This is a genomic window from Bacillus sp. J33 (genome assembly GCF_000518885.1).
In the GTDB taxonomy this organism is placed as follows: Bacteria; Bacillota; Bacilli; order Bacillales; family Cytobacillaceae; genus Cytobacillus.
The window spans coordinates 1-57,671 of the sequence record NZ_JAEL01000003.1 but is presented as its reverse complement, the minus strand read 5'-3'; the positions used below and the strand labels follow the sequence as shown (position 1 = coordinate 57,671).

The window sequence follows — 57,671 nt, the reverse complement described above, 5'->3', positions numbered from 1 at the left end:
TCATCGGCTCCGCTCTTGGCCCACTTCCATTCGGCTTTGCTTATGATCTTTTCGGCGGCTATGAAGAAATTATTTATATGACGATGATTTTGCCTGCACTCGCGATTTTGAGTTCCCTGCTGGCCAAAAAACCTGTAAAAGGATCCTGACGGTCTAAGGATCCTTTTCTATTTATCCTATTGGCGAACAAATCTCGATATAATGTCCATCCGGATCTTCCACATAAGCCACTTTCTGGCCCCATGGTTTTTCAATAGGCTCAAGCAGGACAGGCACTCCTGCCTCCTTTAGCTTCTCTGCAACTGCTTCTACCTCTTCCGTGACAAAGCCAAGCTCAAAAGTCTGCTCCTTTTTCACTCCATCCGGTATCGGAAGCCCTGTGACTTCCCTCCCGCCTTCTCTTGTGTTAAATGATAGAATCGTACTGCCTGTATCGTACTCTATGTAAGTTCCAAACTCATTCCGCAGCTCTAGGCCCAGCAGTTCTCCATAGAATTGTTTCGTTCTCTCGAGATTTTCGACGTATAAAATGACATAGCCCATTTTCAATTTCAAGTTACTCACCCTCTTTTAAATTTCTTCATCAATGATTTCAATATAGCACGTAAATTCTCCTTTTCAAAAAATGATAAACTCTATGTAAAGTTAAACACATGAAATAGAGGTGCAGGGATGGTTTAAGAGAAAACTGCCACTATTTTTCGAAGAAAGAACTTTTGAGATACATACGGTGTGGATAAAGAACACATCATGCAAGGAGACAGCAGGACAAGGTTATTTTAAAAAAATTCAGTATAGAGAGGATATCAATGATGGCAAAGAAAACAGCTGCAAGTGTAAGGATTCGGCCAATCCAGGAAGAGGATTTGCCTATTCTATGGAATTATATTTACGGAACCGAAAATCCTGAATGGAAGAAGTGGGATGCACCCTATTTTCCCCTTCAGTTTAAAGATTTTGAAACGTATAAACAGGAATTCCTGCAAAAGACAGATGAGCATCCTCCTCGAAGTAAGATTATTGAGGCAGGAGGACAGGTTATCGGTACTGTTGGCTATTATTGGGAACACGAGGAGTCCAACTGGCTGGAAGCAGGATTAATTATATATGATCCCGCCTATTGGAATGGCGGTTATGGCACAGAGGCACTAACGCTCTGGGTAGATTATCTCTTCTCCACCATGCCTCTTGCAAGGGTCGGCATCACCACCTGGTCAGGCAACAAAAGAATGATGCGGGCAGCGGAAAAAATCGGCATGCAGCTTGAGGGCAGAATGCGAAAATGCCGCATCGTTAATGGTGAATTTTATGACAGCATTCGGATGGGGCTACTAAGAGAAGAATGGGAAGAGCTTTCTAATGCCAGGAAAAAATAATAGGCTCGTTTTTAGCGAGCCTATTGGCAATGAACCACGCATCCTTCTAATAGGAATTCTTTTTTATCTTGATGGATCTGCAGGATTGTCAGGCTGGTTCCATGAATGAAAGGAGGATCCCAAATACGCTCCCTTACAAGCTCTGCAGTATACAAAGTGCGTTTGCCTGGCGAGGAAATCATTCTTTTAAATTCTATATCTTTAAGTCTTTCTCCAAGTAAACTCGCATCCCGCCTTCCTTTTTCTGTTAATTCCGAGTCAAGGCGACCTTGCATTCTTTTTTCTTTATTCCGTTCCATTTCTGACAATATATATAGTTGAGCATTTTTATTTTTCATACCCTTCTTTCAGTATATGAAAATACCTTCCTGCAAGCTTTCTAATCTCTTCAGCTTTCTTATTGGGATAGACAGCTGCAAAACAAGTGGAAGGTCCTGCTGATTTCCATAAATCCAAGTCACCCTCTAAATCATTGTCCTTAAACGTCATATTGGAGAACAAACCATTCAGCTCATTCAAAATTCCCTTTGAACCAATTGGAAGAGTCAAGACTTCATCAATTGTGTTTATCACTTGGAAAAGCTTCAGGGGAGCTGCCTCCGCTTCCCTCTCAATCAATTCACCGCCAACTAAAGGGGAACCAATAACCGCTATATTTGCTTGGTTTGTATAAATGATAGGCTCAGTATGAACCTTTCCTTGCTTTTTCCCAAGGACAGATAACCCTACAGCCGATTGATGCAAGGTAAAATTGCTTTCTGTACTCCCGGTTATTTGCAGATCCATAAGACCCAATTCTCCAGCCCCCCGCTTGATTCCCTTTAGAAGCCGATCCCAGGCATTATCTCCGCAAAAATTCTGAAGCGTAACAGCAAATGGTTCGGCGCCAGCTGACAAACACTCCATCACAGCCACACGGAAGGAATAGTATGAGACTGTTTCATAAGGCACTTTGACAGAATCCTGCTCTTTCTCACCTATGGCTCCGCTGTTATCACTGGCCACAACAATCACTTCTTCTGAATTAAAAGGAAAGCTTAAGACATCCCTCACTGCCCAGCCCCCGCTTTAGAAAGAATGGGGGCTATAAGACTCGCCAGCCTTGGTATGACGATATAAGCAATAATTGCATTTAATACCGATCCGATAAAAAGAGAAGGGACTATTGCCACGTAAAAAGCTTTGCCCATTAAAAAAATAAAAGGAAGCGGAGCAGCAAAGGCATTGCCAAGCACAAAAAGAAGACCGGCCTGCCAGCGCTTGCCCTTGCGATATAAAGCACTGAAAATAAAAGCTAAAAGCGCCATTTCACCAGCGATAAAGAAATGCAGCGGACCTAAAGGCATCCCTCCTAATAAAGCCGATAGCAAATGGCCAATGGAAGCAACAGCCGCACCCCCTGAGCCTCCAAGCAGCGCACCTGCAAGCAAGGCAGGAAATGAATCAAGTGCTACACTCCCAATAATGGCAGGAATTTTAATGGCTGCTCCGATTGCTGTCAATGCAACCAGCATTGCTGCCATACCCATTCTCATGCTTTTCATTTATTTATCCTCCTTGCGTTTTCCTTCCCGGAACACTTTCGCACTGCGTGCATACTCAACATCCTTTTCATTAAGACGGAAGTTAATCACCCTTGCCAGAGCAAAGAAATAATCGGATAGACGGTTTAGGTATTTTAAAGCAACAGCAGGAGTCTCGGGATCCGCTTTCTTTAAAGAGACTACTAACCTTTCAGCCCTTCTTGTAACCGTTCTTGCTATATGGATAGATGCCGAAGCAGGTGCTCCTCCTGGCAGAATAAATCGTTCCAGCTTAGGGGCCTCCTCAATCAGTTCATCGATTTTAGCCTCTAAATAGTCAACGGATTCCTTTGTCAGCTTTAATTCTCTTTTTTTTGATACATTGGCAAGGTCTCCCCCGCAGTCAAAAAGTTCATGCTGAATCTTCTCCAAGTCCTCTAATACGTCCGGAAAAATGGCCGCATCAAGCTGTGTCATCGCCTGACCGACGAAGCAGTTCACCTCATCCACAGTACCGTAGGCTTCTACCCTTACATCATCCTTTTCCACTCTGCCTCCAATAATGCTTGTTTTTCCCTCATCGCCAGTTCGTGTATAAAGCTTCATAAACTATTCCCCATTTCACTTTATTTTTTGGCTTATGCCATACCAAATCAAGTCAACCCTGTCTGCAGCAGCAGCGGTATCCTGATACGCCCAGCCAGCTGCATCCCGCCACTTTCGGTCGTCAGCTTCCATCGGGACAATGCCTTTTGAAATATCAGACCCTATTAAAACAATGGTTCTATTAACATCTGCTTTTTCCCATTCAAGCCATTTCGCCAGCTGCTTTTGCCACTTATTCCGAATCTGGCTTAATTCCTTGTCTTGTACCCAATCGCGTATCCATATCTCTATGCCCTCCAATATGATCGGGCCATTATGATCCAATTCGAAGGCTGCCTCACCGTTATAGGCTGAAATCCACTTATGCGGAATCTCATCCAGCTGATAAAATTTCTTCACCCATCGGGATTTCCCGTTAAAGGCGCCTCCCGTAACAAAATGCATCTTTCACCCCTCCTGAGCATTTCCCGCGTCCATCTAAATTCATATCCGCCTCCAAAGGGAATTTGCCATTCCCAGAATTCTTTTCTTTCCGGAGCATATTTCCCAAGAAGGTACCGGATTACTCCGCCATGCGTGACAACTGCCGCTTTACTACTAGTTTCTCTCAGCAATTGGCCGGTTAGAGCTTTCCACCCTTTATCAACTCTTGCTGTAAATTCCGTAAAGGATTCCCCTCCTGGCGGACCTCCTGAGAAAGGATCTTCCAGCCATTTTTGATAAGCAGGCTCATCCTTAAGCTCTTCATATGTTCTGCCTTCCCATTCCCCGAAGTGCATTTCCCGCCATTCGGGGCAGGCTTTAATTGAACTGTTTGGAAAAAGAATAACAGCCGTCTCCATGCACCTTCCCAAATCGCTGGTATAAACATTCGCATATCCAGGAGAAATCGCAGCCATTTTTTCCTTTTGGATCGAGCTCAGCGGAGAATCAGTCCAGCCAAGATAAGCGCGGGATTTGTTGGCTTCCGTCAGCCCATGGCGAAATAATGCAATAGCCACAGTATCATCCATAGAAGCACCTCCGTCCCTTCAACACTTGCCCCAAGCACATCTCCCGTCATCCCTCCAAACCAGGCAATGATTTTTCTTGATAAGAAAATGAAAAACAAGATTGAAAAAATAGTCATAGCAAGAAATCCAAAGATAGCTTCCATCCCCAGCTGCCAGGCTGCAGCCGCCGCCAGCAGGAGGTAGACTGGATAAATAATTAAGGTGTATTTGGAAGCTGCCTGCTGAAATAAAGAGCCTAGCCCCTCTTTTTTCGCAGCCTTACTATTTATCAGCAATACACCCATTAGCATTTTGCTTAAAAACGGGATCAAAACGATAAAAAAATAAGTAACAGATCTAGATAAAAGCAAAATTTCATAGATAAACAAAAAGCGGACACTTAGCAATACAATTATGGACAACACCCCGAATGCCCCAACCCTGGGATCACTCATGATTTCAAGCCGCTTCTCCTGATCCCGATAGGAAAAGAAAGCATCGCTTGCATCCATCCACCCATCCAGATGAATCCCGCCGGTCAGCACAATGCCTGCCAGCCAAAGTGCAAAAGCAGCGGCCAAAACAGAAAAAGGAGTCCATTCAAGAAAAGCATAAAGAAGGAATGCATATAGGATTCCCTGAATGAGTCCCGCCAGCGGAAAGGTCCTTATTGCTTTTTCAAGGTGAATTTTATCCATAGGCAAGGCTAACGGAATGGGGATGCTTGTGAAAAATTGAAGATTTATGAATAAGCCTTTAAGCCATTTCATTCTGTTTTCTCCAATTAAAGATGATTTCCTTTAATTTTTCCCAGTCAAGGTGCTTCATCAGGCTTTCTGCCAATTCATCGTATTTATTATCTTTCAGTGCTTTAATATAGACGGCTGGCTTACATGGATAGCCTTTTTGTTTTCGCAAGGCATTCAGCCACGCGCCCCGCCACTCATCGTTATGGAAGATATGGTGCATATACGTACCAATAAGCCTGCCTTCGTTTCCATAAAATCCATCCCCTTCCCCATTTTCAAGAAGAAGCAGGTGTCTCCCTGAATATTCGTTTTCAAGAATCGTTTCACCCAAATGGATTTCATATCCATCTAAGTTATCAATGTTGGATAGCTTTGTATTTGGATGCAGCCTTCCCTGGACACGAACCGTCTTCTTCTTTTCATGGAAAAAGGTATCCGCTGGAATCAGGTTTAAGCCTTTTTCCTTTTCAAATGGAGATCCTGTATCAGATCCTGCCAAATCGATTAAATTCCTGCCAAGCATCTGGTAGCCGCCGCAAATGCCAGCGATATGCCCTCCCTCTTCAGCATAGCGCTCAAGCCAATTAGCCAGTCCTTTTTCTTTAAAATAGCGCAAATCACGAATCGTGCTCTTTGTGCCGGGAATAATAACCGCATCCGGGGTGCCTATTTCCGATAGACTATTGACCCATCTTATGCTCACATCTTCCTCATAATAAAATGGGTCAATATCACTGAAGTTTGAAATATATGGCGGCCTGAGTACAGCAATATCCAGAATGCCATCCCCAGTTCTTTGAATGAAGGGCTGAATGGAAAGAGAATCCTCTCCATCAATCATATGGTTATCTAAATACGGGAGAACTCCCAGCACCGGTATACCAGTCTTTTCCTCAATCCATTTAACACCGTTTTCGAACAGGCTGATATCACCGCGGAATTTATTAATGACGATTCCGGCAACCCGTCCTCTTTCTTCTTCGGTGAAAAGTTCCAATGTTCCGATAATACTTGCAAAAACACCGCCCCTGTCAATATCGGCAACCAGGATAACTGGCACATCCGCCATCTCAGCCACTTTCATATTAACAAGCTCTTTATCTTTTAAATTTATCTCAACAGGGCTTCCAGCTCCTTCTATAACAAGCATTTCATAATGCGCTTCAAGGAGCTGCAGAGCCTGTTCGATCGTGCTCAATCCCTTTTCATAAAAGGATTCCCGATAGCTTTTACCTGATAGGGAATCTACTGCTTTTCCAAGCAGTATGACTTCAGCGTGATGATCTGATTGAGGCTTAAGAAGAATGGGGTTCATCCACACTGAAGCCTCTGCCCTCGCCGCCTCTGCCTGAATGCCCTGGGCCCTGCCGATTTCATTTCCGTCCTTTGTTACGTATGAATTATTGGACATGTTTTGTGACTTAAAGGGTGCTGTCTTTAGGCCTTCATTGGAGAATACCCTGCAAAGAGCCGTTGCAATCAGGCTTTTCCCGACATCAGACGAAGTTCCTTGAATCATAATTCCTTTCATGCGGTTTCTCCTTTCATTTGAACTGGCATGCCTGCTTCAACGAGATATGCCTGATTAGCCATTTCAATAATATTTTGATGAAGCCTGCCCAATATTTTCCCATATGTAAAAACTAGTTCATTCCCGCCAATCGGTTCATTTAACACTTCATTACTGACCACAATGATCGCTTTGCTCCTCTGACGGATTTCAGCAATGGCATGCAGAATGCCAGCGGACAGCTTCTCCTGAAAATCCTGTTTTCTCCATAGGTCATCTGCTATAAAAAGCTCATTATTTAAAAGAGTTGTCAAACAATCTAACAGAATAATATCCTGATCGCCAAAAGTTCCAGAAAGCTTGCCAAGCTCGGCAGGCTGTTCCCAAGTTATCCAGCTCATACCGCTTTTTCGCCGGTCTTCCTTATGCCTCTTGATTCTTGCTTCCATCTCGGAGTCATACGTTTTTCCTGCAGCAATATAATGAAGCTTTCCGCACGTCTGTTTTGCCAGATCAGCAGCAGCCTTTTCTGCAAAAGAGCTTTTTCCGCTGCGCACTCCTCCAGAAATAAATATTAGCGAACCTTCCGCCATTCCTGCATCGCCTCCATCAGCCGGTCATTCTCTTGCGGCCCTTTAATGGCAAAGCGCAGCCATTTCCCTTCCAGACCAGGGAAATTCATTGTGTGCCTTGGGATTATCCCTATTTCAAGCAAAAATTGAAAAAGAGGAAGCTGAGAATCCAGATTGGGATCCTTTAACAAATAAAAATTCACAGAAGAAGGAGATACAGCAAAATCCAGCTGCCGAAAAAAGATTTTCAGCCGATCCCTTTCCTGTTTGATCAATTTCTTTGTTACTTGAACATGCTCCTCACTTTCAAGGCACCACTCTCCTGCTTTTAAAGCAAGAGCGTTTACACTCCAGTGAGGTTTTAGTGCGGCTGCTTTTTCTATTAAAATTTCGTTTGCAAGCAAATAGCCAAGACGTAAACCCGGAATCGAAAACATTTTAGTCATGGAGCGTAAAACCATGACATGTGAGGTGCTTTTTATGAAAGGGACAATAGATCGATAGTCACAGGCGAAGTCATAAAAGGCTTCATCCATAACAAGCAGGCAGTTATTCACACTGCATCTTTTTATCAGTTCTTCTACAATCACTGATGGGTAGAATACACCTGTGGGGTTATTTGGATTACAAAAAAACAGAGCGTCAGCATCCTTCAGTTTTAAAGATAACGCTTCCATATCCAAGCTCCAGTTTTCAGGCTCCAGCTGATGATAGACAACCGTGCAGCCATTTACCCGGCAAGCCTCTTCATATTCTGAAAAAGCCGGCTGGATAATCAGCACTCTTTTGCCGGCCAGCATCCTTCCAATAAGAGAAATCAGCTCCGCACCGCCATTGCCGATTAAAATCTGTGTTTCTTTTACTCCCTCCGTTTCGGCCAATCTCTTTTTTAAAAAAGAAGCATTGGGGTCAGGATAATCTGTTATGCATTCAAACAGGCTTTTCCATCTATCCTTTATCTGCCGGGGAGGGCCAAGAGGATTGATATTCGCACTAAAATCAATTCGTTCTGCAGGCATTTGCTTATTCATGGCTTCATATAAATATTGCGGATTAGAACCGTGTGAGGGCCATTTCAATGACTATCCCTCCTGCCCATAATAGAATTAAAAATATGAAAACAGTCTTTTTCATAATTGATATGCTTTTTAAAATATGTTCTTTTTCCAGAAACACGAAAGGATCTCCCATTGTAGCCCTGTTAGAAATAACGCCTTTATAAAAATTAATTCCGCCCAGCTGGATGCCAAGAAGGGCTGCAACAGCCGCTTCACCCCATCCGCTATTGGGACTTGGGTGGCTCCTCGCATCTCTCAGCAATATGCCCCAAGCCTCTCCAGCTGAAGTATGTTCTGGCTTTTGGGTCAGCATTATGCATATCGATGTTAGTCTGCTTGGAATCCAGTTGGCGATATCATCAACTCTTGCAGATGCCCATCCAAACTCTCCGTATCTTTCATTCCGATGGCCAACCATCGAATCACATGTATTAATGGATCTGTATAGTAGGGCAAGCGGAGCACCGCCAATAAATGCCCAAAATAGCGGAGCAGTGATTCCATCGCTTGTATTTTCAGCCACTGTCTCCACTGCAGCTCTGACAATTCCTGGTTCATCCAGACTATCTGTATCCCTGCCAACAATATACGAGAGTTTTTCTCTCGCTTCTTCCATTTCTCCTTGTTCCAGAGGCACATAAACGTCCATAGCCGCTTCCTTTAAACTCTTTTGTGCGATGGCAGTGAAAATAAGGATTCCTTCTGCCAGGATGCCAGCGATCGGATGGATTCCATAAAAGAATCTGATGATTAAAAAGGATATTCCTCCTGCCGCCAGCAAGACGACGGCAAGCATAGCGACTCCTTTTAATTTTCTGTAATGCCCTTTGTTAAGGGATGTTTCAAGTTTATGTATTAAGGCACCTATCCATCTGACCGGATGCGGCCAGTTTGGAGGATCCCCTATCACCAAATCAATAATATAGGCAAATGTAATAGCAATAAGGTGATACAAAATCATTTTCTTATCCTTCTTTGTGAATTCTGTATGGCCTCAATTGTGCATTCATAGACACCTTTGCCAATCACTTTTCCAAGCGGTGTGATGGTTCCTGCATATTCAAGGTTTTCACCCTGCTGAGTGGCTGCAATCAAAATACTGTCTGTTGATGTTCCCGTTGCAATCGTCCCCGTTATAGCATCCTTCACCTGCTGGTCATGCAAGGCCCTTGTCTTTGCCTCGGTTGCTGTCATGATACATTGAATAAACGCTTCTTCAGTCAGACTGCCATTAACGAAAACCCATGTATTGATCGTTCCAGGTGTAAGATGATGGGAATGCTGTTCACTTTTGGAGGCGTCTACAGCATTTCCGACACCCGCAGTTACAACGATGCAGACGGAGAATGTTTCTTCTTCATAAAACGTGCAGCTATAATCCTCTACATGTACGGCTGTCATCATCCCTACGGTTTCCCCAGGCTCAAAACCGATTTGCCGTACATACTCAGCCATCTCTGCCCTATGGTCACTGCAATCATAATCCTTACGCACATGCCTGTTAAGAAATGTACGATTCCATCCTGATCCAGAGCCTGTTACTCCGGATGACATTGTTTTTAGCGGAATCGGAGACTGAAGGAGCAGCAATCCTTCCCTTAACTCGAGGCTGCCTTTATCTATTTGAATAGGATGCTGTTCTGAGTCAGATCGTTTTGGAACAAGTACCATCTGCGGAGCCGGAACCCTTGGGTGCGGGAGCTTTTCAATCTTTGTCCTATAGACCTCCCGTATCCGTCCTTCCTTTAAAACTTCATTGGGAACGTGATTAATATTGACTTCGCCATTCTCCAACAGCAATAGCCGGTCACAGTACAATCCAGCCAAATTTAAATCATGAAAAATGGAAATGACCGTCAGACCGCAGTCTTTTGACCATACGCCAAGGAGATCAAGCAGCTCTTTTTGATAAGACAAATCAAGATGATTTGTGGGCTCATCCAGCAATAATATTTCCGGCTCCTGTGCAAGGGCCTGAGCTAAAAACACCCGCTGCCTCTCACCGCCGGATAATTGCTGAATATCATGATCCTGAAACTGGGAGACTCCAGTCTGTTCCATGACGCGATTGACCGTTGCTTCATCTTCGCTGGTCCAGCTTTGGAACCAGCCTTTCTGATGAGCATATCTTCCAAGGGAAACCGTTTCCTTTACGGTATAAGAAAACGCCTGAGAAGAATGCTGGGGAAGAACAGCAATAATTTTAGCCAGCTCTTTTGGCGTGTACTCTGACAAATTCTTTCCTTTAATCAGGATTTCACCTGATTTGCAGGGAAGAATGCCGCTTAGCATTTTCAAAATGGTCGTTTTCCCGCTGCCATTGGGACCCAATATCCCGAAAAGCTCCCCTTTTTCCACCTCAAAATTTATATTTTTCACAACTGGTACACTGGCATACCCGCCAGTAGCCTGCTGAACACTTAGCATGGTTATCCACTTCTTTCTGTACGTCTTTTCATTAATATAATGGCAAACGCAGGTGCACCAATTATCGCGGTAATCACACCGATTGGAAGCTCAGTAGGTGCTATGATTGTCCTTGAAACCAGGTCGGCAATAATAAGGAAACCGGCTCCCATTAGTATGGAGAGCGGCAATAAGTGCTTATGATCCGGTCCCCATAACAGCCGGGTCAGGTGAGGGATGACAAGGCCAACAAATCCTATTGTCCCTGAAACCGCCACGGCTGCACCTGTTAAGATGGAGCCTGCTATAAGAATTATCATCTTTCTTTTCTGAACATCTACTCCAATATGCTGGGCCTTTTCTTCACCGAAGGACATGGCATTAAGCTCTTTGCTGTTGGCTAATAGAAGTATGGCACCGATTATAAAGAATGGAATGATAATTTTAATATATGCCCATCCCCTCATGGATACACTGCCAAGAAGCCATCCGATTATTTGCCTTAGCTCCTCACCTGTCAGTGCAATCATAAGGGATATAAGAGCGCCAAGAAAGGAACTAAAAATAATGCCTGTTAAAATGATCGTTTCCACTTTCATGGATCTTTCAATATTTCTGGCAAATAGTAAAACGGCAAAGATAGTTAAAAATGAAAAAAGAATACTGAATAAAGGCAGGGTAAACATTCCCGCCAACGGAATGGACAATCCTAAAAACAATGTTAAAACTGCACCGAGTGAGGCTCCCGAAGACACCCCTATAGTATAGGGATCTGCCAGAGGATTTCTTAATAAACCTTGAAAGGCGGCTCCCGCAATTGCAAGAGACGCCCCCACCAAACCGGCCAGCAATACGCGCGGCAGCCGAATATTCATAATAATATTTGAATGCATAGTATCTATGTTGCCTAATGAAATAAATGGAAATATCTCAGCCCCTATTACTTTAATAATCGTCATGGGGTGAACAGAAACAGTTCCAATAGAAATCCCCATCAGCATGGCTGAAAGCAAAAATCCTGATGCTATGATATAAGCTAAGATTTTATTATTTAAATACGTCCGGATATACTGCTTTTGCAAGTTCTTCGACTCCTTCAACAATACGCGGGCCAGTGCGGGTCACCATATCGGAATCCACCTCGACAACTTGCTTATCTTTCACCGCGTTAATATCCTGCCAGCCATCCCGGCTCATTATATTCCCAACAGGATCCTCAGTGTAATAGCCATGAGTTGTGATGATCACATCCGGATTTCTTTCAATAATCGCCTCCGGATCCATTTTTGGCCATCCTTCTTCGGTTATGATATTTTTTGCATTTATCGCACTTAGCATTTCATCCATAAATGTATTTGTACCCGCAGTATAGATTTCAGGAGCAGGTGAAACTTCAACAAATACAGATTTTCGATCCTCATCCTTAATACCTTGAGCTTTTGTTTTAATTTCATCGAGCTTGCTCTTCATGTCCGCGACAAGCTTTTCCGCTTTTTCTTTTTCTCCGGCTGCCGTTCCAACCATTTCAATGGATTCAAAGACTTGATCAAAGCTCTTCGCATCATTTACAACAAGCACTGTCATGCCTGCATCCCTTAATTGCTGAAGGCCTGCCTCCGAATTATGTGCGCTGGATGCGTGCGCCAGAACAAGATCGGGGTTTAAAGAGATAATTTTCTCCACATTAAATTCCATGCCGCCAATCTTTTCTTTCTCGGCCGCTTCTGCAGGGTAATTATCAAAATCGGAAACTCCTACAACTTCTTCTCCAAGCCCTAATCCAAAAGCAATTTCTGTGTTGCTCGGAATCATGGAAACGATTCTTTCAGGCTTTGATTCAATAACAACCTCATTATCCAGTGCATCCTTTATCGTTACAGGGAATTTGGATTCCTCCCCGCTGGCATTCTGCCCATCCTCAGCCTGCTGCTCTTCTTTTGACTGCTCAGCACTATCCCCACAGCCTGCCAGCACTCCAGCAGCCAGCAGCATAGCTAATAATAATGAATAAAACTTTTTCATCCTCACCAATCCTCCTAGGTCCTTCGACAAAATTCATATGCACCAAAAAAGCGTTAGCACCCTGGTCCCCCTCACCACGAGAGTACAGGCGCTTAAGCTGGACAACCGGTACCCAAAAATAAAAAAACATCTCCTCTGCTGCAAGGAGATGTTTGTGTGGTCAAAATTCTCAGGTATGTATAAAAGAATAAATGGCCGGACCAAACACCTCCCTATCCTCGTAGGTTTAAGGGTGCTTAAGAATCAGGCAGGTCTCCTGGCTCATGGTCATTGCTGTTCTGCTCCTTCCCATACAAATATACAGTGGATCAGCAGACAGCTCCCATTTACAGTGGCGGGACCGCGCTGGATTTTCACCAGCTTCCCTATTAAGTCTTCAAATAAGAAAAGCGCAAAGCGCCTTGCCCACCCCCGACAAGCACAAGACGAGCCTACCGAAAAAGCGTTCTTTGCCTTTTTGGGAGGATTAGCTTGTGACCTCGAGGGGGGTAGGCGCTGGAGCTGGACAGTTATCGAAGTTCAAAGTAATACTTTCTTAACTTTAAACAAATAGCCCCATCGGCCCTTATCCTATTTAAGAAGACACCTGTTCGTGCATATAAAATTTTCTATTTCCGATTATACACCATCCAGCCAAAAATGTAAGTGGAATTTGCTGAATGCTGTAAAAAGTTCAGAATACTAACGGGAGTAAATCTTCCATTCCCTTGTCTTCTTATCGAATACAATCTTAGCTTCACAAGGCTCTTTCACGATAGACTCATATTCGTCATACATATCATCCATGTTGGCAAAATCACCAATCACCCAAATCGGAATTTCAATCCGGGCCCTGTTTTGGTCGATATCCTTTATGGACAGAACGGCCCCTTCCTTCATTAAAGGTTTTAGTGATAAGAGAACATCTCTTGTGATCGGCGGGTACGTCTTCTTCTTTTTAAGGCCGAGGAGTGTTTTTTCGACTTTCATCTGCCCCATTTTACCCGGAATTACTTCCCCCAGCATCCTGTAAAAATCATTCAGATCCCGGTAATATGTACGGTTAAACCAGCCGTCTTCATGGGCAAGGTACACATACCGATTGCTCAAATAGTTGTAAAAAGGCGGCTTCAAGTGCTCTTTCACATGGCCAAGATAAAGAAGTTCAGCAATTGTCTGTCCCGGAAGCTCATTTACAGCTTCTTCTTCCTCAAAATCAACCCAGCAAAAATCGCCATAGCTGTATACATCTTCTGCTACTAGCCTTCCAAGCTTGTCTCTGGACACATATTCGAACATTGTATGCATGTTGTAATCGCCATGTTCAAACATGTGTTTCAGCAGCAGCAAGTTATTGATAGAATCTGCAAGGGTCTGTACAAACTCCGCAAACTCAATCCCATATGTCAGCACATACTGATCCTGTTCATTAAGATGGACGTAGATGAGATCACGAATAGCATGATTCCTTTTTTCAATGGCGAAACCTCCGAAACGTTAACCAAATTTATATTCAAAAAGACAGCTTCTGATTGTGAAACTGTCTGCTTGTCCCTGACTGTAATTTCTACTCTTATTGTAGCAAAAATATGAAAAGATTTCTTTCCTGTTTATAAAAATATTATTAAAACTCCCTTTTTCTAAATAGCTTTAACACAGGTTAATTTATGAAATGCTGGAAACTTTCTTACACTTTATTTCGTCTAAACAAATAGGACTGCATCGAAACAGCCATTGTAAGGGGTATTTTTCTTTGTTAGGATAAAAATGTAAAATGGTAAAGAAACCAGGTGTGTATGAATGGACCAAATGAAAAAATCTTCTGACCGCTTTGATTGGACATTATGTTTTTTATTGCTGCTTTTCTTCCTCATTAGCTGCATCGCTATTTACAGCGGACAATCCTCCGACCAATATGCCGGCAATTTTGTTATAAAACAAATCGTTAACTATGCAGTTGGGATTATAATTATTGCTGCTGTTATGTATTTTGATAGTGAACAAATCAGGAGGCTTACATGGCTTTTATATGGCTTCGGAATCCTTTTATTAGTTGGATTGTTTATTGCGCCTGAAAGCATTGCACCAGAACGCAAAGGGGCAACTCTCTGGTATGTGGTCCCAGGGCTGGGTTCCATTCAGCCCTCCGAGTTTGTGAAAGTTTTTTTGATCATTGCTTTAAGCAAAATTATTTCTGATCATCATCAAAAATATATAAGCAAGACACTTGGCACTGATTTGTTTCTTCTTATTAAGCTTGGGGCAGCAACTTCACTTCCATTAGGATTAATTATTATTGAGGACCTTGGAACAGCACTCGTCATTGTTGCTATTTTAACTGGAATTATTCTTGTGTCGGGGATATCCTGGAAAATCCTTGTGCCTATATACGGTTTTCTGGGGTCCTTCGCCGGTAGCATTCTGTATCTTGTTATACAGGCACCTGAGATTTTGGAGAAATATCTTGGCGTGGACCCCTACCAATTCAGCAGAATATATTCTTGGCTTGACCCAGTCAATCATAAGCAAGGAGCAGGAATGCAGCTCTATAACTCAATGCTTGCAATTGGATCAGGATTAATCTCGGGAAAGGGTTTTAGCGACAGGCAAGTCTATGTGCCAGATGCCCATACTGATTTTATTTTTAGTGTAATTGGAGAAGAGTATGGCTTCTTCGGGGCAAGCATTGTGATCAGCTTGTTCTTTCTTCTTATCTATCATTTGACTAAAACAGCCCTGGAAACAACCGATCCTTTCAATACGTATATTTGTGTGGGCATTATCAGCATGATAACCTTCCACGTTTTTCAAAACATCGGAATGACCATTCAGGTTCTCCCGATTACCGGCATACCGCTGCCTTTCATCAGCTATGGGGGCAGTTCATTAATGGGAAACATGCTGGCAATGGGACTGATTTTCAGCATGCGCTATCACCATAGAACCTATATGTTCTCCACAGATTCAAATTATGTTGCAAAATAATTCCAACAGAGTATAATAGCATTAATTATACAAAGCTTCCATGATGAAGAGAGTAGCAAAAGACCATTCCTAAAGCGAGACAGGGACGGTGCAAGCCTGTTGGAAATCCTTTTGTGAAGCGCACTTCGGAGATGCAAAGCTGAAATACCAGTAGGCTTTGCCGGGAATAGGAACCCGTTAACAATCCCTTAAGGAATTATATTCAAAAAGATGCAGGAACCCCTGGGCTTTTTGGATTTCCTTTAAAGTGGTCCTTTGGACAATCAGAGTGGTACCGCGGGTAATGCAAGCTCGTCTCTTTTATGGAGACGGGCTTTTTTTATTTTCAGGGAGGTGTAATCATGTTGAACTTTAAAGAAATTTTTACAGCTCAGCTGTCATCTGTTTTAGATGGGCATATGTCAGCTGTTGCCATCGCTGACTTAATGGAGGTTCCTAAAAATCGAGAACACGGGGATTTAGCTTTTCCTTGCTTTAGACTAGCCAAAGCATTCAGAAAATCCCCCGCAGCTATTGCCAATGAAATTGCCGGCCGAATAAATGATCCGCTCATTGAAAAAGCAGAAGCCGCCGGCCCTTATATTAATGTCTTCTTTTCAAAAGCGGATGCCAGCAAGGCAATAATGAGAAGAATTCTTACAGAAGAGGAGTATGGAAAGCTTTCAATTGGAACTGGGAAAACAGTGGTTCTCGACTTTTCGTCGCCAAACATTGCAAAACCTTTTTCCATGGGGCACCTTCGTTCGACTGTGATAGGAAACGCACTCGGCAATTTGGCTGAAAAGTGCGGCTTCAAAACGGTTAGAATCAATCACTTAGGTGACTGGGGCACCCAGTTTGGCAAATTAATCACGGCTTACAGGAAATGGGGAGAGCCTGATAAAGTAAAAGAAAATCCAATTAATGAGCTGCTCAGCCTATATATTCGATTTCATGAGGAAGCAGAAAAAAATCCTGGTTTAGAGGATGAGGCACGAGCCTGGTTCAAAGAGCTGGAAAATGGAAATGAAGAAGCTGCTGGCCTATGGGGCTGGTTTAGAGAAGAGTCTTTGAAAGAATTCCAGCGGATTTATGACATGCTTGGAATCCATTTTGATAATTTTAATGGTGAGGCTTTTTATAACGACAAGATGGAAGCTGTCATTAATGAGCTTGGCGCCAAAAACTTGCTGGTTTTGTCAGATGGAGCTGAAGTTGTTCCATTGACTGATGAAGATCTCCCTCCCTGCCTGATTAAAAAATCGGATGGCGCAACCCTTTACGCCACCCGCGATTTAGCTGCTGCTTTTTTCAGAAAGGAGCATTATCAATTCGATCAGTCCCTATATATTGTTGGTCAAGAGCAAAGCATCCATTTCCGCCAGGTTAAAGGGGTTCTTAAAAAGCTTGGCTGTGAATGGGCTGACCTGATGACTCACGTTCCTTTCGGTCTTTATATGAAGGAAGGCAAAAAGATGTCCACCCGAAAAGGCAGGGTGATTCTTCTTGAGGAGGTTTTAGATGAAGCAATCCTTCTCGCTAAAAAGAATATTGAAGATAAAAATCCCGGTTTGGAAAATAGGGACGAAATTGCAAGGGCAGTAGGCATTGGAGCCATCCTCTTTCATGACCTAAAAAATGACCGCATGAATAATATTGAGTTTTCACTTGAAGACATGCTGACATTTGAAGGAGAAACCGGCCCTTATCTGCAGTACACCAATGCACGTGCCTATTCCCTCCTCCGCAAGGCTGACATCGGCCCTTCAGTTGAGAAGGGACTTTCAGATCCATATAGCTGGGAGATTGTAAAAATGCTCAATATATACTCAGACAAGCTAAAACAGGCATACCAGCTGCTTTCCCCTTCTGTCCTGGCTAAATATCTACTTGATCTCGCACAAGCTTTTAACAGGTATTATGGCCAGGTCCGAATTCTTGAGAAAGATGCAAGCACTGCAGAAAGACTGGCACTAGTCAGAGCTGTCACAATTGTTCTCTCGGATGGCATGAATACACTGGGAATGAGCGTGCCTGAACAAATGTAATAAAAACTGCCACAATCGCCTTCAGCAAAAAAAGCTCGTTCCTGTGAAGTCTATCAAGGGAGATTTGCTTGATGCCTCCCCCCGACAGACAGGTGCTGGAGCTAGACAGTTAATAGAGCAAAACAAAAAAGAGAGGCCATCACGGTCTCTCCTTTTTTGCATTATAACGGGAATTTGCCAATTTCATTTTAACCATGCTTCTTATTAAAAAGCCGCCTACAAAAATAGCCATTAAGACAAGGCCCGCATAATCCAGGTTCACTAGTTTAAGGATCACGCTTGCCACTGTCGCCATATAAAGAGCGCCAAGCATATACGTAATCTCTTCGTTTTCAAAATAGGAAGTAAGCTTGGCCCCAAATTGCGAGCCGGCCAGTCCGCCTGCTACAAGAGAAAGGCCAATCCAATAATCAATGGAAACCGTGGAAGCATACGAGAGAAAACCTGCAGAAACGATTAATAGAACGGCAAATAAGCTGGTGCCCACCGCTTTTTTAGGCATTAATCCCAAAAAGGCAACCGATAAAGGCACCATAATAAAGCCGCCGCCAACCCCCAGCGTGGTCGATACAAATCCGGCAAAAAACCCGATTAAAACCATCTTAACAATTGAAGGTGACTGTTCATCTGCACGATCTGCACCAGATTTAGCTTTATTTCCCCTTTTCAGCATATTAAGTGCAAAGTAAGACAGAAGGATGATATAAAACATAGGGACTGCCCAATCATCCCAGCCTTTTTCCTCTAAAAACAAAACAAATGGATGTGCAGCCTGCGTTGCTGCCATTCCGCTTAGGCCAAGGATAAGACCTTGCTTCAGTAAAATATTCTTCATCTTGATATGAGCGGAAATGCCGGAAATGGAGGTTCCGATTGAAAATAGCAAACTCGTCGTAATCGCTTCAATAGGGGAGAATCCAAACAGCATCAGCATAGGGGTTAAGATAAATCCCCCTCCTACCCCAAAGAAGCCCGAGAGCACACTGATAAGTGCTCCAAGAGTAATAAAGAATAAATATTCCATGTGGAATCCTCACTTGTTTATGTACATTTTATCGATACTATATCACTTTACCATACTTAGCAGAGTTTATAAGTATAGACATTGATATTTATAAAAACCAGGCGGAAAAGAAAATTTCAATCCACCCCCTTCCCTGTCCATTCCGGCATGACGGGCTGGCCTGAAAAATGGTATACTTCACATATGTGATTATGAAAGCTATAAAGGAGATTATAATAAATGTCTGAAATGATTCATGCAATTGAAGAATGGCTAATAGAGTACGGAGTATTTGGCTTGTTTTTTGTCTCTTTTGCCGATTCTTCATTCTTTCCGATTCCTCCTGATGTACTGCTGATTCCAATGGGGATTTCCAACCCTGACAGTGTGCTTTGGTATGCTTTAATTACCACGGTCGCTTCCGTACTCGGTGCCATACTTGGATGGTTTATCGGAAAAAAGCTTGGCCGGCCTGTATTAAGGTTCATTATCTCTGAAGAAAGAATCCAAAAGGTTGAAAACTATTTTACGAAGTATGGTCCGATGGCGATTTTAATTTCTGCATTTACACCGATTCCTTATAAAGTCTTTACGATTTTTGCCGGAATATCTAATATCCGTCTGAGGGTTTTAGTCATTTGGTCCATCATCGGCCGGGGAGCACGCTTCTTTTTGGAAGCTGCCATCATTATGGTGCTTGGCGCTCAGGCCAAAACCTTTATCGAAGAAAATTTCAGCCTTCTAACATTGGTTGGCGGACTAATCATTCTTGTGGCTTATGGCATTTATCTCATTATGAAAAAGAGAAATAAAACTGCATAACTCTAACTAGGTTTAGGACTAACCTGATTCCGCTCGAAAGAAGAATAAATCCAAAACAGGAGTACAAATTGTTTAATTTGTACTCCTGTTTTTTTTAAGCATACTCTTAACAATTAAATAAAAATAGGAATCCGCCATTTATTCAAATATATGTTCTGTCAATAAAGGAAAAGAGTAAGATCAATGTTTCTTTATTAGGTTATGAAGGACATTTCCGGAGGCTTCTGCCAGGAATTTGGCCTTCATCAGGGTTCCTCTAGCTTTTTGCTTTCCCTTGCTACTCGTCCTTCACATTTTTTAATTTGTTAATTACTATCTGTTTCTCTCCCCATGCCTGAATACTAAACCATCAGTTTAACTCCGGGATTTTTTGTTCATTATTCCCCCTATATAAAACATAAAAAACTTATTTATAATTATTATAAATAAGTATTGATTTTAATTTGATATTTGTTATAATAAAATTACAAGCTAATCAAAGGGGGATTTTCAAATGGAAAAATTATATTCAGCTTTAAATGTACAAATCGCAAACTGGAGTGTTCTTTATACTAAATTGCACCGTTATCACTGGTTTGTAAAAGGGCCTTTCTTCTTTACCCTTCATGAAAAATTCGAGGAGTTATACAATGAAGCAGCAGAAGTTGTGGATGAAGCAGCGGAACGCCTGCTTGCGATTGGCGGTACTCCTGTAGCAAGCTTTAAGGAATTTTTAAGTGCAGCTACCCTGGAAGAGAATAATGGCGAAAGCAAAGCTGAAGATATGGTTGCGACTCTGGCTGCAGATTATAAACACCTAAAAGAGCAATTAATTTCTTTAGCCCAGCTTGCTGAAGATCACGATGATCAAGTGACAGCAGACTTTGCAATCGGGCTTATGGAAAAACTCGATACTCATATTTGGATGCTGAACGCCTACTTAGGAGAATAAACTTTCATAGAACAAGAGCCAGTGAGAAGAATCACTGGCTCTTTTTTTGTCTGAAGCGGATTATTTATCCGGTAAATATTTTCCCATGCAGCCGCTCTGAGATGTTATGATGAACCTGATTCATTCATACAACTATAGTAAGGAGTTTCCATAATGGCACATTTAAAGTATTCTCTATTTATTTTTTTAGGCGCATGCAGTTATGGCATCCTGGCATCCATTGTCAAGCTAGGGCTGCAGGCAGGCCATACTGTGCACGAACTGACAGGAAGCCAATATTTATTTGGGCTCCTTTTGTTATTGCTTTCCTTCCCATTTATTAAAAAAACAAAAATCACCCTTAAACAAACAGCAGCTTTGTTAATTACCGGAGCTTCACTGAGTTTAACGGGTATTCTTTACGGCATGAGCCTTGATCGGAATCCGGCTTCCATTGCGGTTGTTCTGTTATTCCAATTCACATGGATTGGCATTCTTATAGAAGCATTGTATGAAAAAAAGAGACCAAGCAATGCAAAAATCATTTCTGCGATTTTGCTGATTATAGGTACTGTGTTTGCAAGCAACCTACTTGCCTCTAGTGCCCATTCCATTAAAGCGGACGGATTAATTTATGGTCTTCTCTCAGCTGTTACCTTTGCATCGTTTATTTTCGCAAGCGGCAAAGCCGGAAAAGGAATCCCCGGCATACAGCGAAGCATCTTTATTACTCTTGGCGGCCTGCTGTTGGTTGCTGCTGTTTCCGGCCCCCTATTAATAAGCGGAGAGATACAGCTGCAAGGTTTATGGAAATTCGGGCTGCTGACTGCTTTATTCGGAGCGATTTTCCCAATAATATTCTTTGCAATCGGTTCCCCCCACATAGATTCAGGGCTTGCCACGATCATCGGATCAGCTGAACTGCCAGCTGCTGTTGCTGCTGCCATGCTTCTGCTCGGAGAAAGAATCACAGAAGCACAAACCTTTGGGATTATTCTAATCCTGATAGGCATAAGCATCCCGCAGTTGTCTTTTAAAAAAGTTTCAAAGAATCGTTTTAGCACGTAAGGAGGGGAACCCCTCCTTCTTCTTGAATACATAAAGCTATGAGGAGGGATTTTTTTGATAGATACTGTTTTTAATAGCGTTATTGTTTCTGAGGAAGAGCTCCGTTCCCTGCTGGGGACTCCCAGCAGGACAGTAGCCAATAAAGTTATCCATAAGCTGGATCACCACTGCCGGGATTTTATCAGCAAATCCCCAATAGTGTTTCTTTCAACGGCTGACAGCTCCGGCAGCTGCGACACATCCCCGCGCGGCGATGCCCCTGGTTTTGTACATATTTTGGATGAAAAGACTTTTATTATCCCTGAACGCCCGGGCAATAAAAGATTGGATTCACTGCTCAACATTCTTTCAAACCCTTATATTGGCCTGTTATTTGTTATTCCCGGCCTGGAGGAAACACTAAGAATAAACGGCCGTGCAAAAATTATTAGAGACACGGAGATTTTAGAGAAAATGGCTGCCCAAGGAAAGAATCCAATTCTGGGCATAGCTGTTGAAGTGGAAGAATGCTATATTCACTGCGCAAAAGCGTTTAAGCGATCTAAACTTTGGGATCATAGCGGATGGCTGGCAAAGAAAGATTTGCCTAAACCTTCAAAAATCATTGCCGACCATGTGAACCTGCCTGATATAGACAGTGACAAGATAGAAGCAGCCCTTCAGGAAAGCTATGAGAAAAGGTTGTATTAGTAGTTCTGGAATCAAATTTAGGTTTTGCGGAAAAAAAATAATTCGCGGTTATATTTTGTTTTTCGCGGATATATTCAATTTTTCAAGCATATTTGAATTGAGCAGGGCTTTGGACTTGTCCAAAGCCTTTTTTTCATATGAATTAATCTGTCTCTCTGTTTACTCCAATAAGGATTGGGTATATGAAAATCAACCAATCTTTAAGGAGTGAATGATATTGGATAATAACAGGTATTGGGGCGGATTTGACTACCTTTTGGCGAAGTTGCCTGACTTATTAATGGCACTTTTCGTTTTATTAATAGGATGGGTCGTCGCAAAAGCTATCGAAAAGGCTGTTTTAAAAGGACTTCGCAAGACCAGCCTCGATGACAAAGTATTTCCTGCTAAAGCAAACAGAAAGTATTCATCCGAAAAAATAATCAGCAAGGTTATTTATTATCTTTTACTAGTGTTCGTATTTATCTTGTTCTTTAATATTCTGGATCTGAATATTATCGCAACTCCACTAGTCGGCATGTTCTCTTCCATTATGGCTGCAGTGCCGAGCATTTTGAAAGCAGCTCTTATTTTATTATTTGCGTGGCTAATTGCTTCCGGCCTTAGTTTTTTAATTAAAAAAGGCGGAAAAACGCTTAAGATTCACGAGAAATTAGATAAGTGGAATTTAACGGATAACAAGCAGCAGCCAGCCAATTTAATTGATAAGGCTGCAAAAGTTGTTTTTTATCTTACCTTGTTAATTTTCCTCCCAGCTGTATTGGGGGCTTTGAACCTAAATGGAATTGCCGGGCCGTTTACTGGAATGCTTGAAAGCATGCTGGCATTTTTACCTAAACTCCTTGCAGCTGCGCTTATCTTATTAGTTGGATGGTTTATTGCAAACATTATTCGTGATATCGTAACGAATTTTCTTCAGGCAATTGGCACGGAGAAACTGACAAAAAAGCTTGGCATAGCGCGTTTATTTGAAGGAACAAGCCTTGCTTCAGTAATTGGTACAGTTGTATTTGTCCTGATCTTAATTCCGACGGTCATCGCTGCACTAGAAAGATTGGATATAGAAGGCATTTCCGGTCCAGCTATTGCGATGCTGAATGACGTCCTAACAATGCTGCCGAATATCGCCGCAGCCATTTTCTTTGTACTGATTGGCGTATGGACCGGTAAATGGGTTCGCAAGTTTGTTTCCAATCTATTAGAGCGAATCGGATTTGATTCTTATTTCTCAGGAATGGGATTGAATAAGTCTGCTGCTACAGGGTCAGGCGTAAGCTTCTCCCGAGTTATCGGCTATATAGCAGAAGTTCTTATTGTCCTGCTGTTTGTGGTGCAGGCTCTTAATATCCTCGGCCTTGACTTCTTAGTAACACTAGCAACTGGTGTTATTGCCTACCTGCCTCATGTTATTGCGGCTCTTGTTATTCTGGGTGTAGGGCTATGGCTCGGGACACTTGTGAAAAAGCTGTTAAGCACTGTGCTTCAAGGACCGCATTATAAATTTTTGGCAACCGTTGCCCAAGTATCTATAGTTGCCATCTCAATCTTTATGGCTCTTGACCAGCTTGGCCTTGCTGCTTCCATTGTCAATGCTGCATTTATATTGACACTTGGGGCACTCGCACTTGCTTTTGGACTATCATTTGGGCTTGGCGGAAAAGATTTTGCGGCCAAGTATCTTCAGAAGCTAGACCGTAAAATTGAAGAAACAACCATTAATAAGGATGCAGATACAACGAGGGTGATGAAAGAAGCAATGCCTGAAAAGAAACAGGGCAAGACTTCATCTGCCCCTGCTAAAGCAGATAAACCGATAAATCCATCGAGCCCGGATCCTACTAGAAATCCGGCAAATGATCCATTAAATCCACGCAATAACCGCATGGATGAAAACAATGGACCAATGAAATAGAAAAGCATAAGCACGTCCTTTTGAGCGTGCTTTTTTTGGCTCTTTTTCTTCACAAAATCGGAATAACAAAGTAAGATACTAATATCAATAAAGACAATAGGAAAGGTCGGAAATTTAATGGCAACTGCACCACTTTCTATCCCCCGTCCCCTGGTCCGAACCAATCAATGGTCTATTGTATTAAGTGTTTTAGCCGCATGGCTTACCGGTGAAGCATGGATTCTGGCGATTCCCCTGCTTTCAGGCGTGATGGGATTATTTTTTGGTTTCAATCCTGTTATGCATATAGCAAAGATGTTCTTAAGGAAGGAACCTTCTGAATATATCCACGAAGATTGGGAGCAGCAGCAATTTAATCAGATTATTGCAGTTGTATGCCTGGTACTTGGATTAAGCAGTTTCCTGCTTGGCTGGACATTTGTAGGATACGTGTTTACAGTAATGGTTTCACTATCTGCTTTTATTGCCATTCTTGGATTCTGCATAGGATGTTATCTGCGATTTCAGCTGAATCAATATAAATACAGAAGATCCTTGGACAGATCTTAAGGCAGCCATATTGGCTGCCTTTCCCCTATCCTTAAAAGGGAGTAAAAACTCTTGGTATAAAGAACTTGTAAATAAAAAAGGAGCATGAATCGAAAGAAATTCATGCTCCTTTCCTATATAACACTTAATCTATCCTTTTTCCGTCTTTATTCCAACCCTTTTTCAATTTCCTTCACCATTTCAGCTACAGAAACTAATCCGCCGCCAGAAAGGTACCAGTAATCAGGATTTAAGTAAACAATATTGTCATTTTCATAAGCTTTTGTCTTTTTCACTAATTCATTTTCAATGACTTGTTTTGCAGAAGATTCACCCTCTACTGCCGCTCCTCTATCAATAACAAATAGATAATCAGGATTTTTTTCTACAATATATTCAGGGGAAACACTTTGCCCGTGAGTGGAAACTTCAATTTTTTCATCTGCCGGCTTAACGCCAAACACATCATGTATAATCCCAAAGCGGGACGCAGGTCCATACGCGCTAAGGTTTCCTTCATTCGCCAGAACGATTAAGCCATTGCTTTCACTGGCAGTTGCTTTCTCATTTAATGCATCAATTGATTCTTTAATGCTGGCAAGCTCTTTTTCTGCTTCTTCTTCTTTACCGAAAATCTCACCTAGAGTCTTTGTGTTTTCTTCAAAAGATTCCATGTATTTAGATGTATCTACACCCATAAAAATAGTTGGAGCAATTTCGCTTAATTCTTCATATGCTTCTTGCTGACGCCCTGAAATAATAATTAGTTCAGGTTCAATTTCACTGATTTTCTCAAAATCCGGTTCTTTTAAGCTTCCAACATTTTCGTACTTGCTGTCTTCAAACTTTGATAGATATTCAGGAATATTTGCCTGTGGAACTCCTGTTACTTCTACACCAAGCTTATCTAATGTATCAAGCACACCGAAGTCAAAAACAACAACTTTTTCCGGATTCACTTTTACCGGTGTTTCACCCAATTGGTGCTTAATGGTTACTTCCTTTGTTTCTTCCGTTTTGCTGTCTTCATTTGAGCCGTTTGCTTCTTTTGCTGTGTCTGTACCGCAAGCTGCAGTCACAATAGCCAATACAGCCATTAATAAAAACAATGATAATTTTCTTACCATGTTCATTCACCTCATAGATAAAGATTATTATTTCAAAAATTGCCCGCTCATCTTGGCCTTTTGTCGGGGAGGGCCCTTCCCCTGCCCTTGAATCACGTTCAATTTTGCGAAACCATTAGCTGAATACCATACAAAACTTTTGGCAATTAAACTCTTGAATTTCAATGTTCATGTCATATACTTCCTTTAGCACCGGAGAAGAGATGATTTCATCTGTCGTACCGGCCTTAACAACCTTTCCATCCTTCAAAGCGACAATATAATCGGAGTAGGTTGAAGCAAAGTTAATATCATGAATGACAATAATCACGGTTTTTCCCATTTCCCGAGTCAGCCTGCGGAGCACCTTCATAATCTGCACGGAATGCTTCATATCTAAATTATTTAGAGGCTCATCCAGAAGGATATAATCGGTATTTTGAGCAATAACCATGGCGATATAAGCCCGCTGCTTCTGGCCGCCGCTCAATTGGTCCAAATATTTATTTTCAATATCTTTTAACTCCATATATTCAATTGCTTCATCAACATACTTCCAATCTTCATCGGTTAAACGGCCTTGTGAATAAGGGAAGCGCCCAAATGAAACAAGCTCCCTGATTGTCAGCCGGATACTGATATTATTGGATTGTTTGAGAATGGAAATTTGTTTGGCGAGATCCTTGCTTTTGCATTCATCAAGCCTTTTTCCTTCTATAAAAACTTCTCCCTCATCTGCTGCAATAAGTCGGCTAATCATTGAGAGCAATGTACTTTTCCCGGCACCATTCGGTCCGATAAAAGAGGTAATTTTCCCTTTCGGGATTTTAACCGAAACATTCTCGACTACATATTTGCTTCCATATTGTTTTGAAACATTCACTACATCTACCATGACTTATTCTCCTTTAATAGAAGATAGATAAAATACATCCCACCGGCAAAGTTAATGATGACACTCAGCGTTGTAGAGAAAGTAAATACCCTTTCCACGATCAGCTGGCCGCCTACAAGTGCAATGATGCTAATCAGGATGGAGCTGAGAATTAAGTATTTATGCTGGTACGTTTTCATGAATTCATGGGCAACATTCGCTACCAGCAGGCCAAGGAACGTGATGGGCCCTACTAAAGCAGTCGCAATCGATACGAGTATCGCAACGATAATCAGAAGCCTTTTTACTACATAATCGTAATCAACACCGAGGTTGACAGCCTGCTCCCTTCCAAGAGACAGGACATCAAGGTATTTTGCAAAACGATAAAAATAGATTCCCGTTAAGACAATAAGAACCATTGCTATCATAAGCAGGTCTGTATTCACATTGTTAAAGCTGGCAAACATTCTATCTTGCACAATCATAAACTCATTTGGATCAATCAGAACTTCCATGAATGAAGAAATGCTTTGGAAAAAGGTTCCGAATATGATCCCTACAAGCAGCAGAAAGTAGATATTCTGGCCGCCCTCTTTTTTAAACAGGAGGCGATACAGAAGTCCTGCGAAAAGAACCATCAAACTTACTGAAATAAGAAAATTTACGTTTTTATTCATAACCGTCTCATTCATCGAGCCAAGCACGAAGATGAGAAAGGTTTGTATCAGCATATATAGGGAATCAAGGCCAATAATGCTTGGCGTTAAGATTCGGTTATTTGTAATCGTTTGAAAAATCATCGTTGAGAAAGCGATCACGCCGCCTGTGAGAACAATGGCGAGCACTTTCTTTCCTCTTTTAGGAAGCGCATAGTCCCAGTTGCTCCCCAAGTCTATAAATAAGAAACCTAAAATCAATAGGACCGAAATGCCAGCAAGAATGCCGATTTTTGCTTGTTTACTCATATGCCTTTCTCCTCATGATCAAATAAAGAAAAATTCCGCTGCCAATTACACCTACAGTCACACCGATTGGAATCTCATATGGGTAAATGACAACGCGGCCAAAGATGTCACAAATAAGGACGAAAATGGCACCCATTAGAGCTGTATGGGAAAGGCTTTTTTTCAAGTGATCTCCTTGGTAGATCGTTACGATATTGGGAATAATCAAGCCAAGAAACGGAATCATCCCAACAGTTAAAACGACCACTGTTGTGACAAGGGCGACAATGATTAAGCCTATGTTCACAACTTGCTTATGATTAAGCCCCAGGTTAACTGAAAATTCTTCTCCCATTCCTGCAATAGTGAATTTATTGGCATATAGATAGGCGACAAGCACAATCGGAATGCTTATATACAGAAGTTCATATCTCCCCTGTATCATCATGGAAAAATTCCCTTGCAGCCATGAAGACATATTTTGAACTAAATCCTCTTTCAAGGCGAAGAAAGTCGTAATGCTCCCAATAATATTTCCAAACATCAGTCCGACAAGCGGGATGAAAATAGCATCCTTGAACTTAATCCGGTCCAGAATCTTCATGAAAATAAATGTTCCCAGCAAGGCAAATACAAATGCAACCAGCATTTTTACAAAAGGGCTTGCAGAAGTAAACAGCATAAGGGAAACAAGAATCCCGAGCCGGGCTGAATCAAGCGTTCCTGCAGTAGTCGGGGATACAAATTTGTTCCTGGAGAGCTGCTGCATGATCAAGCCTGCAATACTCATGCTCATACCGGCAATAATAATACTGATGAGCCGAGGAAACCTGCTTGCCATTAAAATATGTAGCTGGTCCTCACTCCAATTAAGCAAATCAAGGGGATTTAGATTCTTAACCCCAATGAATAATGAGATGAGGGATAAAAGAATGAGTATGATAACTAGGTATCTTTTTTTCATGGCAGTTCCTAACACTTTCCTAAAATTGAAGTTTACATATTATGACACTAATAATCATTCTCACTATTAATCAAAAAAAATAATTGATAACGGTTATCATTATCATTTATAATAATTATTTTAGGCTCCGTTTCGTACTGTGTCAACGATTTGGTGAGAAGGATTATCATTATCAAATAAAAAAATAATGATGTTTCTTGTTTAGACAAGTTTTTAGCGGGAATCTCTCATTTGAGATTTTCCCTTACCTGATCAAGGACTCGAAGGCAGATCTCAAGCTCCTCCCGACTGATTGTGCCTGATGCATCATCAATCGTCTTTAGTGCGAGAGCGTTAAGATCATTTTTCATTTCTCTGGCCTTGTCTGTCAGGTAAATAAGATTAATTCTCTTATCTGCCTTATTAGCAAGCCGTGAAACCAAACCTCTTTTAATCATATTATCAACCAGCCTTGATACGCTTGGCTGATCTCGCTCATTTTTCACAGCGAGCTGATTCTGGGTTTGCCCGTCTTTTTCATAAAGGCGGCTTAAAATTTGCCACTGCTCATATGTCACATCAAAACCATTATCCCTGAAATTCTTGTTCAGGCGGTTGGACATCAGCCTTGAAGCATGGAAAAGCTTATAGCCAAGAGAATCATCCAAAAGATACTTATCCTTTGCCATTATGCTCTCCTCTTCTCTTCAGAAGCTTACATATTCAGTTTAAATTAAAAAACTTGTTGATGCAAGTATATTTCTAATTGTTCATAAAAATGACTAAACTGTTAAATGCCTCTCCTCTGAAGAATGAAAGAATCGTCCGCAATAGAACGATCCTTTAGTCTTCCATCATATAACGGCAGATCCGTCTTCCAATTGAGGATAAAACTTCTCTCCCCGCCTCCTGATCCTTAAGCTGATCAGCAAGCACTGCAGCAATTGCCATTCTTCCTTTGCGCGTAAAAATCGCACAATCATGTTCGACTCCAGGAAGTTCCCCTGTCTTGCTGGCTACTTGCACATTCTCCAAATCTATATAGTTCGCGAGCTTATTTTTAAACTGCTGGGCATCCAATATCCTCAAAGCCAAATCTGTATGCTCCCCGGATAAAAGTGAATGCTCGGCCAAAGACTTTAAACAATTCGCCATATCTCTGGCAGTCGTTTTATTATCGAAACCTTTTTTTAAAGCTTCAAAGTCCATCATTTTCCGGTTGAGCTCCGTGCTGTTCAGTTTACAGCCTTTTATCCACCCGTTGATGTTCTCTTTTCCTATTAAATCGATTACTAGATTGGCAGCTGTATTATCGGACACAACAATCATAAGTGTCATTAAGTCTATTGCACTCAGCTTCAAACCTTTTGACATTGTCTGCAATACCCCTGATCCTCCAACCCTGGCATGATCCGCAACTTCGAGTTCTTCTGTCAGCTGAAGCAGCCCTTTCTCGGCTTGTGAAAGCCCAGCCAATAAAATCGGAACCTTGATTAAGCTGGCAGATGAAAATATTTCATCAGAATTCTTTTGAATAATCCCCTCTTCTGTTTCGATATATAAGGAAATGCGTCCTTTACAGCTGCAGGCCAATTCAAGAACTTCTGCTTCTAGATCATGAAAATTCATCTTATTTAGCTGCGGCTACTTGCGGCCGATTAGGATCTCCTGTGACTTTTTCATTATATAAATGGCATGCTGCATAATGGTCTTTTTCAATTTCCTGCCATTCAGGCTTCAAGGTAGAGCACGCATCCATAGCATATGGGCATCGCGTCCTGAATACACAGCCGCTTGGGGGATTCATTGGGCTTGGGAGCTCTCCTTCAAGGATAATTCTTTCCCGCCCGTCTTCGACATCAGGATCAGGAATCGGAATCGCAGACAGCAATGCCTGGGTATAAGGATGAAGGGGATTCTTATATAGACGATCACTTGTTGTTAGTTCAACTAAATGCCCTAAATACATAACGCCGATACGGTCGCTGATATGTTTGACCATGGATAAATCATGAGCAATAAACAAATAGGTCAGACCTTTCTTTTTCTGAAGGCCCTTTAGCAGGTTTACAACCTGTGCCTGCACGGACACATCCAGCGCAGAAATGGGCTCATCCGCAATAATGAATTCAGGATCCAGCGCCAATGCCCTGGCAATTCCAATCCTTTGTCTTTGCCCGCCGCTGAATTCATGGGGATAGCGGTTGGCATGATCGCGATTAAGGCCTACATCCTCCAATAACTGATAAATTCTCTCCAATCGCTCTTTTTTATTTGGATAAAGCCCGTGAACCTCCATAGGCTCTGAGATAATCTCTTGTACGGTAGACCTTGGATTTAAGGAAGCATATGGATCCTGGAAGATCATTTGCATTTTTCGGTGAAAAGCGAATCTTTCCTTTTCAGTCATTTTATGAACATTTTTGCCATCATAGATGACTTCACCCTCTGTACGATCATACAAGCCAATAATTGTTCGGCCGGCAGTTGATTTTCCGCATCCTGATTCTCCTACAATACCAAATGTTTCTCCTTTTTTGATATGAAAAGTAATATCATCTACGGCTTTCAGCGTTTGCCCTTTGCCCATCGAAAAATGCTTTTTTAATTGATTAACCTTTAACAGTGCTTCTTTTGTCATCTTTATTCCCCCGTCTCTTGCCAGTAGCGCCGTGCTGCACATAATTCCTTTTCATAGATCGTATCTTTAAGATCGATAATTTCGATTGCCTTTCCTGTCTTTGGAGAGTGAAGCAGCTTCCCATCACCATAATAGATTCCTACATGGTGAAGCTTGCCTCTTCCTTCCTCATATGCAAAAAATAATAAATCACCTGGTTCAAGGGCATCAAGCTCTACGGGATTTCCTGATTCCGCCTGATCATGGGCATCCCGCGGAATGATATAGCCATTGGCCCTGAACATAGAATAGCTGAACCCTGAACAGTCATAGCCATAGCTGCTCATGCCGCCCCATAAATAAGGTAATCCTAAAAACTGGCTGCCGGATGCAACAATGTCCTTTCCGTTTCCTTTCGGAATACCGTTCATAGATTCATATACACTTACATCTTCAGCCTTTAGAAATCCTTCTGCAGAAGGGGTCTGTACTTGAACCCACTCTGCATTCTCCTTCAAAACTGGCAGGACTGTCTGATAGCTTAATACCAGTTCAGGATCTTTGCTGTTAGTATAGAGCTCCGCTTTTTTCTTCTGTACGACAGCAACCTTGCCGCTATTAACATTCCAATTTCTTTTTTGTACAAGCTGGGCTTTAGGAATCCATCCAGGATATCCCCTTTCGTCCTTTGAAGAGGATTGGCTTGGTACAATTACATGTGCCCAGTTTCCTTTCTCCTCTAACACAGTAACTTCTTCTCCATACAGAACCTGAGATTGCACCAGGTTTCCATTACAAAGCTCCAAGCGGGGCTCATATGTCAGCTTTTCCAGCCAGGAATCCAGATCGACTGAATGGCTCACTGCCTCCCGGTCAATCTCCCTTGAGGAATCGCTTGCTGTCCATAATGTTGCCACCGGCACTGAAATAAGCCATTTTTGCTGTGTTGACAAAACGAACTCCTCCTTAATAAATGGCACTGTCCTTTTATTTTGATTAAGAGGTCAGCTCCTGTTTATTTTCCGTTAAAGAAACATTCCTGATCCCAAGGCCCGGCTCAGATGGAAGTGTGATTTTCCGGCCTGTATACCGAATGCCGCCATCTACAACTTCTTTTGCCATCATCAATGGCGCATCAAAATCAAAACGGGTTATATTCTTTTTGCTGGCTGCAAAATGTGCAGCAGCCGTAATTCCGATCCGGGTTTCGATCATACTGCCAACCATGCACTCGATTCCGCATACCTCAGCAAGCTGATTAATGATCTGGGCCTGGTAAATGCCCCCTGCTTTCATAAGCTTTATATTAATTAAATCTGCACTTCTCGTTTTGATGACCTCAAACGCTTGCTTAGGCGTAAAGACACTTTCATCAGCCATGATTGGCGTATCAACCGCATCCGTAACCTGTTTAAGACCCTCAATATCCCATGCCTTCACAGGCTGTTCGACAAGCTCAATATTTAAATCCAATGATTCCATTTTGCGAATGGCATAGACGGCTTCTTTTGCTTTCCATCCCTGGTTGGCATCCAGCCGGATCTTGATTTTGGAGCCGACCCGACTCCTGATTTCCCTGATTCGCTCAATATCGGTTAAAATATCATCCTTGCCAACCTTCACCTTAAGCACATCAAACCCTTGCTGGACATAGGCTACTGCATCCTCTCCCATTTCTTCAGGACCATTTACGCTTACTGTATAATCCGTTTCCACTTCATTTTTATGACCTCCCAGGAATTGGTAAAGAGGCAGTCCACACTGCCGGGAAAGGCAATCGTATAATGCCATATCAACCGCAGCCTTGGCGCTTGTATTGTTCACCAAAGCTGATTGAATCCCCTGAAAGATTTCCTCATAGTTTAGAAGGCTTTTATTTATTATAAAAGGCTTTAAGACGTGATGGATGGCCGATTCAATGCTTAAGAGGCTATCACCTGTTATGACAACAGTCGGCGGTGCTTCTCCCCAGCCAATAATCCCGTTATCACATGTTACTTTAACAACAATTGTTTCTGCTGTCTCAACAGTTCTCAAGGCTGTTTTAAATGGTTTTTTAAGTGGTACCGCAACTCTGTATGTTTCAATTTTGTTTATTTTCATCTATACCACCCTTTTACTCAATGCCGCTTTCGATTGTCAGCTTTTTATTGGTTGCATCCAATTCTGCCTTTACACCAAAGGGAACGGAAATATGCGGAGAACAATGGCCAATATGGAAGCCTTTTACAGACGGCTTATTCACCCTGTTAATATAAGTATCCAGGACTTCATCCAGCTCCAGGGAAAGATCTCTTTGCGGAACACAATTATTAAAATCGCCAATGATAAAGCCTGCCGCATCCTTAAGCTTCCCTGCCATATCAAGCTGGTTTAGCATGCGGTCCACCGCACGGGGCTCTTCATTGATATCTTCGATTAGCACAAGTTTTTCTTTTGTATCAATTTCATATGCCGTTCCAATCGTGCTTGCCAGCAGCGAAAGATTTCCGCCAGTTAAAACCCCTGCCGCACTTCCGCTCACCATCGTCTCCAGATTGGAGATTTCTCCTGGATAAATAAGTTCCTTCGGTTCAAATAATTGGCTAAAATACTGCTTGGATATAGGGTCAGCATCTTCTTTCCCAATATCAGAAGCAAGCATTGGCCCATGAAAGGTTACCAGCCCTGCCTGTTGGAGAATGGCCGTATGCAAAAAGGTGATATCACTGTAGCCCCAGAATATTTTCGGATTGGCCTTGATTAGGCTGTAATCGATTTGGGAAGCAATTCTGCCAGTTCCATAGCCTCCCCCTGCACAGATGATGGCTTTTACTTCCTTATCCAGAAACATCTTATGTAAATCTGCCAGCCTGTCTTCATCTTTCCCGGCCAGGTATCCATATTGGTCGTAAACATGGTCTCCCATCCTCACCTTTAAACCCAGCTCCTCCAGGAATGATAAAGAACGCTTCAGGTTATCCTGGTTTGGCGGGCTTGCCGGTGCAATAATCCCAATCGTATCTCCCTTATTTAGGCGGAGAGGTTTGATTGCCATGCTGTCACATCCTTTTAAGTTGGTTTTAGCATTATATGCTCTATGGGCTCGAGAAATGAATTCATTTTCGGGTATATATGCTAAAATTCGAGAATATCTTTTATTTTTCGGGAAATAATTTAGATTTTTTTCTTTAAAAAAGGGATGTTCCTTCGAACACCCCTTTTTCCTCTGTCGAGTTCAAATCAAACTGAAGATAAATTACTTCTTATCTGCCCATTTAAGCTCCAGGTATCCTACCGGATGGCGGACAATACCTGAAACAGCATCATTATAGAGATAAACCTGGTTGTAGAAATGGATAGGGATAATCGGCATTTCTTCGAATAGGATTTTTTCAGCTTCGTACATGAGTTCAAAGCGCTTTGCTTCATCTGCTTCATTTTTCGCATCTTTAATTAACTGATCGTACTTTTCATTGCTCCAGCCAGTACGGTTCATGGAGTGGCCTGTCTGGAAGTTTTCAAGGAAGTTGATTGGATCAGCATAGTCAGCAAGGAAAGAGCTGCGTGATAATTGGAACTTAAGCGCTTTTTGTTCTTCAGCGAATACATTCCATTCCATATTGGCAAGCTTAACTTCCACGCCTAAATTATCTTTGAACATTTGCTGAAGAGCCTCAGCTATTTTCTTGTGTGTATCATCTGTGCTGTATGTTAAAGTTACTTCTGGAAGTTTGTCATATCCTTCCTCTTCCATCCCTTTTTTAAGAAGAGCTTTTGCTTCCTCTATGTTTGTTTTGACAAGGTCGCCTGCTGCTTCACGGAAATCTTTTCCTGAAGGATCAGTAAATCCGTAAGATACAAAACCATATGCCGGCTTTTCTCCATTCTTTGTTACAAAGTCAACGATTTGCTTCTGATCTACTGCCATTGCGAAAGCTTTACGGATATTCACATTTTGGAATGGTTCCATATTTACATTAAAACGGTAGAAATAATCACCCGCCTGGTCTTCAACATCTGCCTCTCCTAAAAGCTGTTCGCTTAGCTCTGCAGGAACTTCAGATACATCAAGCTCGCCAGTTTGGTACATTTGGTATTCAGTGTTAGTATCATCAACGATTGCCCAATGAACTTTATCAAGCTTTACATTTTCAGCATCCCAATACTGATCGTTTTTCTCCATGACAAAATGGCTGTCATGCTCCCATTCTGTTAAGTTGAAAGGACCGTTTCCAACAAAAGATTCGGCTTCAGCAAACCACTTAGGATTTTCTGCAGCAACCTTTTCGTTAATTGGGAAAAATGCAGGGTTAGTGATCACACTTAAAAAGTATGCTTGCGGGCTAGTCAAAGTTACTTCAAATGTCTTGTCATCAACTGCTTTGACCTTTACATCATCTGCAGAGCCTTCCCCATTGTTATAAGCTTCTCCGCCTTCAATAAAATAGCCAAGGAATGCAGCAGAAGAACCTGTGTCAGGATTTAATAGACGCTTCCAGGCAAATTCAAAATCGCCTGCAGTTACAGGATCGCCATTTGACCATTTTGCATCTTCACGGATATGAAATGTATAGGTCTTTCCATCTTCTGATATATCCCACTTTTCAGCGATTGCTGCCTCAGGTTCATGGTCTTTGCCTAAACGAGTCAAACCTTCCATTAGGTTATTTAACGCGCTCCATGAAACAGAGTCAAACCCGATTGGAGGGTCAAACGAAGTCGGCTCCTGGCCATTGTTCAAATAAAGAACTTTCTCCGTGCTTTCTTCCTCTTTGCTGCCATCATCCTTGCCATCTGTTTCATTGCCGGCATTTTCGTTTGCCGTACAAGCTGCCATAACAAATAGCAGTACAGCCGCAAGCAGCAGTGATAAAAACTTTTTCATACTTTTTCCCCCTCTATTAATATAAATATCTTTTTATATTCAACCGCCAAGGCAGCTGAAAGAATAATAACCTTCACTGGCACCGAATCAGTCCCGTGAAAGGAATAACCTATTTAACTCCCGCAAGCATTTTCTGTGCCCGCTTATCCTGGAGCCAGCAGTCTACATGGTGTTCTCTGCTTAGGCGGGTTTTATACGGATAGACCCGGTCACATACTTCCATAGTAAAATCGCAGCGTGCTGCAAACGGGCATCCAGCTGGCGGTGAGAACAAGTCTGGCGGCGACCCGCCTATAGGAACCAGGTCGGCACCATCCAAGTCAAGGCGGGGAACTGAATTTAACAAGCCTTTTGTATAGGGATGCTGAGGATTATAGAAGATTTCCCTTCTTTCCCCTGCCTCTACTATTTTTCCTGCGTACATAACTGCAATGCGGTCCGCTACTTGAGCGACAACCCCCAGATCATGGGTGATGATTATTATAGAAACACCCGTTTTCTTCTGAATATCTTTAAATAAATCCAAAATTTGTGCTTGTATGGTAACATCCAATGCTGTAGTCGGCTCATCCGCAATCAGTACTTCAGGTTCGCAGACGAGGGCCATGGCAATAACGATACGCTGCCTCATGCCGCCGCTGAACTGATGAGGATAATGCTTCAAGCGTTCAATCGGATTAGGGATTCCGACTAAATCAAGCATTTTCAGGGCTTTTTTACGGGCATCCTGCCTTGAAATGGTTTCATGCTGCATGATTCCTTCGATAATTTGCTCCCCGATTGTAATTGTCGGGTTTAGTGCTGTCATAGGATCCTGAAAAATCATGGAAATATCCGCGCCGCGAATATTCCTCATTTCGGATTCTTTCAATTTGGTCAGATCCTGTCCATTAAACAAGACTTCCCCATTCGTTATTTTGCCGGGAGGAGATGGAATCAGGCGCATAATGCTTTGGGAAGTCACACTTTTTCCGCAGCCGGATTCACCGACAATCGCCAGCGTTTCACCTTTAAAAAGGTCAAATGATACTCCCCTTACTGCCTTGACCTCGCCTCCGTATGTTGTAAATGTGACATGCAAGTCTTTTACTTCCAGTACTTTCTTCATGCTGCTACCTCCTTAACTTCGGATCGAGGGCATCCTGCAAACCGTCTCCAAGCACGTTAAATGAAAACATCGTCAGGGAGATAAAAAAGGCCGGGAAGAACAGGCGCCACCAATGGCCTGATAGAATCGTAGACAAACCATCATTCGCCATTGAACCCCAGCTTGCAAAAGGCGGCTGAATCCCTAAACCAAGGAAGCTCAGGAACGCTTCTGCAAAGATAGCTGACGGTACGGTGAGGGTCATCTGTACGATAATTGGCCCCATTGTGTTTGGCAGCAGGTTTTTCTTAATAATCCGGGAAGTTTTGGTTCCGAATGTCTTGGATGCCAATACAAATTCATAGTTCTTTATCTGCAGAACCTGTCCCCGTACAATCCGGGCCATGCCAACCCAGCCTGTCACGGAGAGGGCAAATATAATCGTAAATAAACCAGGTCCCATTACAACACTGATCAGGATAACGACCAGCAAATACGGGAGTCCGTAAAGAATTTCAACGATTCTCATCATGGCATTATCCGTTCGTCCGCCTTTATAGCCGGCAATTCCGCCATATATCACTCCGATTGCAAAGTCAATCATTGCCGCTACAATACCGACGAATAAAGAAATCCTAGCCCCATACCAGGTTCTTGCGAATACATCACGGCCCAGTTCATCGGTTCCAAACCAATATTTTGAAGATGGAGGCATATTCTGATTGGCCAGGGACTGCTCCGATATACTATGAGGCGATAGGGATGGGCCAAATATGGCCATAAAAGCTAAACCGATGAGAAAAAACAATCCTGCCATTGCGAGCTTATTTTTCAAAAGCCGGCGCCAGGCATCCTGCCAGTAGGAGAGGCTTGGCCTTACAACTGCTTCTGATTCATCCTGGTCCTTGGCCTTGGGTACAAACCAATCATCCGGAATGTCGGGTGCAAGATTGTGGTTGTCATGCTGTTTGCGCAATTCCAATTAGCTCGCCTCCTTTTTGTGAAGCTTGATTCTCGGATCTAATATTCCGTACGCAATATCAACAAGGAACAGCATTATGATCAAGATGGTACTGTAGAAAACGGTTGTGCCCATAATAACCGGGTAATCACGGGTATTAATGCTCTCAACGAAATACTTTCCCATTCCAGGAATCGCAAATATTTTTTCAATGACAAATGTACCTGTCAAAATGCTTGCAGCCAATGAACCCAATACAGTTACAACGGGCAGAAGAGCATTCCTTAATGCGTGCTTAAATACAATTTTCACAGGCGATAGACCTTTTGCCTTTGCCGTTTTTATGTAATCCTGAGTCAGCACCTCCAGCATGCTTGAGCGTGTTAAGCGGGCAATAATCGCCATAGGGCCAGTTGCAAGCGCCAAAGTCGGCAAAATCATATGTTTGGGGCTTGACCAGGTGGCCACCGGCAGAATAGCCAGATTGACCGCAAGCTGCTGAATTAGTAAAGTTGCAAGCACAAAGTTTGGTACCGATATTCCAAGGACGGCAATGGTCATCGCCAAATAATCAATAAATCCATTGTGCCGGAGAGCCGCAATGATTCCCAGGGCAATTCCGGAAAAGACAGCCACAATAAGAGTGACCATTCCCAGCTCAAAAGAAACCGGGAATCCGCGCCCCAGCATTTCATTCACCGTCTGGGAGGACTTTTTAATAGAGGGTCCAAAGTCAAACGTGACAACGGACTTTAAATACATCCCATATTGCACATATAGCGGTTCATCTAAATGGTAGAACCTCTCAAGGTTACGCTGGACCGCTTCACTTGTATTCCTCTCTTCGTTAAAAGGCGATCCCGGTATGGCATGCATTAAGAAAAAAGTCAATGTGATAATGAACCAGAGTGTTACGACCATGGCAATAAGGCGTTTCATTATGTATCCAGTCATTCATTAACACTTCCTAACAGAATGTAGTTCTCATGGCCAGCTCCGTCATGACCAGCATTGCCTGGTATGCTTCAAGAATGTCTTTTGCCTGATAGCGGACAATGGTTGTATTCTCTTCTATCTCTGCTCCTGGCATTAACGCTGCCCACTCGGCCTGGCCGTAATTGGCAAACTCGATTCTTAATACAGGGTTATCCGGAGGATCAAGCGGCTTCACGAGATCTTTCTTTTTAAGGGCCTCCGCGGCTTTTTCTCTTAAAAGCTGTCCTGCCTTTGCTGGCGTCAGCGATTTTACTGCGGAACGGGAAATCGTTTCTTTTACAACAGCTGTTGTGACATTTGGAATCAACTTCTCTGCTTCTAAAGCCGCCTGGTCATCTCCGGCCACCATTAAAATTGGAACCCCATGATAGCCGGCCACATAGGCATTGAAGCCCATTTCGCCAATCGCATGATCATTGATGTACATATGCCTTACACCAAATATCATGGAGTGTGACATAACCCCTCTCATAGAAGCCCTTGCATGGTATCCTACAAACATCGCTCCGCTAAAACTTGAATCAAGCCCTTGAACCATTGAATATGGTTTTACATCACCTGTAATCAGCTGTGTTTCAGGGTGCATCCTTTCAATAAGGAGGTTATTCATCTTTGAGTGGCTGTCATTCACAATAACCTCACTGCAGCCTTCTTCAAATGCAGTGGTGACAACATAATTTGCTTCATCGGTCATGATCACTCTGCTGCGCTCATAATTATGCTTCGAGGAATTAACATGGGTATGGTCAGCCAGCCCAGTAATCCCTTCCATATCAACAGATAGATATAGCTTCATTTAAAATCCCCCAAATTTTATAGTATTTTCCTATATTATAGATTATTTATTATTTTCCGAAAACAACTTCGCTAGTTTTCCATTTTTCAAGATTATATTTTTTGAAAGAAAAAAATCCAGCTATCGGAGAAAAAAGCTTTTCTCCGATAGCTGGATTTCATCTGGGGAAAACAGAAAAAGCAGCTTTATTTATTCAAAATTTGCGTATATTTTATATGAGCATTTTTAAAAGCAACCATTAAAGCCTTTTGTGAGGAACCAAAGTAGCGGCTTTCTATTTCTTCCATAACTTTGTCGATTTCTAAAATGGATTTTCCAACAAAAATAGATTTAATAAATAATGAGGTTAAATTAATTGTAGAGGAGCATTCAGCATCTACAATTTGATCTGTTTCCCTGTCGATTACAAGTGCAACAAAGAAACCATTATATTTTTGCATAATAGGGTTGTTCAATGATGTCTTGCTGTCTCCGATAATATAGACGGTATTTTGCCTGTACATGAACTTGCCTCCTGCAGAACCGGATATTATATGAGGTGTTTATGAGGTTGACATAAACATTCATTATAATGCATGGCCCATGATAAAATTGTAATACAACAGCAGCTGCATTACAATCGTTTTTCGTAATTTTTCTAAATATTTTATCAATTACTCTTCCCTAATCAGCCATTTGACCTGCAAGTTCCTTTGCTTGCTGCAGCAGTTTCTCTCCGCTCATAAGCTTCTCTCCGCCCCCTTGTGCAAATTGTGCATTTCCTCCGCCTTTGCCGTTAATTGCTTTTAAAAGTTCTGAGGATAAATCCTTCATATTGACTTTAGGAAGCTCTCCTCTTGCACAAACAAATTGCAGTTTATCTTGTGCCTCATTTATTAGAATAACAACTGCATCTTCTGCTTGAGAGGCTATCAGACGGGCAAGCTTTTGCATTTCCTGGATGGAACGTCCCCAGTAGATTTCACTTATCAGCTTTCCGTTTGCTGCTTCAGGTGAACAACTGGCCAATCCTTTTGCTTCATAGTCTAAAAGAGCATCCCTGGCTGCTTCAAGCTCTTTCTCCAGATCCTTGGTATTTTCTATCAATCGTTTTCCCGCAAGCGGCAGATCCTGTTCTGGAGCATTTAGCAGCTGGCTAAGTTCCTTCGTAACCCTTTGCTTTTGCTGAAGCTGTTGAAGTACGCGGCTTCCGCATACAAATTGGACACGTATTTTCTTTTTTTGCCTCTCCCAATCCAATATTTTAATGCCGGCAACCTGGCCAGTTGAAGTAGGATGTGTTCCTCCGCATCCGTTATAATCATATTCAGGAATAATTACCAGACGTATGTCTTCATTTACAGATAACTGCTTTCGCAGCGGTAATCTCCCGGCTTCCTCAGCAGTCACCCACCTGGTGTCAATCGGCCGATTCTCAAGGATAATGGAATTAGCCAATCTCTCCGCTTCTGCTGCATGCTGTTCTGGCAATTCGCTGACATCCAAATCAATCGTTAAGAGCTCTTTGCCTAAATGAAAACTGACCGTCTTATAGCCAAAAAGTTCTTCGAAGGCAGCTGATAGAATATGCTGTCCTGCATGCTGCTGCATATGGTCAAAACGCCTGTCCCATTCTATTTCACCTGAAACTTCAAGGCTAGAATCGTCCAATTCACTTTCCAAATAGTGGCGTATTTCTCCATCGGCCTCCTCGACATCCAGCACTTTGATTCCATTCAATGTACCAAGGTCATGGGGCTGGCCGCCTCCTGTCGGATAAAAGGCTGTTTCTTTCAATACTGCATAAACCCTTTTCTGTTCATCGGTTTCTTGTTTCAGTAATTCAGTCTTAAATGAACGTAAGTATGGGTCCTCATAAAATAGTTTCCTCAAGTTAATCAACCTTCCTATGCTTTCTCTCTATGTTAAAACTAACTACTAAGGGCTTGCAGGTCAAGTAGGCGATTGAGTCAAGAGTTTGGTAATTAGTAATTTTACCCATTCAGTTTATAGGAGTTACACAAAAGGTATGTACACCAATAGATAAGCATTAAAATATAAGGAGGATGATAACAATGGCAACAAGCAAGCATATTGCAGGCGCATACGATACAGAGCAGGAAGCTATTCAGGCAGTTGAAAAATTAAGAGCTGAAGGATACCGTTCAGAAGATATCTCTGTCATCGGCAAGAATCAAGAAGATGTAGATGCAGTTACAGAAGAAACGGATACGAAAACTGAAGAAGGCCTTGCTGCTGGGGCTGCAACAGGCGGAGTTCTCGGAGGATTGACAGGTCTGCTCGCCGGCGTTGGTGCATTAGCTATTCCTGGCATTGGACCAATTGTTGCAGCAGGGCCAATTGCTGCTACGTTAACAGGGGCTGCAGTCGGTGCTGGTGCAGGCGGAATCGCCGGAGCTCTTATTGGAATGGGCATCCCTGAAGAAGAGGCACATCATTATGAAGCTGATGTCAAATCAGGGAAAATCCTTGTACTAGTGGACCCTGAAACCAAGTCCGCTGACTTTAATGACGGTTATACGGACACTGGCCGTACAACGCTTGAAGGAGATCGGACAACCTATACGAATGCTGATCCTTTAAATCCCGGCGAGCTTGACCGCGGTACCAATGCTTTCAAAGATCATACACGAAACAGCAGCACTGTATGGACTGATGACAATCTTGACTCGAACCGTCCGCTAAGCGAAAACCTCGGAGACACAACAAAAGACGACTACGACTACACAGATCGGACTGTTTCCGGCTATGATGAAGAGGTCGAGGTTCGACGCAGAGATGCATATAACTTTGATAATGTGAGAGATAATCGGGATAACCCTTATAAAGGCTAAGTTTATTAGAATATTATGGGAGCAGCTTTCAATAAGAAAGCTGTTCTTTTTTTACTCGCCAAATGCAAATTCCATATTTTTCAGGCTTGAACTCCCCATTTTCAAAGTTATACTTAAATGTAATGGAATGGAAACGTAAAATTTTCTAGCGGAGGGTTTTTATGAGAAGGGTATTGCCTGCACAGATTGTTTCACATAGTCAATTCGGGTATAAAAAGATACCCGCAAGTGTCCAATGCGAGTGTCCGAAATGCAGTAAAACCAGTCTTTTTACTATTAAAGCTAATTATAATCATACAAGCAAGTCCAGTATTCTTTCCCACGGGGTATGTTCAGCCTGCAAAAAAGAATCTGTCTTTATTATGATTCTTAACCAAGAAGACCAATTCAGCGAAGAAACTGCTCTTTATATATATGATCCCAACTCCGTCAAAGAACTTTTGACTCATCTCGAGAAAATCAAAGATATACCGTCCGATCTAACCAGAGCTTACCGATCAGCTTTAAATGTCAGCCAATCCAAAGATACCGTTGCCACCGCCGTCATGTCCAAGCGGGTGCTTGAAAGCATCCTTAAAAACTTTCTCGGCGAGGAAATCAAAGGGCAAAATCTTTCTAAGCAATTTGAACAATTGCCTAAGCATGTTGATTTGGCAAGACCCCTGCAGTCCCTTAGCCAGCTTGTCCAGCCTGGGAGCGCCTTTTACCAGATGCTTGATCTTGAAAAGGATATTGACCAGGAGATGGCCTCTTTGCTGATGGACTTGTTAGAGAGTTTAATAGAATATTTATTTGTCCTGCCAAATCGAATTGAAACGCTGCAGGCAAAATTGGAGCAAAAGCTCCACTGAAAACAGCTTTTCATAACATATAAAACCCCCTTACATGGCCAATGAATGGCGCAAGTAAAGGGGGTTTTTGTATATGTTCCGGGCGGCTTAGCCAGCCCATTGTTTTCTCACCTGCTCCTCTGCCTTTTTTATAACTTCTTCTTCCTTTACTTCTTTTTTGGTAATAATATTAGTCTGATATTTCATCCCATCATAATCAATCGTTACCGTAATTTCTTTCATAAATCATGATCCTTTCTGGCTGTTATACTATTTAACTACCAACAAAGACGGGTTTTAAAACATATCAGTTTATAAACGAAAAAGTTTTATATTTGTACCCTCCTTCATTTTTAATTACGGTTTTAATAGGTTAAGGCTTCACACAAAATGTTAAATCCAGGGATTGTTAAAACCATCTTATTTGATTATAATCTAATTAGATATCTATCTAATCAATGTGGTTCTATTCTCAAATTAGATATTTATCTAATTCATTTGGTTGGAGAGGCTGCGGTAATGACAAATTTGAGTGTCTGGAAAAAAGAAAAGAATAATCAAAAGCTTTTTTGGGCAGGCGTTATTAACGGCATAGGAAACCGTTTTACACAAGTGGCGCTTCTATCGCTGCTTTACCAGGTAACAGGGTCAGGCGTAGCAATCGGGCTTCTCTTTGCCGTCCGTATGGCTCCATTTCTTTTGCTGGCGCCAATAGGCGGAATGCTGGCTGACCGCTTATCCAAAAGAACCATTCTCATTGCAATTGATCTTCTGAGAATTCCTGCTGTTCTGTCATTGATCCTTGTACGTGATCCTGGCGATCTCTGGATCGTCTATTTGAGCTCATTCCTTATTGCTATGGGAGAAGCCATCTACTCTCCGACGAGAATGGCTTCTATTCCCGCTCTCGCAAAACCAGATAGCCTTATATACGTCAATGCGATTGAACAAATTATGACAGGTGCTGTTCTCATTATTGGCTCAAGCACCGGAGGCATTTTAGCTTATCTGTTCGGAAACCAGGCTTCATTTCTTATAAATGCCCTTACTTTCTTATTGTCTGCCTTGATTATTTCCAAGCTGAGCATACCAACAGGATCTGCAGAAAAAAAGAGAAAAACGAAAAGGATGCCTTCAAATGCTATGTCACCTTTCAAACTAATATTCGGCTCTTCGGCTCTCATTGCCTTCTTTATCATTATGCTGACAATGCCGCTTGCCAATGGAATAGACAATATTCTTGTTAGTATCTATGGCCTTGAAGTTTTCGAAATGGGGGAATTGGGTGTTGGCTTTATGTATGGGGCATTGGGGCTGGGCCTAATTATTAGTTCGTTCTTTTCTCATATGATCAAACGCAGTCTCATTACGCTGGTGATAATCTTTATAGCCTTGGAAGGAACAGGACATATTTTGTTAAGCATTGCCCCAAACTTTTATTTCGCCCTTTTCATTGTAGTATTTATCACTTTTGCTGGGGGTCTCGGGAATATTTGCCTGGACACAATCATGATGAAGTATATACCCAGAGCGAAGCAGGGAACATTTTTTGGGCTTATGCAAATGCTCTCAAATCTTTCCCTGGCCATCTCAATGGGCTCTGCAGGGTTTCTGCTCGAAATCTTCACAGCACGGCAACTGAGCTTCATAATTGGGTTTGCCTATATCGTTTTTACCATCATGTATGCACTTCTTTTTGCAAAGGTGGATCTGATAAAGGAGAAAAGGGAATTCTGCAGGTACATTTAAAAGAAGCCCTGTAAGCTTGAATATTAGCTTGCAGGGCTTTTGTTTCTAGTTTTCTTCTATTTCTCTGCGATTTTTCTTAAACATCTTGGATAATACTTCGTAAACGATCGGTACGATAATAAGCGTTAACAGCGTGGAACTTGCCAAACCGCCAATTACCGTAATCGCAAGCCCCTTGGAGATTAAACCGCCTCCGCCTGATCCAATTGCCAGCGGGATCAAAGCTCCAATCGTCGCAATAGCAGTCATAAGGATCGGCCGAAGTCGAGTAGCTCCCGCTTCCAGAACCGCTTCCCTCATCACCATACCGTCGCGTTCCATATGAATAATTCTGTCAACTAGAACAATAGCGTTTGTCACGACAATACCGATTAACATTAATAATCCCATCATGACAGATACAGAGATGGTTTCATCTGCCAACAATAGACCTGCAAATGAACCAATAACGGCAAACGGCAGCGAGAACAAGATGGCAAATGGTGCGACACCTTCGCGGAATGTCACAACAAGAATAAAGTACACAATCGCAATCGCTGCAAGCATGGCCGCTCCGAGCTGTGTAAATGTCTCATTCATATCTGCCTGTACTCCGGCTACTCCGACTGTAACTCCTTTAGGCAAATCCAGTTTATCAATAGCTTTATCTGATTCAGATGTCGCTTTAGAAATATCGTCTTCTACAACTTTTCCTGAAACAGTGGCATAGTATTCTCCTTTGCTGCGGGCAAGAGTATTAAGCGTTGTGCCCTCTTCCACCTTGACAAGCTCAGATAGAGGCATAGTCGTGCCGAGCGCTGTCTGTACAGGTGTTGCCAGGATATCATCGATGGATTTAGGCTGTTCAGTCTGCTCCTGCTGGACAATGACCTCTAACGTTTCACCATCTTTATCAATTGTCGTCAGTACATCCTGTGTGTTTGATGGATTGAGCATCATAACAATTTGTCCGGCTGTCAATCCATATTGCAAAAGCTCATCCTGCTCTACATTAAATGTATATTCAACATAAGCATCTTCAGCACTGGATGTAACATCCTCTAAGCCCTCAACTTCTTTCATAGCGCCTTCTACCATTTTGACAGCGTCATTCAGCTTATTTAAATCCTCACTGTAGAATGTGTAGCTGACCTCATTGCTTGAAGCGGACATAGAAGAGAAGTTTTGGCTTTTCCATTCGCCTGAATGTCCGATATTAAACACATAGTCTTCTATTTCTTCGCGGACTTCAGGGAAATTATCCATTTCCGGGTCAAAGATGAGGTACATTAATGCACCGCCGGCTCCTCCTCCCATCATGGCTGCCATTTGATCAGCTTCTTCCGTAACCGATATTTGAACAATATCTATATCTTCACGTTTAAGCATTTCCTCTTCTACTTCTTTAACGTTTTCTAATGTTTCCTCCTTCAGCTCGCCAGCTTCCGGTGTGTACGTTAAGTACATGACTTTTTCTTCCTCACTGCCCATAAAGCTGAACCCGATCAACGGTGTCAGTGCTAAACTGCCTGCTAGTAATACAACGGCAATTATGGAAGTAATCATTTTATGATTTAGTGACTTTTCAAGAATCCCTTTATACCAATTAGAAAGCTTCCCAGCTTCTTTATGGGTTCCTTCTGTTTTTTCACTATATAATTTCTTTTTGAATAAGAAATGAGATAACGCAGGAACAATAGTAATCGCGACAATGAGTGATGCTCCGAGCGCAAATGTCATTGTCAAAGCAAATGGCATGAACAGTTCGCCAACCATTCCTCCAACAAAAATAAGAGGCGCAAATACCGCAACGGTTACTAATGTTGAAGATAGAATTGGCTTGAACATCTCAATTGTTGCTTCGCGTATCAGTGCCCGCCCTGTTAGTTTTTCTTCTTTTAGATGCAGGCGGCGATAAATATTTTCGACTACAACAATGGAGTCATCAATTACACGGCCGATGGCAACGGTAATTGCCCCAAGTGTCATGATATTCAAGGTAATATCCATCCAGTGAAGCAGCATCAAAGCCATGAAAATTGAAACTGGAATTGAAATAATTGATATAATCGTAGATTTAAAATCCCGCAAGAACAGCAGTATAATTAATACGGCAATTAACCCGCCAAACACCGCTTTTTCAATCATAGTTGAAACAGACTCTTCTATTGGCTCACCCTGGTCAAGTGAAACATCAATAACGAGGCCATCAATCTTAGCTTCTTCTTCTTTGATTAATTCTTTAACACTGTTGACCACTTCAACCGTGTTAGCTTGCTGTCCTTTCACAATTTGAATGGCAATCGCATCATTACCATTAGTACGTGAAACCGATTGTACTTTGCCGACAGTTTCAACCTCTGCAATATCACTTAACTTTACAAATGGAGATTGGTTTTGTGCGGATGGCGTTACCGGAATGAGCATATTCTTTAACTCATCCTCAGTCATGAACTTCCCGTCTACTGCTACGGCCTGCTCACCTTCTTCAAATTCGTAAAGCCCTAATGATACAGCCAGATTGCTTGCTTGAATCATTTCCTTTACTTTTTCTTCCGTTAAGCCAAGTTGAGCCATTTTTTCATCGTTATATGTGAGCTGTACTTCTTCTATGTGCTGGCCAGTGATTGTGGCCGATGCAACACCATCGATTTTCTCGATTTTTGGAAGGATGACATCCTCAACTGTAGAAGTTAATTCAACAATATCTTCTGTCGTGCTGCTTATGCTTAAGGCAGCAACCGGCATCATGTTCATGCTGATGGCCGTTATATTAGGTTCCTGTGCCCCTTCCGGGAGCGCAACCGTATCCAGCGCAGATTGCAGGGCACGTTTTGCCTCATCCATATCTATGCCGTATTCATATTCCACTTGGATATTTGACATGTTAGAATATGAATTTGAATAGACTGATTTAACATCTTCAAGGCCTTCTACGGCTTTTTCTATAGGGATGGACACTTCTTCCATCACTTTCTCTGGTGTCGCACCTGGATATACGTCCATTACCATTAAGTAAGGAATGGACACATCCGGAATGGTTTCCATATTCATTCGTGTACCTGAATAGATGCCAGATACCGTAATAATGATTGTAAGCAGCCAAACTGCAAGTTTATTCTGGAGGACAAAATTGACTAAAGCTTTCACTTGTACACCTACCCCTAATTGACTTATCAAACTCAATTACTTATACTAATGACCAGTTGGTCATTTGTCAACAAAAAAGGAGCGGCAGATTAAATGGGCAAAAAAGAAATAATTATGGAAAGCGCTTTAGAACTCTTTGCCGAACAAGGATTTGAAGCTACCTCTGTTCAGCAGATCACTGAGCGTGCCGGTATATCCAAAGGTGCTTTTTACTTATCTTTCAAGTCAAAAGATGAGTTGATTATGGCATTAATAGATCATTTTATGATGAAATTTGTTACAGATATTGACCATGTAGTCAATAATTCCAATCGAAAAGAAGAACTTTTAAACAGCTTTTTTCATACTGCATTTAACTCCTTTCAAAAGCATTCCGACTTTGCCAAGATCTTTATTAAGGAACAAGCACACACCTTTAATGAGGAACTAATACTAAAAGTCCGTCACTATGACAAATTAATTGATGAAATTACCCTTTCGATGATAGAGAAGTTATATGGAGAGAGTGCCAAACAAACAAAATACGATTTAATTTATTGCATTAAAGGCTTCATGCAAATCTATTCTCATTTATTTTTATTTTTCAATATACCTCTGGATTTGAATCTGCTGAGCAGATCACTTGCGGAAAAAACAAATTTGCTGGCAAAACAATCTACCATCCCGTTCATCACTGAAGAGCTATATGAGATGTTTAAGGAACCGATGAACAAAGAAATAACTGCAGAACAAATTATTGAATTTATGGACCAAAAAATAGAGGAAATAGAAGAACCGATTGAAAAAGAATCCCTGCTCCTGCTCAAGCAGCATATCCTGGAACCGAGCTTGAGCCTTGCGATCGTAAAAGGATTGATTGCGAATATCCAAAACCATCCAGATTGTAAATGGATAGCCTATTTGCTTCGAAATTATGATCATTTTTAACTCTGTTTGATTTCCGTATATGCATCAAGAGGCAAAGTTAATAGAGATAAAAATAAAATGGCTGCCGAGATTACTCGACAGCCTGAGTTTATTTTTATTTTTATTTTTCTAAGGCGGGGTTACTTATTTAATGATTCATACTGGCTTATAATTTCCTTTGCCAGTTCGCTTGATTCAGCAAGACCACAAACTTCTTGAAGTACATATGGCACTCCATTTTCTTTAATCATCCCCTGCAGTTTTACTGCTTCTTCATCTCCCTCATAATCAAACATTAAGGCTGCTGCAATTGCCTTTGCAAGATTAGTGTAGGAGAGGCCTGCTTTTTGCGCTTGTACTGCCGGGCGCACCAGCCTGTCATCTGGGCCAAGCTTCCTTAATGGTGAACGCCCGACTCTTGTTACACCATCATTTAAGTGGGCATTTTGGAAACGGCCGATTATTTTATCAATATATTTCTGGTGATCTTCCGGATCCAAATCATAACGATTGATTAAGTAGGCCCCGGTCTCACCCAAAGTCCCCCGGACTTGCTTGTAAATTTCTTCATCTGCAAGTGTTTGGTCAATCGTTTCTTTATTCTCAAGATAGCCTAGGTAAGCAATAACTGCATGTCCTGTATTCACGGTAAACAGTTTTCTTTCAATAAAGGGAGCAAGTTCAGGAACCATTTTCATTCCTTCAATAGGCGGAATCTCTTCCGTTGTTTCCACAACCCATTCGTGATACGGCTCAACGAGAACATCGAGTGACCCATGATTGTTTTGAATCGGAACAATCCGGTCAACAGCTGAATTTAAGAAAGAGACCTGCTGCTGAACCTTGTCTTTTACCTTTTCATCAAGGTGTTCCAGGATATACCCTTTTAACAGATCTGTAGCTGATATTTGGTTTTCGCAGGCAATGACATAAAGTTTTTCGCCGTTGCCGCCTTCATCTACTCTTGCGGCCAATCCTTTAGCAATTAACGGCGCAATCCTTGGAAGAATATCAGGTCCAATCGCAGTTGTCAAAAATGCTGCATCCTTGATTGCTTCAACTACTTCTTTTTCTTGTTTCAGATTATTTAATCCTGAAACGTTTTCAATTATCATGGTCTCCTGCTCATCTGTAGCAAGCTTAACCTTATACTGCTTTTCCTCATTTAATTGATTAATAATCTGATCAGCAATGTCTACAAAAACAACATTGTAGCCTGACTGGGAAAAAAGGGCACCGATAAATCCTCTGCCAATGTTGCCTGCTCCAAAATGCACTGCTTGTCTCATCCAATCATTCCTTTATTGATTTATTTTAAAATTAGATTGAAGATACTCTACAAATATAGTTTCTAGCTTTTTGCTAATCAATTCCTCATTTGCTGAGGAAAAAACCAGAATAGCCTCATCGGTTTCAATGATATTGGTGCTGATTAAGCTCAATATCTCCTGCTCCCTTTTGCTTAATTCTGCCGGTGCCAGCATGAGCAGAAGGTTCTTCATTACTACCCCGCTCCCATCCATCCCTTTTACAAGACACGGATCCGGCAGATGGGCAATTTGGAAAATAAGTTCCCGGACATGCTCACTCCTTGCATGGAAGAGGGCAATATTGGTTTCAGGAATCCCGAGACCGCCCTTCTTCTCCCGTTCTCTCAAAGATTCCAAGACCGCTGCTGGATTTTCCAGCAGATGTTCCTCTGCAGCCTTCATTACCATGTTCTTCAGAATCTGTTCCTGACTGGTTCGCTTATCCATTTGATAAAAACGAAAGTTAAGGATAATAGCCTCGATACTCTGCTGAATATCTTTTACCTCCTGAAGCATATCGGTTAAGGCCATATTTTTCTTATTGTCAGGTATAGTCAAATCCAGGTGTGCCATCTTTTGATATTGTTTATCTTTTGTAAGGTTTTCTATGTTATTCTGTAAAAAGTTTTTTATAGTAATGATGTTTTCTTCACTTAAGAGCGGGTTCACCAAAATATACTCAGCATTTATAATGGGAAGACGGACAGTGGAAAGAATAATATCATATGATTTCAGATCTGCATCCTCTGTTATTTCCTTTATCGACTTGATATCAATTTCATCGATCTCTGTTATTTCTTTTTTTATTCTGCTTACCAGCATCTTGGACGTTCCAATTCCGGTTGGGCATATCACAAGAGCCTTAATCAGCAAATTCTCTTCTTGCATCACCAAAGCAGATCCGAAATGCAGAACCATAAAGGCTATTTCATCATCGGGAAAATGATCAATTTCTTTAAATTGCTCTTCAACACTATTTTTCACAGCCATGAAAAGGATGGGATACTTCCGCATGATTTCCTCCTTAAGGGGATTAAATGAATCCAATTTCTGTTTCATACGGAATAAGGCTGGTTCCATATGGGCAAGAAGCCCCTGGAATAAGGAAAAATCTCTTGTAAAATCCACATGGAGCTGATCAGAAACTGATTTGATCACGTTTTTTATCCTCTGGGCGAGCACAATACTATCATAAGGAACTGACTCAGCTCCCTGGAGCTTTGTGCCTTTGAGATTCAGCGCCAAATAAAGAATGTCTTTTTCTGAAAAGGCTATTCCAAATTTATGTTCCAGCTCACTTGTTATCTGCCTCATCACGTCATACTCAACAGCTATTTCTTTCTCTGGAAGGCTTACATCCTTACTGATCAAATATTGAGACTCTATCCTCTGCAAAGTGATAGAGATATGTAGGATGATTTCCAAATGTCCGCTATCCGCAAAACGGGCATGTGCATGATGAAAGGCTGCATTGGCCAAGGAGCTGACTTCCAGCAGATACTTTGGAACAAAATAATGCAGGATTCTTTCCTCAGGAAGAACCCCTTTTTCAAGCAAAAACAGCTTTTCAATTAAATCTTCATTAAAATATTGAAGGAAATAGTGCACCAGCGCTCTTCTTTTGTTTGCTTCTGTGCCCTCAAGCGCTACTCCGACCCCTCTTTTTCTTGTAAGCTTCAATTGAAAATTTCCCAGCCATTCAGCCAGTTCATCCAAGTAAGCTGCAAGTGTTGCAGTGCTGATCCCCAGATGGCCTGCCAAAACCTGCGTTTTATATAATTCCTCCTCCAGTATGGCTAAGAGAAGGCGCAGTTTCCGTTCCTGCGGAGGCTGATCAATAGGGGCTATACTTATCAAATGCTGGATTAGCCGGAATACTTGCTCATTCTTTCCCTCAATCACAAGACCCAGATCTGTATTGCGCATCAGCTTCAGGTCAAACTCCCTGATAATTTTTTCCACTTCCTTTAAATCTCTTTGAATCGTCCTGGCACTTACATTTAGAGTGGAAGCAATTGATAAAGCTGTGTGTTTTCCTGATGTTTTAATAATTAGTTCGATAATTGCTTTTTCCCTCGATGTAATATACATGAAATCATCTCATTCCTGAGTGAAGTGAAGAGAAAACACTGAATAGAAAAGCGCAGAAATACGCTTTTCTATTCACTAATTAAAACTAATGGCTCTTTATGATAAATTATTGTAATTTACTTATAAATTTTCTCCGTTGATTTCCGCTTCGGGTACCTGCTTTCCGCGGGGAGGAATGAGAGCCTCCAGGGCATCGCCTGCGGGGTCTCCCGATTCCCTCTCTTCCCGCTGGAGTCAAGTGCCCTCTGCTACAATCAACTCAGTGGGTTAGGCTTAGTTAACCCTTTAAAAAGCAGCAAACTTTACAAAAAAAGCGAAACTAATTTATTTCTTGCCAATGATATCGATAATAGTCTGTGCTGTTTCAGCTTCAGCCATCTTTTCGATATTTTCCATATCCGAGCATGTTACGGCAATTCCTGATAATATTTCAAGATGGGTTCCATCTTTCCCCGCAATACCGAAAATCAAACGTACCTTCTGGCCATCAAAATCAACGCCATCAGGCACCTGAACCACTGTAAAACCTGATTTGATGACAGCTTTTTTTGCTTCTTCCGTTCCATGCGGGATTGCAACGTCATTCCCCATATAAGTTGACGTAATATTATCACGTTCAATCATCGCTTCGATATAGCTTTCATCAACATAACCCGCGTTTACCAGAGCTCTTCCGGTAAATCGAATGGCTTCTTCCTTATTAGCAAACTGTTTATTCAAAAATACATTTTCCGGACGAAGCAGATCATCTTCATGCGCCATTTCCTCGTCCTGATTATCAGGAACATTGTCTTCAGCATCTTCTACGATTTCATGAAGCTCGGAATTCGCCGGGAACTGCAATTCACTGATTAACTTATCGTACTCCGGACTTGAAAGGAAGTTATCGACAGAAATATGGTAAGCGTTTGGCACTTTATTACGAGCTCTCGGAGTCAATTCTTCCTGTGTAATAATAATCTGGGCATCCGCTGGAAGATTGCTGATCGCTGTATTCGTGACAGCAATATCCATTCCTGCTTCCTTCACCTTTTTGCGGAGAAGGGATGCTCCCATAGCACTTGAGCCCATTCCAGCATCACAGGCAAAATAGATTTTTTGAACATTGTCAGGCATAGCTCCCTGATCTCCAGCAAATACATTTGACACAGAGCTTTTCTTGCCTTTCAATTCCTGCATTTTTTGTGCAGCTGCTTCAATATCCTCTTCACCTTGCTTCCCTGTTTTTAAAATAAAGGAAGAAACGATGAAGGATACAGCACCAGCTACAAGGACACCAGCAAAGTTAGCCAAATATGCACTTGCATGGTGTGGCGTTACTGCAGTAATCGCAATAATGCTTCCAGGTGATGATGGAGCAAATAATCCTCCGCCTAACAGAACCAATGTGAAAACACCGCTCATTCCGCCAAGGATAACCGCCAAAATCAGCATCGGGCGCATAAGAATATACGGGAAGTAAATCTCATGAATACCGCCGAAAAAGTGGATAATTCCAGCACCCGGGGCAGATTTCTTTGCATTTCCCTTGCCGAAGAACATATAAGCAAGCAGGACACCGATACCAGGACCAGGGTTTGCTTCGAGAAGAAACAGAATGGATTGTCCGGTTTCTTTTACCTGTTCAACACCAATAGGCGAAAGAACACCATGGTTGATAGCATTATTTAAGAACAACACTTTTGCAGGTTCGATCAGAATGCTTGTCAAAGGCAGCAGGCCAGTTCCAACAAGCCAATCAACACCTCCTACAAGCCACCCGGTAAAGGTGTCAATGACAGGGCCAACACCCAAGAATGCAAGGATGGCGATGATTGCCCCAAGAATTCCAGCTGAGAAATTATTAACGAGCATTTCAAATCCTGCCCGGACTTTCCCTTCAATCATCTGATCAAATTTCTTGATTACCCATCCGCCGAGCGGACCAATAATCATGGCACCAAGGAACATAGGGATATCTGCGCCAGCAATGACCCCCATCGTCGCAATGGCACCAACAACAGCCCCCCGCTGCTCATGCACCAGCTTGCCCCCTGTATACCCGATTAATAGCGGAAGCAAGTAGGTCACCATTGGGTCTACCATTTTGGCAAGGCTTTCATTTGGAAAGAAGCCAGTTGGTATGAATAAAGCTGTAATTAACCCCCATGCAATGAAAGCAGAAATATTCGGCATGACCATAGAACTGAGGAAATTACCGAACTTCTGAACAGCTACTTTTATATTAGATTGAGCCATTTAACTCATCCCTTTCAGATATATAGTACTTAATTATCCTAAAGTACAATACCTTCAAGCTCAACAAAGTTGATAACTAATTTTGTCGCAGCATCAATGACAAATTTATTGTTTCTCAATTGGATGGCGTTTATTCTTTTAGTTATCTTGAACACTTTTTATGCTCTTAACTCTGTTAAAAACAGCTGTTTATAAAGGGGATTTCCGCCTCACCTTTTCTTGCACGAGAATGTCAGATTTTTTTACTTGGATAATTAGATTGCTAAGCTAACAATTTAATAGTTCTGTTTTAGTATTAATAAATGCTAAAAAAGAAAACTGCTCCTAAGGAACAGTTTTCTTTTTTAAGTTTTGTTGTATAGGTGAAATAAAGTTGGAACCGGAGTCCCTTACAAATTGCGTATTTCAGAGCTATGGGATTTTTCAAAAATAAAATAAAGTTGGAACCAAACAAACAATAATTAAAAAACGATCCAAAATATAGTACTAAAAAAGTTGGAACCAAAGCGATAAAGGGTTCCGTTTTGTCCTATACTCTAACAGTCCTCATTAGAGAACTGTGTTTCTGATAGATATCATAATAGAAAAGTTAACTAACATCTATAAAATAATTCTTAATATTGGACCGATCCAATTTATAATTCCTTAACTCTGCACTAATTTCATTTGGACCCCAATCTGATGTTTTTCTCTCAGCAAGCTTTGCAAAGAAACCACGTATATTATTAACCATGACCCTTAGATTATGTTCATTTAAAACAACTGTATTATCTGGCGCAAACGCTTCCCTATGCAATTTATTAGATGGATGTATTAAAACCGGCATTCCCAACTTATCAGGATACTCTGTTCCAAACCAGTTCATACTATTTGAAATCTGTTCAGTTTCCGATTTATAAATCTCATCTCTTGTAATTTTCACTTCATTTTTAGCTTCAATTACTAAAAATTCGTCTTCGTAGATATTCCATAACACATCCGAACCGACACCAAATTCCTTTTCGGGTTGTTGTGCCTCAAAACCAAGGCAAATGCCTATATCACAAAATGCCTTTTCAAATTGTGCCGATGATTCCGGAGAAAAGGACAAACTCTCTAGAATAGTATTTATGTGCAATACCATTGCATTAGGTTCACTAAATTTTTCGATAAAATCTTTTACTCGTATTGCTTGAATTGTTTGCTTTTTTGTAAGCTTAATATAGCTTGTTCCTTCTGGTGGGCGTAGTAAATAAGAATTTTTTTTGTGTGCGGTTAACTGTAACTCCATCGACTTGCCTCGATCCGCTTTATACATATATGTTGCAGCTAGTTGTAAATACCATCCCTCGTCATCATCATCTAAGTTCTTTATTCTGTTAACTACATTCCTTACCATTTCAGCGGCCTGTAAGTATTGACCTGAAATTGCTAAGTCAAATGCCATCCTTTCAATCTCTGCATATTCAATCAATTCACTATTGATGGTTTGACGAGTTGTTTTTGTAATCCTTGATTTGTGTAACTTAATCCAAATTTCATCGCGATTTAATACTTGTTGCATTGCAGAGCCAATTAACCTTAATGGAGTTCCGTCTCCTGCTTTTAACAAATCAACTATTTGAGTCCCTAATTTTATTTGCGTTACTGTCTGAGATGACATTAGGTCTTGAAATTCCTTTGTTGAAACTAGTGAGACTAAATCTGAGCCTAATAATAAGACGACAGCATAATCATTAACAGAACGAACCGCTCTACCTAAGCCTTGTTCAATTTTTTGAGCTTGATTAATTCTCATAATTTTAGAAGCAGGCCTTGCATACATACTATACTGTTCAAAAAGCGATGTTGCAGAAGGTAAGCCATCAACAATTAGAATACGACAGGCATTATCAGGTAAATCAATGCCATCATAACGATTTGAAAAAACAATATGGTTCCCTACCGTTGATTTTAATCGTTCTATGGTTGGAATAATATTATTTGGATCGGGCTGAACAAAGTTATTCTTTTTCCACAATTCCGCTTTATTGTTTGATGAGACTAACGCCACTATATTGTAGCCTTTAATATTTGATAAAGCCCCAGCAATTACATAAGACTTCAAATCCCTATCAACATTGTATGGAGCCAGTATCATCTTTTCTCCTACATCACTAAATGTATCTGATTGTAGAGGATTAAGAACAGACTCTTTACTTATATGAAAATCTTTTATAAGGGAGGAATCATCATTAAGTGTAGCGGACATAAAGATTCTTCGTTTGGCTTTAAAATAACTAGGTATCTTTTGAATTGGTAAACATTTTGGTACCAATTCTATATATGATGCAGAAACTAAGGCAAAGTATTGATCTAAATAATCTCTTATTAAATGTATTTGGCAAGCAAAAAATGCATGAAACGGCAGTTTAAAATGTAACCACTTGCCAACATTATTGCTAGTTTTGTAATAATGACTCTTTATAGCGATGACTGTCTCCATTGAATACCACCAGGTGAGAGTGGTGGATCAGCCGATCAATGACTGCCTCTGTCAAGATTGGATCACCAAAAACATGGTTCCATTGACCGAACTGCAGGTTGGTCGTAATGATGATGCTTTTGGCCTCATAACACATTGAAATGACCTGGAATAATAGCTCTCCACCTTGTTTATGTAAAGGGATA

General features: G+C 41.7%; 55 protein-coding genes, 1 riboswitch and 1 other annotated feature (1 of these 57 running past the window's edge). Of the genes, 14 read left to right on the top strand and 41 right to left on the bottom strand.

Translation table 11 applies throughout. The annotated features are described in order from the left end of the window. On the top strand, positions 1-149 hold the end of the coding sequence (locus L634_RS0100285) for an MFS transporter (protein ID WP_026580719.1). The gene continues 1,132 nt to the left of window position 1, outside the view; only the last 149 of its 1,281 coding nucleotides appear in the window; its start codon lies beyond the left edge, outside the window; the stop codon is at positions 147-149. Positions 150-171: 22 nt separating this feature from the next. Here L634_RS0100285 and L634_RS0100280 read toward each other — a convergent pair whose 3' ends face one another. After that, positions 172-555, bottom strand: coding sequence for a VOC family protein (locus L634_RS0100280; protein ID WP_026580718.1), 384 nt, complete (start codon positions 553-555; stop codon positions 172-174). A gap of 239 nt (positions 556-794) precedes the next feature. Between L634_RS0100280 and L634_RS0100275 the strand changes: the two genes are divergently transcribed. Further along, positions 795-1,376 carry a GNAT family N-acetyltransferase gene (locus L634_RS0100275; protein WP_026580717.1) on the top strand — a complete coding sequence of 194 codons (582 nt, stop codon included), beginning with the start codon at positions 795-797 and terminating at the stop codon, positions 1,374-1,376. A gap of 20 nt (positions 1,377-1,396) precedes the next feature. Here the strand turns inward: L634_RS0100275 and L634_RS0100270 are convergent, their stop codons facing one another. The 15 genes from L634_RS0100270 to L634_RS0100195 form a co-directional block, all read right to left on the bottom strand. After that, a complete protein-coding gene (locus L634_RS0100270; RefSeq protein WP_026580716.1) occupies positions 1,397-1,714 on the bottom strand; it encodes a histidine phosphatase family protein in 318 nt (105 codons plus the stop codon). Beyond that, entirely contained in the window at positions 1,704-2,429 is a 726-nt protein-coding gene (locus L634_RS0100265) for a hypothetical protein (protein WP_026580715.1), read from the bottom strand. Before L634_RS0100265 ends, L634_RS0100270 begins: the two co-directional genes overlap by 11 nt. After that, positions 2,426-2,920 carry an ECF transporter S component gene (locus L634_RS0100260; protein WP_026580714.1) on the bottom strand — a complete coding sequence of 165 codons (495 nt, stop codon included), beginning with the start codon at positions 2,918-2,920 and terminating at the stop codon, positions 2,426-2,428. Before L634_RS0100260 ends, L634_RS0100265 begins: the two co-directional genes overlap by 4 nt. Further along, the gene (locus tag L634_RS0100255; protein ID WP_026580713.1) at positions 2,921-3,505 is read right to left on the bottom strand and encodes a cob(I)yrinic acid a,c-diamide adenosyltransferase; all 585 of its coding nucleotides are present in this window, start codon (positions 3,503-3,505) and stop codon (positions 2,921-2,923) included. It lies immediately after the preceding gene. 15 nt (positions 3,506-3,520) lie between these two features. Beyond that, positions 3,521-3,949, bottom strand: coding sequence for a bifunctional adenosylcobinamide kinase/adenosylcobinamide-phosphate guanylyltransferase (locus tag L634_RS0100250; RefSeq protein ID WP_026580712.1), 429 nt, complete (start codon positions 3,947-3,949; stop codon positions 3,521-3,523). Continuing rightward, the gene (locus tag L634_RS0100245; RefSeq protein ID WP_026580809.1) at positions 3,901-4,518 is read right to left on the bottom strand and encodes a histidine phosphatase family protein; all 618 of its coding nucleotides are present in this window, start codon (positions 4,516-4,518) and stop codon (positions 3,901-3,903) included. The genes L634_RS0100250 and L634_RS0100245 overlap by 49 nt, the downstream gene beginning before the upstream one ends. Continuing rightward, positions 4,476-5,267 (bottom strand): adenosylcobinamide-GDP ribazoletransferase, encoded by a 792-nt coding sequence (gene cobS, locus L634_RS0100240; RefSeq protein WP_026580711.1) that lies wholly within the window; start codon positions 5,265-5,267, stop codon positions 4,476-4,478. Before cobS ends, L634_RS0100245 begins: the two co-directional genes overlap by 43 nt. After that, positions 5,254-6,777 carry a cobyric acid synthase gene (locus L634_RS0100235; RefSeq protein ID WP_026580710.1) on the bottom strand — a complete coding sequence of 508 codons (1,524 nt, stop codon included), beginning with the start codon at positions 6,775-6,777 and terminating at the stop codon, positions 5,254-5,256. Before L634_RS0100235 ends, cobS begins: the two co-directional genes overlap by 14 nt. Next, entirely contained in the window at positions 6,774-7,349 is a 576-nt protein-coding gene (locus L634_RS0100230; protein WP_026580709.1) for a bifunctional adenosylcobinamide kinase/adenosylcobinamide-phosphate guanylyltransferase, read from the bottom strand. The genes L634_RS0100235 and L634_RS0100230 overlap by 4 nt, the downstream gene beginning before the upstream one ends. After that, a complete protein-coding gene (gene cobD, locus L634_RS0100225; RefSeq protein WP_026580708.1) occupies positions 7,331-8,407 on the bottom strand; it encodes a threonine-phosphate decarboxylase CobD in 1,077 nt (358 codons plus the stop codon). Before cobD ends, L634_RS0100230 begins: the two co-directional genes overlap by 19 nt. Continuing rightward, positions 8,382-9,347, bottom strand: a complete 966-nt coding sequence (gene cbiB, locus L634_RS0100220) for an adenosylcobinamide-phosphate synthase CbiB (protein ID WP_026580707.1) — start codon at positions 9,345-9,347, stop codon at positions 8,382-8,384. Before cbiB ends, cobD begins: the two co-directional genes overlap by 26 nt. After that, positions 9,344-10,813 (bottom strand): adenosylcobinamide amidohydrolase, encoded by a 1,470-nt coding sequence (locus tag L634_RS0100215; RefSeq protein ID WP_026580706.1) that lies wholly within the window; start codon positions 10,811-10,813, stop codon positions 9,344-9,346. The genes cbiB and L634_RS0100215 overlap by 4 nt, the downstream gene beginning before the upstream one ends. A 2-nt stretch (positions 10,814-10,815) precedes the next feature. Next, entirely contained in the window at positions 10,816-11,874 is a 1,059-nt protein-coding gene (locus L634_RS0100210) for a FecCD family ABC transporter permease (RefSeq protein WP_026580705.1), read from the bottom strand. Next, positions 11,840-12,814 carry an ABC transporter substrate-binding protein gene (locus tag L634_RS0100205; protein WP_026580704.1) on the bottom strand — a complete coding sequence of 325 codons (975 nt, stop codon included), beginning with the start codon at positions 12,812-12,814 and terminating at the stop codon, positions 11,840-11,842. Before L634_RS0100205 ends, L634_RS0100210 begins: the two co-directional genes overlap by 35 nt. Positions 12,815-13,043: 229 nt before the next feature. Continuing rightward, positions 13,044-13,233, bottom strand: a riboswitch (cobalamin riboswitch). A gap of 262 nt (positions 13,234-13,495) precedes the next feature. Continuing rightward, positions 13,496-14,272: a hypothetical protein gene (locus tag L634_RS0100195; RefSeq protein ID WP_026580702.1), complete on the bottom strand. Its 777-nt coding sequence runs from the start codon at positions 14,270-14,272 to the stop codon at positions 13,496-13,498. 321 nt (positions 14,273-14,593) lie between these two features. Here L634_RS0100195 and L634_RS0100190 point away from each other — a divergent pair, with 321 nt between their 5' ends. Together L634_RS0100190 and argS are read left to right on the top strand one after the other, a co-directional pair. After that, a complete protein-coding gene (locus L634_RS0100190) occupies positions 14,594-15,778 on the top strand; it encodes an FtsW/RodA/SpoVE family cell cycle protein (protein ID WP_026580701.1) in 1,185 nt (394 codons plus the stop codon). A 31-nt stretch (positions 15,779-15,809) separates the two neighbouring features. Further along, positions 15,810-16,080: a binding site (T-box leader), on the top strand. Between the two features lie 42 nt (positions 16,081-16,122). Continuing rightward, the gene (gene argS / locus L634_RS0100185; protein ID WP_026580700.1) at positions 16,123-17,805 is read left to right on the top strand and encodes an arginine--tRNA ligase; all 1,683 of its coding nucleotides are present in this window, start codon (positions 16,123-16,125) and stop codon (positions 17,803-17,805) included. 139 nt (positions 17,806-17,944) lie between these two features. On the opposite strand, the gene L634_RS0100180 is transcribed toward argS, so the two are convergent. Beyond that, entirely contained in the window at positions 17,945-18,829 is an 885-nt protein-coding gene (locus L634_RS0100180; RefSeq protein WP_026580699.1) for a sulfite exporter TauE/SafE family protein, read from the bottom strand. A 219-nt stretch (positions 18,830-19,048) separates the two neighbouring features. On the opposite strand from L634_RS0100180, the gene L634_RS0100175 reads away from it, so the two are divergent. From L634_RS0100175 to L634_RS0100150, 6 genes are all read left to right on the top strand, one after another. Further along, positions 19,049-19,630, top strand: coding sequence for a YqaA family protein (locus L634_RS0100175; protein ID WP_026580698.1), 582 nt, complete (start codon positions 19,049-19,051; stop codon positions 19,628-19,630). A 493-nt stretch (positions 19,631-20,123) separates the two neighbouring features. Further along, positions 20,124-20,561, top strand: coding sequence for a Dps family protein (locus tag L634_RS0100170; RefSeq protein WP_026580697.1), 438 nt, complete (start codon positions 20,124-20,126; stop codon positions 20,559-20,561). A 153-nt stretch (positions 20,562-20,714) separates the two neighbouring features. After that, positions 20,715-21,608, top strand: a complete 894-nt coding sequence (locus L634_RS0100165; RefSeq protein ID WP_026580696.1) for an EamA family transporter — start codon at positions 20,715-20,717, stop codon at positions 21,606-21,608. Between the two features lie 48 nt (positions 21,609-21,656). Beyond that, the gene (locus L634_RS0100160) at positions 21,657-22,298 is read left to right on the top strand and encodes a pyridoxamine 5'-phosphate oxidase family protein (RefSeq protein WP_026580695.1); all 642 of its coding nucleotides are present in this window, start codon (positions 21,657-21,659) and stop codon (positions 22,296-22,298) included. Between the two features lie 217 nt (positions 22,299-22,515). After that, complete coding sequence (locus tag L634_RS30300) at positions 22,516-24,210, top strand: mechanosensitive ion channel (RefSeq protein ID WP_051428127.1); 1,695 nt, start codon at positions 22,516-22,518, stop codon at positions 24,208-24,210. Between the two features lie 117 nt (positions 24,211-24,327). After that, positions 24,328-24,759, top strand: a complete 432-nt coding sequence (locus L634_RS0100150; protein ID WP_026580694.1) for a DUF4395 domain-containing protein — start codon at positions 24,328-24,330, stop codon at positions 24,757-24,759. A gap of 146 nt (positions 24,760-24,905) precedes the next feature. On the opposite strand, the gene L634_RS0100145 is transcribed toward L634_RS0100150, so the two are convergent. The 17 genes from L634_RS0100145 to L634_RS0100065 all read right to left on the bottom strand — a co-directional run bounded on the left by L634_RS0100145 (position 24,906) and on the right by L634_RS0100065 (position 41,807). After that, entirely contained in the window at positions 24,906-25,865 is a 960-nt protein-coding gene (locus L634_RS0100145) for a siderophore ABC transporter substrate-binding protein (protein ID WP_026580693.1), read from the bottom strand. A 115-nt stretch (positions 25,866-25,980) separates the two neighbouring features. Continuing rightward, complete coding sequence (locus tag L634_RS0100140) at positions 25,981-26,739, bottom strand: iron ABC transporter ATP-binding protein (RefSeq protein ID WP_026580692.1); 759 nt, start codon at positions 26,737-26,739, stop codon at positions 25,981-25,983. Next, on the bottom strand, positions 26,733-27,686 hold the full coding sequence (locus L634_RS0100135; RefSeq protein WP_026580691.1) for an iron chelate uptake ABC transporter family permease subunit: 954 nt from the start codon (positions 27,684-27,686) through the stop codon (positions 26,733-26,735). The genes L634_RS0100140 and L634_RS0100135 overlap by 7 nt, the downstream gene beginning before the upstream one ends. After that, positions 27,679-28,629, bottom strand: coding sequence for an ABC transporter permease (locus L634_RS0100130; protein ID WP_026580690.1), 951 nt, complete (start codon positions 28,627-28,629; stop codon positions 27,679-27,681). The genes L634_RS0100135 and L634_RS0100130 overlap by 8 nt, the downstream gene beginning before the upstream one ends. 227 nt (positions 28,630-28,856) lie before the next feature. Beyond that, positions 28,857-29,297, bottom strand: coding sequence for a MarR family winged helix-turn-helix transcriptional regulator (locus L634_RS0100125; protein WP_026580689.1), 441 nt, complete (start codon positions 29,295-29,297; stop codon positions 28,857-28,859). 154 nt (positions 29,298-29,451) lie between these two features. Continuing rightward, positions 29,452-30,237, bottom strand: a complete 786-nt coding sequence (locus tag L634_RS0100120) for a serine hydrolase (RefSeq protein WP_026580688.1) — start codon at positions 30,235-30,237, stop codon at positions 29,452-29,454. A 1-nt stretch (position 30,238) separates the two neighbouring features. Next, on the bottom strand, positions 30,239-31,249 hold the full coding sequence (locus L634_RS0100115) for an ABC transporter ATP-binding protein (protein WP_026580687.1): 1,011 nt from the start codon (positions 31,247-31,249) through the stop codon (positions 30,239-30,241). A gap of 2 nt (positions 31,250-31,251) precedes the next feature. Beyond that, positions 31,252-32,181, bottom strand: a complete 930-nt coding sequence (locus L634_RS0100110; RefSeq protein ID WP_026580686.1) for a C40 family peptidase — start codon at positions 32,179-32,181, stop codon at positions 31,252-31,254. Between the two features lie 43 nt (positions 32,182-32,224). Continuing rightward, the gene (locus L634_RS0100105) at positions 32,225-33,331 is read right to left on the bottom strand and encodes a mandelate racemase/muconate lactonizing enzyme family protein (RefSeq protein ID WP_026580685.1); all 1,107 of its coding nucleotides are present in this window, start codon (positions 33,329-33,331) and stop codon (positions 32,225-32,227) included. A 13-nt stretch (positions 33,332-33,344) separates the two neighbouring features. Continuing rightward, the gene (locus tag L634_RS0100100; protein ID WP_026580684.1) at positions 33,345-34,265 is read right to left on the bottom strand and encodes a S66 peptidase family protein; all 921 of its coding nucleotides are present in this window, start codon (positions 34,263-34,265) and stop codon (positions 33,345-33,347) included. A 201-nt stretch (positions 34,266-34,466) separates the two neighbouring features. Continuing rightward, positions 34,467-36,095, bottom strand: a complete 1,629-nt coding sequence (locus L634_RS0100095) for a peptide ABC transporter substrate-binding protein (protein ID WP_026580683.1) — start codon at positions 36,093-36,095, stop codon at positions 34,467-34,469. Positions 36,096-36,204: 109 nt separating this feature from the next. Further along, the gene (locus tag L634_RS0100090) at positions 36,205-37,203 is read right to left on the bottom strand and encodes an ABC transporter ATP-binding protein (protein ID WP_026580682.1); all 999 of its coding nucleotides are present in this window, start codon (positions 37,201-37,203) and stop codon (positions 36,205-36,207) included. Positions 37,204-37,207: 4 nt separating this feature from the next. After that, complete coding sequence (locus tag L634_RS0100085; protein WP_026580681.1) at positions 37,208-38,164, bottom strand: ABC transporter permease; 957 nt, start codon at positions 38,162-38,164, stop codon at positions 37,208-37,210. Continuing rightward, positions 38,165-39,097 (bottom strand): ABC transporter permease, encoded by a 933-nt coding sequence (locus tag L634_RS0100080; RefSeq protein WP_026580680.1) that lies wholly within the window; start codon positions 39,095-39,097, stop codon positions 38,165-38,167. Positions 39,098-39,110: 13 nt separating this feature from the next. Further along, on the bottom strand, positions 39,111-39,935 hold the full coding sequence (locus L634_RS0100075; RefSeq protein WP_026580679.1) for a M55 family metallopeptidase: 825 nt from the start codon (positions 39,933-39,935) through the stop codon (positions 39,111-39,113). 185 nt (positions 39,936-40,120) lie between these two features. Beyond that, positions 40,121-40,438 carry a DUF3870 domain-containing protein gene (locus L634_RS0100070; protein ID WP_026580678.1) on the bottom strand — a complete coding sequence of 106 codons (318 nt, stop codon included), beginning with the start codon at positions 40,436-40,438 and terminating at the stop codon, positions 40,121-40,123. Positions 40,439-40,598: 160 nt separating this feature from the next. Beyond that, positions 40,599-41,807: a serine-tRNA(Ala) deacylase AlaX gene (locus L634_RS0100065; protein WP_026580677.1), complete on the bottom strand. Its 1,209-nt coding sequence runs from the start codon at positions 41,805-41,807 to the stop codon at positions 40,599-40,601. 182 nt (positions 41,808-41,989) lie between these two features. Here L634_RS0100065 and L634_RS0100060 point away from each other — a divergent pair, with 182 nt between their 5' ends. Then, the gene (locus tag L634_RS0100060) at positions 41,990-42,769 is read left to right on the top strand and encodes a general stress protein (RefSeq protein ID WP_026580676.1); all 780 of its coding nucleotides are present in this window, start codon (positions 41,990-41,992) and stop codon (positions 42,767-42,769) included. A gap of 161 nt (positions 42,770-42,930) precedes the next feature. After that, positions 42,931-43,620: a hypothetical protein gene (locus L634_RS0100055; RefSeq protein WP_026580675.1), complete on the top strand. Its 690-nt coding sequence runs from the start codon at positions 42,931-42,933 to the stop codon at positions 43,618-43,620. 87 nt (positions 43,621-43,707) lie between these two features. Here L634_RS0100055 and L634_RS0100050 read toward each other — a convergent pair whose 3' ends face one another. Further along, complete coding sequence (locus L634_RS0100050) at positions 43,708-43,842, bottom strand: BA3454 family stress response protein (protein WP_026580674.1); 135 nt, start codon at positions 43,840-43,842, stop codon at positions 43,708-43,710. Between the two features lie 276 nt (positions 43,843-44,118). Here L634_RS0100050 and L634_RS0100045 point away from each other — a divergent pair, with 276 nt between their 5' ends. Continuing rightward, positions 44,119-45,348, top strand: a complete 1,230-nt coding sequence (locus tag L634_RS0100045; protein WP_026580673.1) for an MFS transporter — start codon at positions 44,119-44,121, stop codon at positions 45,346-45,348. 45 nt (positions 45,349-45,393) lie between these two features. On the opposite strand, the gene L634_RS0100040 is transcribed toward L634_RS0100045, so the two are convergent. Beyond that, positions 45,394-48,477, bottom strand: coding sequence for an efflux RND transporter permease subunit (locus L634_RS0100040; RefSeq protein WP_026580672.1), 3,084 nt, complete (start codon positions 48,475-48,477; stop codon positions 45,394-45,396). Positions 48,478-48,570: 93 nt separating this feature from the next. Between L634_RS0100040 and L634_RS0100035 the strand changes: the two genes are divergently transcribed. Beyond that, the gene (locus tag L634_RS0100035; protein WP_026580671.1) at positions 48,571-49,404 is read left to right on the top strand and encodes a TetR/AcrR family transcriptional regulator; all 834 of its coding nucleotides are present in this window, start codon (positions 48,571-48,573) and stop codon (positions 49,402-49,404) included. A gap of 119 nt (positions 49,405-49,523) precedes the next feature. Here L634_RS0100035 and L634_RS0100030 read toward each other — a convergent pair whose 3' ends face one another. The 5 genes from L634_RS0100030 to L634_RS30290 form a co-directional block, all read right to left on the bottom strand. Continuing rightward, positions 49,524-50,672 carry a mannitol-1-phosphate 5-dehydrogenase gene (locus tag L634_RS0100030; protein ID WP_026580670.1) on the bottom strand — a complete coding sequence of 383 codons (1,149 nt, stop codon included), beginning with the start codon at positions 50,670-50,672 and terminating at the stop codon, positions 49,524-49,526. A 12-nt stretch (positions 50,673-50,684) separates the two neighbouring features. After that, positions 50,685-52,784: a BglG family transcription antiterminator gene (locus L634_RS0100025; RefSeq protein WP_026580669.1), complete on the bottom strand. Its 2,100-nt coding sequence runs from the start codon at positions 52,782-52,784 to the stop codon at positions 50,685-50,687. Between the two features lie 324 nt (positions 52,785-53,108). Further along, positions 53,109-55,022, bottom strand: coding sequence for a PTS mannitol transporter subunit IICBA (locus L634_RS0100020; RefSeq protein WP_026580668.1), 1,914 nt, complete (start codon positions 55,020-55,022; stop codon positions 53,109-53,111). A gap of 589 nt (positions 55,023-55,611) precedes the next feature. Next, positions 55,612-57,486: a helicase C-terminal domain-containing protein gene (locus tag L634_RS30295; RefSeq protein ID WP_198029657.1), complete on the bottom strand. Its 1,875-nt coding sequence runs from the start codon at positions 57,484-57,486 to the stop codon at positions 55,612-55,614. Continuing rightward, positions 57,443-57,671: ATP-binding protein (locus tag L634_RS30290; RefSeq protein ID WP_034261582.1), on the bottom strand; the 229-nt coding region annotated here is incomplete at its 5' end. The genes L634_RS30295 and L634_RS30290, both read right to left, overlap by 44 nt.

What these genes read in the sequence shown, in the direction of transcription:
- L634_RS0100090 (WP_026580682.1), bottom strand. Translation starts at nt 37,203, where the DNA reads ATGAAGAAAGTACTGGAAGTAAAAGACTTGCATGTCACATTTACAACA.
- L634_RS0100055 (WP_026580675.1), top strand. Translation starts at nt 42,931, where the DNA reads ATGAGAAGGGTATTGCCTGCACAGATTGTTTCACATAGTCAATTCGGG.
- L634_RS0100260 (WP_026580714.1), bottom strand. Translation starts at nt 2,920, where the DNA reads ATGAAAAGCATGAGAATGGGTATGGCAGCAATGCTGGTTGCATTGACA.
- L634_RS0100235 (WP_026580710.1), bottom strand. Translation starts at nt 6,777, where the DNA reads ATGAAAGGAATTATGATTCAAGGAACTTCGTCTGATGTCGGGAAAAGC.
- L634_RS0100215 (WP_026580706.1), bottom strand. Translation starts at nt 10,813, where the DNA reads ATGCTAAGTGTTCAGCAGGCTACTGGCGGGTATGCCAGTGTACCAGTT.
- L634_RS0100100 (WP_026580684.1), bottom strand. Translation starts at nt 34,265, where the DNA reads ATGGCAATCAAACCTCTCCGCCTAAATAAGGGAGATACGATTGGGATT.
- L634_RS0100140 (WP_026580692.1), bottom strand. Translation starts at nt 26,739, where the DNA reads ATGGTAGATGTAGTGAATGTTTCAAAACAATATGGAAGCAAATATGTA.
- L634_RS0100125 (WP_026580689.1), bottom strand. Translation starts at nt 29,297, where the DNA reads ATGGCAAAGGATAAGTATCTTTTGGATGATTCTCTTGGCTATAAGCTT.
- L634_RS0100080 (WP_026580680.1), bottom strand. Translation starts at nt 39,097, where the DNA reads ATGACTGGATACATAATGAAACGCCTTATTGCCATGGTCGTAACACTC.
- L634_RS0100070 (WP_026580678.1), bottom strand. Translation starts at nt 40,438, where the DNA reads ATGTACAGGCAAAATACCGTCTATATTATCGGAGACAGCAAGACATCA.
- L634_RS0100030 (WP_026580670.1), bottom strand. Translation starts at nt 50,672, where the DNA reads ATGAGACAAGCAGTGCATTTTGGAGCAGGCAACATTGGCAGAGGATTT.
- L634_RS0100135 (WP_026580691.1), bottom strand. Translation starts at nt 27,686, where the DNA reads ATGAGTAAACAAGCAAAAATCGGCATTCTTGCTGGCATTTCGGTCCTA.
- L634_RS0100150 (WP_026580694.1), top strand. Translation starts at nt 24,328, where the DNA reads ATGGCAACTGCACCACTTTCTATCCCCCGTCCCCTGGTCCGAACCAAT.
- L634_RS0100255 (WP_026580713.1), bottom strand. Translation starts at nt 3,505, where the DNA reads ATGAAGCTTTATACACGAACTGGCGATGAGGGAAAAACAAGCATTATT.
- L634_RS0100205 (WP_026580704.1), bottom strand. Translation starts at nt 12,814, where the DNA reads ATGAAAAAGTTTTATTCATTATTATTAGCTATGCTGCTGGCTGCTGGA.
- L634_RS0100105 (WP_026580685.1), bottom strand. Translation starts at nt 33,331, where the DNA reads ATGAAAATAAACAAAATTGAAACATACAGAGTTGCGGTACCACTTAAA.
- L634_RS0100025 (WP_026580669.1), bottom strand. Translation starts at nt 52,784, where the DNA reads ATGTATATTACATCGAGGGAAAAAGCAATTATCGAACTAATTATTAAA.
- L634_RS0100180 (WP_026580699.1), bottom strand. Translation starts at nt 18,829, where the DNA reads ATGGAATATTTATTCTTTATTACTCTTGGAGCACTTATCAGTGTGCTC.
- L634_RS0100075 (WP_026580679.1), bottom strand. Translation starts at nt 39,935, where the DNA reads ATGAAGCTATATCTATCTGTTGATATGGAAGGGATTACTGGGCTGGCT.
- L634_RS0100175 (WP_026580698.1), top strand. Translation starts at nt 19,049, where the DNA reads ATGTCTGAAATGATTCATGCAATTGAAGAATGGCTAATAGAGTACGGA.
- cbiB (WP_026580707.1), bottom strand. Translation starts at nt 9,347, where the DNA reads ATGATTTTGTATCACCTTATTGCTATTACATTTGCCTATATTATTGAT.
- L634_RS0100045 (WP_026580673.1), top strand. Translation starts at nt 44,119, where the DNA reads ATGACAAATTTGAGTGTCTGGAAAAAAGAAAAGAATAATCAAAAGCTT.
- L634_RS0100190 (WP_026580701.1), top strand. Translation starts at nt 14,594, where the DNA reads ATGGACCAAATGAAAAAATCTTCTGACCGCTTTGATTGGACATTATGT.
- L634_RS0100270 (WP_026580716.1), bottom strand. Translation starts at nt 1,714, where the DNA reads ATGAAAAATAAAAATGCTCAACTATATATATTGTCAGAAATGGAACGG.
- L634_RS0100170 (WP_026580697.1), top strand. Translation starts at nt 20,124, where the DNA reads ATGGAAAAATTATATTCAGCTTTAAATGTACAAATCGCAAACTGGAGT.
- L634_RS0100060 (WP_026580676.1), top strand. Translation starts at nt 41,990, where the DNA reads ATGGCAACAAGCAAGCATATTGCAGGCGCATACGATACAGAGCAGGAA.
- L634_RS0100120 (WP_026580688.1), bottom strand. Translation starts at nt 30,237, where the DNA reads ATGAATTTTCATGATCTAGAAGCAGAAGTTCTTGAATTGGCCTGCAGC.
- cobS (WP_026580711.1), bottom strand. Translation starts at nt 5,267, where the DNA reads ATGAAATGGCTTAAAGGCTTATTCATAAATCTTCAATTTTTCACAAGC.
- L634_RS0100250 (WP_026580712.1), bottom strand. Translation starts at nt 3,949, where the DNA reads ATGCATTTTGTTACGGGAGGCGCCTTTAACGGGAAATCCCGATGGGTG.
- L634_RS0100130 (WP_026580690.1), bottom strand. Translation starts at nt 28,629, where the DNA reads ATGAAAAAAAGATACCTAGTTATCATACTCATTCTTTTATCCCTCATC.
- L634_RS30295 (WP_198029657.1), bottom strand. Translation starts at nt 57,486, where the DNA reads ATGGAGACAGTCATCGCTATAAAGAGTCATTATTACAAAACTAGCAAT.
- L634_RS0100165 (WP_026580696.1), top strand. Translation starts at nt 20,715, where the DNA reads ATGGCACATTTAAAGTATTCTCTATTTATTTTTTTAGGCGCATGCAGT.
- L634_RS0100095 (WP_026580683.1), bottom strand. Translation starts at nt 36,095, where the DNA reads ATGAAAAAGTTTTTATCACTGCTGCTTGCGGCTGTACTGCTATTTGTT.
- L634_RS0100230 (WP_026580709.1), bottom strand. Translation starts at nt 7,349, where the DNA reads ATGGCGGAAGGTTCGCTAATATTTATTTCTGGAGGAGTGCGCAGCGGA.
- L634_RS0100245 (WP_026580809.1), bottom strand. Translation starts at nt 4,518, where the DNA reads ATGGATGATACTGTGGCTATTGCATTATTTCGCCATGGGCTGACGGAA.
- L634_RS0100115 (WP_026580687.1), bottom strand. Translation starts at nt 31,249, where the DNA reads ATGACAAAAGAAGCACTGTTAAAGGTTAATCAATTAAAAAAGCATTTT.
- L634_RS0100050 (WP_026580674.1), bottom strand. Translation starts at nt 43,842, where the DNA reads ATGAAAGAAATTACGGTAACGATTGATTATGATGGGATGAAATATCAG.
- L634_RS0100145 (WP_026580693.1), bottom strand. Translation starts at nt 25,865, where the DNA reads ATGGTAAGAAAATTATCATTGTTTTTATTAATGGCTGTATTGGCTATT.
- L634_RS0100035 (WP_026580671.1), top strand. Translation starts at nt 48,571, where the DNA reads ATGGGCAAAAAAGAAATAATTATGGAAAGCGCTTTAGAACTCTTTGCC.
- L634_RS0100020 (WP_026580668.1), bottom strand. Translation starts at nt 55,022, where the DNA reads ATGGCTCAATCTAATATAAAAGTAGCTGTTCAGAAGTTCGGTAATTTC.